This window comes from Enterobacter cloacae complex sp. SHL021, assembly GCF_049237765.1.
Classification (GTDB): domain Bacteria; phylum Pseudomonadota; class Gammaproteobacteria; order Enterobacterales; family Enterobacteriaceae; genus Enterobacter; species Enterobacter cloacae.
Genome location: NZ_JBMKJG010000005.1, coordinates 111547 through 169217 on the forward strand (window position 1 = coordinate 111547; position 57671 = coordinate 169217).

At 55.9% G+C, this 57671-nt stretch carries 52 protein-coding genes (2 of these 52 only partly in view); 35 read left to right on the forward strand and 17 right to left on the reverse strand.

Going from position 1 to position 57671, the window contains the following annotated elements; translation table 11 throughout:
• The 12 genes in view from ACOTZF_RS06625 to ACOTZF_RS06680 are tightly spaced (at most 51 nt apart) and all read left to right on the forward strand, a layout consistent with a single transcriptional unit that may run on beyond the window.
• A protein-coding gene (locus ACOTZF_RS06625) for a major capsid protein (RefSeq protein WP_128297634.1) crosses the window boundary here: on the forward strand, window positions 1–194 show its final stretch. Its footprint begins 793 nt before the window's first position; the window shows 194 of its 987 coding nt (coding positions 794–987); the start codon falls outside the window, past its left edge; it ends in the stop codon at window positions 192–194.
• Between the two features lie 51 nt (window positions 195–245).
• Window positions 246–686 carry a Bbp16 family capsid cement protein gene (locus ACOTZF_RS06630; protein ID WP_129317691.1) on the forward strand — a complete coding sequence of 147 codons (441 nt, stop codon included), beginning with the start codon at window positions 246–248 and terminating at the stop codon, window positions 684–686.
• A gap of 4 nt (window positions 687–690) precedes the next feature.
• Complete coding sequence (locus ACOTZF_RS06635) at window positions 691–1053, forward strand: hypothetical protein (protein WP_129317692.1); 363 nt, start codon at window positions 691–693, stop codon at window positions 1051–1053.
• Between the two features lie 51 nt (window positions 1054–1104).
• The gene (gene gp10, locus ACOTZF_RS06640) at window positions 1105–1428 is read left to right on the forward strand and encodes a capsid staple protein (RefSeq protein WP_205922518.1); all 324 of its coding nucleotides are present in this window, start codon (window positions 1105–1107) and stop codon (window positions 1426–1428) included.
• On the forward strand, window positions 1428–2033 hold the full coding sequence (locus ACOTZF_RS06645) for a hypothetical protein (protein ID WP_129317951.1): 606 nt from the start codon (window positions 1428–1430) through the stop codon (window positions 2031–2033). Before gp10 ends, ACOTZF_RS06645 begins: the two co-directional genes overlap by 1 nt.
• Complete coding sequence (locus ACOTZF_RS06650) at window positions 2033–4492, forward strand: hypothetical protein (RefSeq protein ID WP_129317952.1); 2460 nt, start codon at window positions 2033–2035, stop codon at window positions 4490–4492. The genes ACOTZF_RS06645 and ACOTZF_RS06650 overlap by 1 nt, the downstream gene beginning before the upstream one ends.
• Window positions 4492–4956, forward strand: coding sequence for a hypothetical protein (locus ACOTZF_RS06655; RefSeq protein ID WP_129317953.1), 465 nt, complete (start codon window positions 4492–4494; stop codon window positions 4954–4956). Before ACOTZF_RS06650 ends, ACOTZF_RS06655 begins: the two co-directional genes overlap by 1 nt.
• Window positions 4956–5495: a virion core protein, T7 gp14 family gene (locus ACOTZF_RS06660; protein WP_129317954.1), complete on the forward strand. Its 540-nt coding sequence runs from the start codon at window positions 4956–4958 to the stop codon at window positions 5493–5495. The genes ACOTZF_RS06655 and ACOTZF_RS06660 overlap by 1 nt, the downstream gene beginning before the upstream one ends.
• A gap of 12 nt (window positions 5496–5507) precedes the next feature.
• Entirely contained in the window at window positions 5508–8129 is a 2622-nt protein-coding gene (locus ACOTZF_RS06665) for a transglycosylase SLT domain-containing protein (RefSeq protein ID WP_421636058.1), read from the forward strand.
• Window position 8130: 1 nt separating this feature from the next.
• Complete coding sequence (locus ACOTZF_RS06670; RefSeq protein WP_421636059.1) at window positions 8131–9837, forward strand: hypothetical protein; 1707 nt, start codon at window positions 8131–8133, stop codon at window positions 9835–9837.
• Window positions 9837–12383, forward strand: a complete 2547-nt coding sequence (locus tag ACOTZF_RS06675) for a hypothetical protein (RefSeq protein WP_421636060.1) — start codon at window positions 9837–9839, stop codon at window positions 12381–12383. Before ACOTZF_RS06670 ends, ACOTZF_RS06675 begins: the two co-directional genes overlap by 1 nt.
• A 1-nt stretch (window position 12384) precedes the next feature.
• Window positions 12385–12867: a hypothetical protein gene (locus ACOTZF_RS06680; RefSeq protein ID WP_421636061.1), complete on the forward strand. Its 483-nt coding sequence runs from the start codon at window positions 12385–12387 to the stop codon at window positions 12865–12867.
• Between the two features lie 41 nt (window positions 12868–12908).
• Here ACOTZF_RS06680 and ACOTZF_RS06685 read toward each other — a convergent pair whose 3' ends face one another.
• The 3 genes from ACOTZF_RS06685 to ACOTZF_RS06695 all read right to left on the reverse strand — a co-directional run bounded on the left by ACOTZF_RS06685 (window position 12909) and on the right by ACOTZF_RS06695 (window position 14193).
• On the reverse strand, window positions 12909–13613 hold the full coding sequence (locus ACOTZF_RS06685) for a Bro-N domain-containing protein (protein WP_421636062.1): 705 nt from the start codon (window positions 13611–13613) through the stop codon (window positions 12909–12911).
• An 84-nt stretch (window positions 13614–13697) separates the two neighbouring features.
• Window positions 13698–13868 carry an ash family protein gene (locus ACOTZF_RS06690; protein WP_249324741.1) on the reverse strand — a complete coding sequence of 57 codons (171 nt, stop codon included), beginning with the start codon at window positions 13866–13868 and terminating at the stop codon, window positions 13698–13700.
• 64 nt (window positions 13869–13932) lie between these two features.
• Entirely contained in the window at window positions 13933–14193 is a 261-nt protein-coding gene (locus ACOTZF_RS06695) for a hypothetical protein (protein WP_421636063.1), read from the reverse strand.
• A gap of 195 nt (window positions 14194–14388) precedes the next feature.
• On the opposite strand from ACOTZF_RS06695, the gene ACOTZF_RS06700 reads away from it, so the two are divergent.
• Entirely contained in the window at window positions 14389–16842 is a 2454-nt protein-coding gene (locus ACOTZF_RS06700) for a right-handed parallel beta-helix repeat-containing protein (protein ID WP_421636064.1), read from the forward strand.
• A gap of 32 nt (window positions 16843–16874) precedes the next feature.
• Here ACOTZF_RS06700 and ACOTZF_RS06705 read toward each other — a convergent pair whose 3' ends face one another.
• Entirely contained in the window at window positions 16875–18719 is a 1845-nt protein-coding gene (locus ACOTZF_RS06705) for an acyltransferase family protein (RefSeq protein ID WP_421636065.1), read from the reverse strand.
• A 157-nt stretch (window positions 18720–18876) separates the two neighbouring features.
• Between ACOTZF_RS06705 and ACOTZF_RS06710 the strand changes: the two genes are divergently transcribed.
• Genes ACOTZF_RS06710 through ACOTZF_RS06725 form a run of 4 tightly spaced genes read left to right on the forward strand, consistent with a single transcriptional unit; the run spans window position 18877 to window position 20653 of the window.
• Entirely contained in the window at window positions 18877–19281 is a 405-nt protein-coding gene (locus ACOTZF_RS06710; protein WP_180258346.1) for a putative holin, read from the forward strand.
• On the forward strand, window positions 19268–19555 hold the full coding sequence (locus ACOTZF_RS06715; RefSeq protein ID WP_120157719.1) for a phage holin family protein: 288 nt from the start codon (window positions 19268–19270) through the stop codon (window positions 19553–19555). Before ACOTZF_RS06710 ends, ACOTZF_RS06715 begins: the two co-directional genes overlap by 14 nt.
• Window positions 19545–20174, forward strand: a complete 630-nt coding sequence (locus ACOTZF_RS06720; RefSeq protein WP_421636066.1) for a glycoside hydrolase family 19 protein — start codon at window positions 19545–19547, stop codon at window positions 20172–20174. The genes ACOTZF_RS06715 and ACOTZF_RS06720 overlap by 11 nt, the downstream gene beginning before the upstream one ends.
• Window positions 20171–20653, forward strand: a complete 483-nt coding sequence (locus ACOTZF_RS06725; RefSeq protein WP_320745660.1) for a DUF2514 domain-containing protein — start codon at window positions 20171–20173, stop codon at window positions 20651–20653. The genes ACOTZF_RS06720 and ACOTZF_RS06725 overlap by 4 nt, the downstream gene beginning before the upstream one ends.
• 181 nt (window positions 20654–20834) lie before the next feature.
• Here ACOTZF_RS06725 and ACOTZF_RS06730 read toward each other — a convergent pair whose 3' ends face one another.
• Entirely contained in the window at window positions 20835–21665 is an 831-nt protein-coding gene (locus ACOTZF_RS06730; protein WP_008502123.1) for a MurR/RpiR family transcriptional regulator, read from the reverse strand.
• Between the two features lie 292 nt (window positions 21666–21957).
• Here ACOTZF_RS06730 and ACOTZF_RS06735 point away from each other — a divergent pair, with 292 nt between their 5' ends.
• From ACOTZF_RS06735 to iolB, 10 genes are all read left to right on the forward strand, one after another.
• Window positions 21958–23463 (forward strand): CoA-acylating methylmalonate-semialdehyde dehydrogenase, encoded by a 1506-nt coding sequence (locus tag ACOTZF_RS06735; RefSeq protein WP_129251964.1) that lies wholly within the window; start codon window positions 21958–21960, stop codon window positions 23461–23463.
• Window positions 23464–23474: 11 nt separating this feature from the next.
• Window positions 23475–25400 carry a 3D-(3,5/4)-trihydroxycyclohexane-1,2-dione acylhydrolase (decyclizing) gene (iolD, locus tag ACOTZF_RS06740; RefSeq protein WP_129251962.1) on the forward strand — a complete coding sequence of 642 codons (1926 nt, stop codon included), beginning with the start codon at window positions 23475–23477 and terminating at the stop codon, window positions 25398–25400.
• 302 nt (window positions 25401–25702) lie between these two features.
• A complete protein-coding gene (iolG, locus tag ACOTZF_RS06745) occupies window positions 25703–26689 on the forward strand; it encodes an inositol 2-dehydrogenase (RefSeq protein WP_129251960.1) in 987 nt (328 codons plus the stop codon).
• Between the two features lie 31 nt (window positions 26690–26720).
• The gene (locus ACOTZF_RS06750; protein WP_013098256.1) at window positions 26721–27650 is read left to right on the forward strand and encodes a sugar ABC transporter substrate-binding protein; all 930 of its coding nucleotides are present in this window, start codon (window positions 26721–26723) and stop codon (window positions 27648–27650) included.
• A 48-nt stretch (window positions 27651–27698) separates the two neighbouring features.
• A complete protein-coding gene (locus ACOTZF_RS06755; protein ID WP_129251958.1) occupies window positions 27699–29246 on the forward strand; it encodes a sugar ABC transporter ATP-binding protein in 1548 nt (515 codons plus the stop codon).
• An 11-nt stretch (window positions 29247–29257) separates the two neighbouring features.
• On the forward strand, window positions 29258–30286 hold the full coding sequence (locus ACOTZF_RS06760) for an ABC transporter permease (RefSeq protein WP_013098254.1): 1029 nt from the start codon (window positions 29258–29260) through the stop codon (window positions 30284–30286).
• 8 nt (window positions 30287–30294) lie between these two features.
• Window positions 30295–31428 carry a Gfo/Idh/MocA family protein gene (locus tag ACOTZF_RS06765; RefSeq protein ID WP_023620385.1) on the forward strand — a complete coding sequence of 378 codons (1134 nt, stop codon included), beginning with the start codon at window positions 30295–30297 and terminating at the stop codon, window positions 31426–31428.
• 12 nt (window positions 31429–31440) lie between these two features.
• Complete coding sequence (locus ACOTZF_RS06770; protein WP_058684213.1) at window positions 31441–33345, forward strand: bifunctional 5-dehydro-2-deoxygluconokinase/5-dehydro-2-deoxyphosphogluconate aldolase; 1905 nt, start codon at window positions 31441–31443, stop codon at window positions 33343–33345.
• Window positions 33346–33356: 11 nt separating this feature from the next.
• Entirely contained in the window at window positions 33357–34247 is an 891-nt protein-coding gene (gene iolE / locus ACOTZF_RS06775; protein ID WP_044789531.1) for a myo-inosose-2 dehydratase, read from the forward strand.
• 9 nt (window positions 34248–34256) lie between these two features.
• A complete protein-coding gene (iolB, locus tag ACOTZF_RS06780; protein WP_129251954.1) occupies window positions 34257–35081 on the forward strand; it encodes a 5-deoxy-glucuronate isomerase in 825 nt (274 codons plus the stop codon).
• A gap of 89 nt (window positions 35082–35170) precedes the next feature.
• On the opposite strand, the gene ACOTZF_RS06785 is transcribed toward iolB, so the two are convergent.
• Window positions 35171–35914, reverse strand: coding sequence for an alpha/beta fold hydrolase (locus ACOTZF_RS06785; RefSeq protein WP_013098249.1), 744 nt, complete (start codon window positions 35912–35914; stop codon window positions 35171–35173).
• An 11-nt stretch (window positions 35915–35925) separates the two neighbouring features.
• Window positions 35926–36387 (reverse strand): DUF6130 family protein, encoded by a 462-nt coding sequence (locus ACOTZF_RS06790; protein ID WP_013098248.1) that lies wholly within the window; start codon window positions 36385–36387, stop codon window positions 35926–35928.
• A gap of 212 nt (window positions 36388–36599) precedes the next feature.
• Between ACOTZF_RS06790 and ACOTZF_RS06795 the strand changes: the two genes are divergently transcribed.
• Window positions 36600–37325: an SDR family oxidoreductase gene (locus tag ACOTZF_RS06795; RefSeq protein WP_080314660.1), complete on the forward strand. Its 726-nt coding sequence runs from the start codon at window positions 36600–36602 to the stop codon at window positions 37323–37325.
• Between the two features lie 30 nt (window positions 37326–37355).
• Here ACOTZF_RS06795 and ACOTZF_RS06800 read toward each other — a convergent pair whose 3' ends face one another.
• Window positions 37356–37526, reverse strand: coding sequence for a YfgG family protein (locus ACOTZF_RS06800; protein ID WP_038420351.1), 171 nt, complete (start codon window positions 37524–37526; stop codon window positions 37356–37358).
• 369 nt (window positions 37527–37895) lie between these two features.
• Between ACOTZF_RS06800 and ACOTZF_RS06805 the strand changes: the two genes are divergently transcribed.
• A complete protein-coding gene (locus ACOTZF_RS06805; protein ID WP_129317968.1) occupies window positions 37896–40136 on the forward strand; it encodes an EAL domain-containing protein in 2241 nt (746 codons plus the stop codon).
• 4 nt (window positions 40137–40140) lie between these two features.
• On the opposite strand, the gene ppx is transcribed toward ACOTZF_RS06805, so the two are convergent.
• From ppx to purM, 4 genes are all read right to left on the reverse strand, one after another.
• On the reverse strand, window positions 40141–41679 hold the full coding sequence (ppx, locus tag ACOTZF_RS06810; RefSeq protein ID WP_020689986.1) for an exopolyphosphatase: 1539 nt from the start codon (window positions 41677–41679) through the stop codon (window positions 40141–40143).
• A 3-nt stretch (window positions 41680–41682) separates the two neighbouring features.
• On the reverse strand, window positions 41683–43743 hold the full coding sequence (gene ppk1 / locus ACOTZF_RS06815; protein WP_013098243.1) for a polyphosphate kinase 1: 2061 nt from the start codon (window positions 43741–43743) through the stop codon (window positions 41683–41685).
• A 206-nt stretch (window positions 43744–43949) separates the two neighbouring features.
• Window positions 43950–44591, reverse strand: coding sequence for a phosphoribosylglycinamide formyltransferase (gene purN / locus ACOTZF_RS06820; protein WP_129251950.1), 642 nt, complete (start codon window positions 44589–44591; stop codon window positions 43950–43952).
• Window positions 44588–45625 (reverse strand): phosphoribosylformylglycinamidine cyclo-ligase, encoded by a 1038-nt coding sequence (gene purM, locus ACOTZF_RS06825; protein ID WP_013098241.1) that lies wholly within the window; start codon window positions 45623–45625, stop codon window positions 44588–44590. Before purM ends, purN begins: the two co-directional genes overlap by 4 nt.
• Window positions 45626–45872: 247 nt before the next feature.
• Here purM and bglK point away from each other — a divergent pair, with 247 nt between their 5' ends.
• From bglK to ACOTZF_RS06850, 5 genes are all read left to right on the forward strand, one after another.
• Complete coding sequence (gene bglK / locus ACOTZF_RS06830) at window positions 45873–46766, forward strand: beta-glucoside kinase BglK (protein ID WP_013098240.1); 894 nt, start codon at window positions 45873–45875, stop codon at window positions 46764–46766.
• 10 nt (window positions 46767–46776) lie between these two features.
• Window positions 46777–48207, forward strand: a complete 1431-nt coding sequence (locus ACOTZF_RS06835; protein ID WP_129251948.1) for a 6-phospho-beta-glucosidase — start codon at window positions 46777–46779, stop codon at window positions 48205–48207.
• 227 nt (window positions 48208–48434) lie between these two features.
• Entirely contained in the window at window positions 48435–49061 is a 627-nt protein-coding gene (upp, locus tag ACOTZF_RS06840) for a uracil phosphoribosyltransferase (RefSeq protein ID WP_003860560.1), read from the forward strand.
• A gap of 86 nt (window positions 49062–49147) precedes the next feature.
• Window positions 49148–50437 (forward strand): uracil permease, encoded by a 1290-nt coding sequence (gene uraA / locus ACOTZF_RS06845; RefSeq protein WP_013098238.1) that lies wholly within the window; start codon window positions 49148–49150, stop codon window positions 50435–50437.
• 95 nt (window positions 50438–50532) lie between these two features.
• Entirely contained in the window at window positions 50533–51234 is a 702-nt protein-coding gene (locus ACOTZF_RS06850; protein ID WP_211944493.1) for a DnaA inactivator Hda, read from the forward strand.
• A gap of 77 nt (window positions 51235–51311) precedes the next feature.
• Here ACOTZF_RS06850 and ACOTZF_RS06855 read toward each other — a convergent pair whose 3' ends face one another.
• Genes ACOTZF_RS06855 through celB form a run of 3 tightly spaced genes read right to left on the reverse strand, consistent with a single transcriptional unit; the run spans window position 51312 to window position 55012 of the window.
• Entirely contained in the window at window positions 51312–52733 is a 1422-nt protein-coding gene (locus tag ACOTZF_RS06855) for a leucyl aminopeptidase family protein (protein ID WP_421636068.1), read from the reverse strand.
• A 2-nt stretch (window positions 52734–52735) separates the two neighbouring features.
• Window positions 52736–53689 carry a N(4)-(beta-N-acetylglucosaminyl)-L-asparaginase gene (locus ACOTZF_RS06860; RefSeq protein WP_013098235.1) on the reverse strand — a complete coding sequence of 318 codons (954 nt, stop codon included), beginning with the start codon at window positions 53687–53689 and terminating at the stop codon, window positions 52736–52738.
• A 3-nt stretch (window positions 53690–53692) separates the two neighbouring features.
• On the reverse strand, window positions 53693–55012 hold the full coding sequence (gene celB / locus ACOTZF_RS06865) for a PTS cellobiose transporter subunit IIC (protein WP_023620393.1): 1320 nt from the start codon (window positions 55010–55012) through the stop codon (window positions 53693–53695).
• A 147-nt stretch (window positions 55013–55159) separates the two neighbouring features.
• On the opposite strand from celB, the gene ACOTZF_RS06870 reads away from it, so the two are divergent.
• On the forward strand, window positions 55160–55984 hold the full coding sequence (locus ACOTZF_RS06870; protein WP_129251946.1) for an XRE family transcriptional regulator: 825 nt from the start codon (window positions 55160–55162) through the stop codon (window positions 55982–55984).
• Here ACOTZF_RS06870 and arsC read toward each other — a convergent pair.
• A complete protein-coding gene (gene arsC / locus ACOTZF_RS06875; RefSeq protein WP_129251944.1) occupies window positions 55981–56337 on the reverse strand; it encodes an arsenate reductase (glutaredoxin) in 357 nt (118 codons plus the stop codon). The two genes, ACOTZF_RS06870 and arsC, sit on opposite strands and share 4 nt — an antisense overlap.
• Before the next feature lie 13 nt (window positions 56338–56350).
• Window positions 56351–57671, reverse strand: the 3' portion of a protein-coding gene (gene bepA, locus ACOTZF_RS06880; protein ID WP_013098231.1) for a beta-barrel assembly-enhancing protease. It continues 143 nt past the right edge of the window; the window shows 1321 of its 1464 coding nt (coding positions 144–1464); the start codon falls outside the window, past its right edge; its stop codon occupies window positions 56351–56353.

Genomic DNA, 57671 nt, shown 5'->3' on the forward strand with positions numbered 1-57671 from the left:
CTAACCTGAAGATGGGCCGAGCGGTGTTTTACATGAACCGTACAGTTGCCCAGGCGCTGGATCTGCAATCTCTGGATAAAGCCTCTCTGGCTCTGTCCGTAAAAGAGACTGAGGGCGAATTCTGGACCACTTTCCGTGGCATCCCAATCCGTGAAACCGATGCGATTCTGGAAACAGAAGCGCGCGTTGTTTAACGCCTGTCATTAACTGATGGGCCTTAACCGGCCCATAAATGGAGAAAGAAAATGATCCTCGACAAACTGTTGATGTTCTCCGAAGCGCAGGCGGTTACTGCTGGCGGCGCTTCAACTGACGTTATCGACCTTGGCCCTATCGACGGCACCCGCCGCGATATTGGTGTTGGCTACCCACTGGAGTTCTGGGCAAATGTGAACACCACTGCAACAGCAGCTGGTGCTGCGACCCTGAACGTCCAGTTGCAGACCAGCCCGGATAACTCCACCTGGACCACCATCTATGACAGCGGCACGCTGGCGCTGGCGGCGTTGACTGCTGGTAAACGCCTGTTCTCTACCAAGGTTCCTGCTGGTGTCCAGCGTTATCTGCGCGTCAACTATGTGGTCGGTACCGGCCCGCTGACTGCTGGCGCGTTCACCTCGGGTATTAACCTGGATGTTGACAACAACACTCCATACTACCCAACCCGTTCCAAAGTGACTGGCTAAGGTGATGGCAATGGAGAAAGCAAAATATCGCGTCCTGCGCTTATCCCACATTCATAACAACCTCTGGCCGGAAGGTTCAGAGATTGAGTATGACGGCGAGCCAGGGTCGGCGCTGGAGCCGATTAATACAGCGGCGGAGAAAGCCAAAGCAGCTGCACTTAAAAAGCGTGGTCTTGAATTTGTTAAGCCAGAGTCAGAAGTAAAAAATGGTGATGGCAATAACAACGACAATACCGGCGGTGATGACGATCTGGATAAGCTCCGCGAAGAGTATGAACTGCTCTTCAACGATAAGCCTCATCCAAATACTGGCGTCAAAACACTCCGCGAGAAGATCGCAGAGAAGCGTGCAGAACTGGGCGTCTAAGCCTCGCTAATCACACAGGGGGCTTCGGCCCCCTTCTTGCAGGAGTCCGCTATGGAACTGGTAAACCTCAAAACTGGCACCGACAGCTACCAGGATGAATCTGGTGAAACAAAAACCCGCGACGATTATCCATGGGGCCTGTGCATCAATCTTGACAATGAAACACTGAAGAAACTCGGTGCAACGCCGCAGCCTGTCGGTACTGAGGTGATGATTTCTGCCAAAGCTATCATCAAAAGCATGTCGACTCGCGAAGATGGTGAAGGTGTCCGGCACGATGCCAGTCTGCAAATCACCGACATGGCGATCTCTCCTGTGTCTGGTGAGAAGCAAAAAACCGCAGCAGAAACTCTCTATGGCGGGGAGGATGATTAATGGCCTCCGTTATCGAGATCTGCAACCGTGCGCTGAGCAATATCGGCAACACCCGCAGTATTAACAGCCTGACCGAGGCCAGCAAAGAAGCCGGGCAGTGCTCCCTGCATTTCGATTCCTGCCGCGATGCTGCGCTGGCGGACTTCGACTGGAACTTTGCCACCAAACGCCTGGCGCTGGCCGATACCAACAATCCGCCACCTGACTGGGCATATGCCTACCAGTACCCGATCGACTGCGTGCGCATCACCGAAATTATGGTGCCCGGCATCCGTAATCCGACGGCTGCCATGCGCATCAACTATGAGGTTGGGGCAGATACCGAAGGCACCGGAAAGCTTATCTACACCGACCAGCCTGCTGCATGGCTGAAGTACATCGCGCGCGTCACCGACGTGAACATGTTCGATGCCATCTTTATGGAAGCGCTGTCCTGGCGTCTGGCCGCCGCCATCAATATGACGCTGACCGGCAGCGCAGATCTCGGTAACAACGCACTGACTATGTACCGCAGCGTCATCCTGAGTGCTGGCTCGCACAGCCAGAACGAATCTCAGGAGCCGCAGCCGCCAGTCGATGAGTTTACCGCAGCGAGGTTGTCATAATGGCTTTCAGTTGGATCCAGCCGAGCTTTGCCGGTGGTGAGATTGGCCCGTCGCTGTACGGGCGCATCGATATGTCGAAGTATCAGGTGGCGCTGCGCAAGTGCGATAACTTCATCGTGCGTCAATATGGCGGGGTGGAGAATCGCCCGGGCACGCGCTTCGTCGGCGAAGCCAAATATCCGACGCGCAAATGCCGCCTCATCCCTTTCCAGTTCTCGACCGTCCAGACCTATGCGCTGGAGTTCGGGCACAACTACATGCGCGTTATCAAAGACGGCGCGTATGTGCTGAACAGCAGCAATGTGATCTACGAGCTGGCTATGCCGTATGCAGAGGCCGACCTGTTCCGCATCAAATTCACGCAGAGCGCCGATGTGCTTACGCTGGTTCACCCGTCCTACCCGCCGAAGGAGTTGCGCCGCTACGCGCATGACAACTGGCAGATCGTCGACGTCACCACAAAAAACGGACCGTTCGAAGATATCAACGTTGACGAGTCAGTGAAGGTATACGCCAGCGCAAGCACCGGGACTATTACGCTGACGGCCAGCTCTGCCATCTTTAGTGCCGAGCAGGTCGGGAAATTGTTTTATCTCGAGCAGCCGGCGGTTGATTCCGTTCCCGTCTGGGAAACCAGTAAGACCACTGCTATCAATGATGTGCGCCGCGCTGACAGCAACTACTACCGCGCCAATACAGGAGGTACCACTGGCACGCTTCGACCGTCTCACACTGAAGGCATGTCATGGGATGGCTGGGGTGGTGATACCGGCATTCAGTGGGAATACCTCCACAGCGGTTTTGGCATTGCTCGGATCACGGCTGTGGCGGGTACAACCGCAACTGCAACGGTGGTGAGCTATATCCCTTCACAGGTTGTTGGCTCCGCTAACGGCAGTTATAAATGGGCAAAATACGCCTGGAACAGCGTCAACGGATACCCGAGCACGGTCGTCTATTATCAGCAGCGCCTGTATTTCGCCGCGTCTACGGCGTACCCACAAACCATCTGGGCGAGCCGTACCGGTGACTATAAAGACTTTGGTAAGAGCAACCCTATTCAGGATGACGATCGCATCATTTACACCTACGCCGGGCGGCAGGTGAATGAGATACGCCATCTTATCGATGTAGGCAACCTGGTCGCGCTGACGTCGGGCGGGGAGTATACGATATCCGGAGACCAGAATAAGGTCCTCACGCCGTCGGCTTTCTCATTCAGCTCGCAGGGAAACAACGGTTCCAGCAATGTGCCACCAATCGCTGTGGCAAACATTGCGCTCTTCATCCAGGAGAAGGGCAGCGTGGTCCGTGATCTGGCTTACTCCTTCGACGTCGACGGGTACCAGGGCACTGACCTGACCATACTCGCAAACCACCTTTTCCAGAAACGCAGCATTGTCGACTGGTCATTCTGCATCGTGCCGTACAGCAGCGCGTTCTGCATCCGCGACGACGGCAAACTGCTGGTGCTGACCTATCTGCGCGATCAGCAGGTATTCGCCTGGGCACCGCAGTCCAGCACCGGAAAGTACGAAAGCACCTGCTCCATCAGCGAAGGCAGTGAGGACGCTGTTTATTTCGTGGTTAACCGGACCATCAACGGCCAGACGAAACGTTACATTGAGCGCCTGTCCAGCCGCCTGTTTACCAGTGATGAAGACGCATTCTTTGTCGACTGTGGACTGAGCTATGACGGGCGCAATACATCATCACGCACCATGACCATCAGCGGCGGCAGTGGTGACTGGAGCTATCAGGTTGACTACCCGGTGACGATAAGCGGCGGGGCTTACTTTGTCAGTACGGACGTTGACGCTCAGATCCAGTTTCCGTACTCAGAGGCGGATCCCGACACCGGCGAGGTAGTGGCTAAAGAACTGCGCGGCAACATCATTTCCATAACCAGCACCACGGCGGTGGTTGTGCGATTTAACCGTAACGTTCCTGCAGTACTGCGCAATGCGGCCACAACTAACTGGCAGATGGCCCGCCAGACTTTCAGCGGGTTGTCACACCTCGAAGGCCAGACAGTCAACATCCTCTCAGACGCCAGCGTTGAGCCACAGAAAACCGTAACTGGCGGCGCTGTCACGCTCGAATCTCCGGGCGCGGTAGTTCATATCGGACTGCCGATAACCGCTGAATTCGAAACGCTGGACATCAACATCAACGGGCAGGAAACGCTGCTGGATAAAAAACAGGTCATTCCTAAGGTCACGCTAATCGTAAACGCCAGCCGCGGCATTGAGGCCTCAACTCCTGGCGGAGAATGGTACGAATACCCGCAACGTGAATTCGAGTTCTACGACGATCCGGTTGATGACGCTACCGGGAAGGTGGAGGTGAAGCTCGACAGCATCTGGGATAACAACGGTCGCGTGAAGGTTCGCCAGACAGACCCGCTACCGCTATCGGTACTGGCTGTTATTCCTCGCCTGACGGTAGGAGGGAACTAATGGTTAACGCTCAGATCGTACCGGCAACCGCAGAGCATATCGAAGCCATGCTGCCGCATGTCCGCCAGGCTGATGTTGATGAATTCCTGGCGACAAACGGATGGAGCCCGCGCCGCGTTCTGGAAACCGGTCTACGCACATCAACTTTCGCCTGCGCCGGGCTTATCAACGGGGAGGTGGTGACCATCTTCGGCGTGGCACCGGCATCTATGATCGGCGGCAACGGCATCCCCTGGCTGGTGGGAACCGATGCGCTGGAGAAATACCAGCGCACATTCCTGCGCCGCTGCGGGAAAGTGGTCAATGCAATGCTGGCTGTTTATCCGTATCTTGAAAACTATGTTGATGCCCGCAACCACACTGCGCGTATCTGGCTGCACTGGCTGGGATTCACCATTGAAGAGCCGCAGCCATACGGCGCTCACGGTCTTCTGTTTCACCGCTTCCACATGGAGAGAAAATAATGTGTGAACCCACCACAATTTTAGCCGGTGCGACACTCGCGGCAGGCGCGCTGTCAGCTTACAACCAGTATCAGACAGGGAAATATACGTCAGCAGTTGCGAAACAAAATGCTGACGTGGCAGAAGCGCAGGCGCAGGACTCAATTAACCGCGGCAACGCCCAGGCCGAAGAAGTTCGCCGACGTAATCGGCAGGCTGCCGGGACTCAGGCGGCAACCATGGGTGCCACCGGTGCGGATCTCTCAACCGGTAACGCTCTGGACATCTTCGGGGATACCGCTCAGTTCGGCACGCTGGATGCTCTGACGACCGTTAACAACGCCCAGCGCGAGGCTTATGGCTATCAGGTACAGTCTGCTAACTATGATGCCCAGGCGGTATCAGCGCGTAAGCAGGGGAATATGGGGGCCGCTACCACGTTGCTTACTACGCCGCTGCAGGCATATGGCGCATATCAAATGGCTGGCGGTACATGGTCGCCGTTCTCGCAGAAAGCTGCGCCAATCAGCGCGGCAGTCGGCACGCGTACCGGTCGATAAGGAGATACCAAAATGCCAACAGTACCAACAGTCACCGGTCGCCAGGTTGAAAGTCGTGGATTCCAGTCTCCCGGCCTTCAGGCATTCGAGCAGCCAAATGTCGGCGACGTCATTTCTCAGGTGGCACCAAAGGCTATCGACATGTTCGCTCAGGCCAAGCAGCGGGCAAACGTGGCACTTACCCAAGAGGCGTCGCTGCAACTAAATGCCGTCGGCAGCGACCTGCTCAATAACCCTGATTCAGGTTTCATGAACCTCCAGGGTAAAAATGCGATCGGGAAAGGCCAAGAGTATTTGCAGAAGTTCGATACGCAGATACAAAATATTGCTGCAAACCTTCCTGACGAGCAGGCGAGAAATGCATTTCTACAGCAGGCTCAGCAGCAGAGGACACAGTTTGCAACAACAGCCGGGCGTCATGAGGTTGGTCAAGTTCGTCAGTACGAGGCCGGTATGCAGGAAGGTACTCTGCACGCGCTGACGCAGCAGGCTCTTTCTCCAGGTTTGTTCACACCATCACTGATGAATGCCCGCAATTCCATCATTGCCTACGGCAAAGCCCACGGGCAGAGCGATGAAGAAATCGAGTCGAATTTCGTGAAGTGGCGCGAGCAGGCAGCAAACCGCGCCAGCGAAGCATGGTATACGCCGACCTATCAGCAGATGATGGGTCCGGAAGGTAAGATCGAAGTTACGGACACGCCGAGTGAATCACAGCTCTTTTCCGCCATGATCTGGCAGGAGTCTGGCGGTAATCAGTATGGCAAAGACGGTACGCCGCTGGTATCGCCTAAGGGTGCTGTTGGCGTGGCGCAGGTGATGGAAGATACCGGTCCGGAAGCCGCCAGGCTGGCTGGTGTTCCGTGGGACCGCGATAAGTGGCTGAATGACCCGCGCTATAACGCGAAACTTGGTCAAGCATACTTCGGCGCACAGATGAAGAAGTACGACAATAACCCTGTGTTGGCGGTGGCGGCGTATAACGCCGGGCCTGGCGCGGTCGATGGATGGATAAAGCAACTTGGTGACCCGCGCACAGGTGCTGTCAGCAATGAACAGTTTGCAGCAGCGATACCCTACGAAGAAACCCGAAATTATGTGGCGAAAGTCACTGGCAGCGCTCCAGCGATCCCCGGCGCTGCCACAATGGAAAACCTCATCAACCAGCCTTTCTGGGATGCGATGAGTCCGCAGAACAAATCAGCGATGATGAGCAAGGTCGCAGGTATGTACGACATGCAGGCAGCGGCAGGTCGCGTATCATTGCAGAGTCGCATGCAGGATGACATGGCGAAGTTGGAGTCAGGGCAACCGGTCAATCCGATCTCAGAGCGTGAATGGCTCGCGGTGATGCCGTTGCAGGCCAGCCCGGCGGAACGCATTCAGTTGCGTGAGTCTTTCCAGCAGTACCAGCAAGCGATGACGCTGCAACCTGTTTATCAAACCATCGTGCAGGGTTCTGCGCAGCAGGGTATCGCAGCTGTACAGTCTATGGCACCACAGGAAGATGATCCTGACTTCAAATTTAAGCAGAGCCTTTACGCGACTGCACAGGCCAAGCTAAATCAGGTGATGAAGGCGCGCGAGTCTGATCCTGGAACTTGGCTGCAAACCAACTCTCCGGTGGTGAAAAACGCCTTTGAGCAGTACCAGAACAATCAGGCGTCCGGTGAATATTTGGTTTCCCGCCTGCAAGCTGAGAAAGACCGGCTGGGAATAAACAGTAAGAAGGTACTTCCTGACTCGATGGTAAACAGCCTTATTTCTCAGATCGACAACAATAAGGAATCCAGCGTTACAGCCATTCAGTCGGTGGCGCAGTCCTTTGGGAAATACTCTGATCAGGTCATGCAACAGGTGCAAAAAAGCGCCTACCCGGCGTTGCAGGTCATCATGGCGACCAATAACCCGCGTGCTGCCAACGCCCTCTGGCAAAACCGCAGCGTCAAAACCTCTGATCTACGTGGCAGTTTTGAAAAAACCGACGCCGACAGCGCCGACTCATCCTGGAATGACCAGGCCAAAGACTTTGCCGGAACGATGGTTGTCCAGCCTGGTGGAGCCGCCGTGTGGAACAACTTCAACGAACAGGGTAAACGTCTGACTTACACCTATATGCAGCGCGGTATGTCGCCAGGCGACGCGGCAAAGCAGGCATATCAGGACGTTCTGGGCGAGCAGTATCAGACCAACGGCACCTGGCGCATGCCGAACAACGCCGGATACGATATTCGCGATGTTAACGATGGCGCTAACTACTACCTGAAAAAACTGTCAGCCGATCAGATCATGCCGCTTATCGGTGATTCCCGTCTGCCGGATGAGGTTAACCGCCAGCAGAGCATTTCACGCATTCGTGATAACGCTCAGTGGGTGACTAATAGCGACGAAACTGGGCTTACTCTGATGATGAACGGTCTGCTGATCAACAATGCTCAGGGACAGCCGATCACAGTGCCGTTTGCTGATCTGGCGAAACTTGGCGCTGGCAACCGCACCACCTGGAACAGCCTGACCAAATTCGTGCAGACCCCGGTTAAGTACACGCCTGGCCAGTCGAAGAATTACACGACGGAAAGTCAGCGCGACAACCTGATCAACATTATCCAGAACGGCCAGCAGACGGGACGATAAGATGCCAATTTATACAGATGATCCTGGGCAGGGTATAAACCAGCCGTTGTCGAATGCCCCGGCAGGGTTGGGTGAATCGCTTCTTTCCTCACTAAAAGAGGGGTTCAACGAAGGGCCTGTCGTATCAGGCTATCGGTTTTCCCAGGCCGAGAGGCTGGCGAATGATCCCAATTCGACCATTGTCGCCAAATCGGATGCCGATGCTCGCCTGAAAGAGTACGGCGTGAAAAGCATTAACGTACCGGAAAGTGGCGTCACACAGTCGTATCTTGACCATGTGATCAGCGAGCGCCGGGAATCGCTGGCGAAACAGCAGATCGCCATGTCGGCCCCGTCCGGATGGGTAGCCACTCCGCTTAACTTTGCCGCAAATCTTGCCGGTTCCATGGCTGATCCCGGAAACGTGGCGCTGGCGCTGGTCCCGTTCGGTGGAGAAGCGAAGGCGGCAACCATGCTTGGGCGTTTCGGCGAGCGTCTGGCTACCGGCGCGCGGCTTGGCGCTGGCCAGGCCATTGCCACCGTGCCACTAACGGCACAGGCAGCAGCAGCAGAAGGCGATGACTTCACATATGGCAATGCGCTGGAAAGCACCTTCTTTAATACCCTGGCTGGCGGGCTGATGCACGCAGGCGGCGGGCTGATCGCTGATGTGGTGCGTTCCCGCAGGGCGGCCGGTGGTGAAAACCCTGCCACCTCGGCAGACGCTCAGCCCGTCATTGATGCTCAGCCAACGCCGGTGGTCACGCCTGACAACATCCCGGCAGGTGTCAATATTCCTGAGTCCGGCACCAACGCTGATCTGTCAGCGGCAATCGCGCGGGATGCAGAGGCCTATGCCTACAGCCGCGCCTATGATGATGTCGTGCCGGAATATCTGGCCAGGCAGCAGGAGGTACAGACCGGGCGCGTCGAAAACGTGGCCGATCTGCGCACTGAGCTGTCGGCCAACAACCGGCAAAGTGAAGCGCTTGACGCTACGCTGGCCCAGCGTACAACAGAGTACCAGGCGCAACGTATGAACTTCAAAGCGGCGCGTGCCAGGGCACAGCGTGATATTCAGGGTGAGAAAGACACTATCGCCGCGCGTAATCAGGAAATTAACCAGACGCTTGAGCGCAACGCCGCCGCAGAACAGGCGCGCGGCAGAGAGTCGCAACTGTCACGAAAAGAGATCCCCGACGACCTGGCCCCATTAATCGACCAGCGCGCACAGCAGATCCGCGAAAGCATGCAGATGTCGCCGGTCGCCGGTGCCGTTCGTACAGCGTCGGCAGCAGTGCGGGAGGCCGACTGGAGCGTAAACCAGCAGGCTTACCGCGGCGCGCTGGCGCACATGATGGAAGGCCGATCGCCTGACATTGAGCCATTCTATGACCTTCATAAACCAGCGCTACGCGAGCGTGCTATCCAGCGCATCCAGAACCCGGTGCGGCAAGCTGATGAAGGTTCACGCGCCGTCAGTGAAACCGCCGATCGTGTGTGGCAGGATACGCAGAAGGCTGACCATGAAATCACAGCGGCTACTGCCGATCTGGAAAATGAATTTAATATCAGTGACGCGCTGCTGAACGACATTGCCACAGATAACCCTGAGCTGGCAGCGTCAATGCGCGAGAACATTGCCGCGATCCGTGCAGAGGCCAGTGACGACTCTATCGGCAAAGCGTATCGCGCTTTCGCCGCCTGTATGATTAACCGGGGGCTGTAATGGCTAACGAATTTCTGACGCAATGCGAAATGACCGTCAATACAGCTGCCGGACGCAAGCTGTCTGAGGACGAAATGGAATCGCTGGTGCGTGACATGAACGACACTACCAACCGGATCCTGGCTGGCAATGAAGCCCTGACACTGGAAGAAGCGGCGATGCGCGCCGCGCAGGAGCTTGGCAACCGCGAGCAACTGGCGAAAGTAATCGAGGCACGCAACAAAGCCATTAACACGCGCGTTGCTGCTCAGCGCCTGGGTGAGCTTCGCCGGACGTGGAAAGACCGCCCCGACATCGGGCTGGAGGCTATTCTGGTGGGACGTAATGACGCGCGCACCGGTTCCCGTCGCTCTGTATCGTCTGAGGTGGCTCAACTGCGCGGGAAGTACCACGCCGGTATCAACTACGATTTCGACCAGGCCGGGCTGGTTAAGTATATCGCCAGCGGCAGCAACGACCGGGAGATCGCCGACGCTATGTGGCGCCTCGGTCGTGGGCAGAAAACGGACGGAATGACGCCGCAATCAGTCAGCGCTGCGAAGATCATCATGAAGTGGCAGGAAACTGCGCGCGTGGATGAAAACCGCGCTGGCGCATGGATTGGCAAGATGCCCGGCTACATCGTCCGGCAGTCACATGACATCCTGAAAATTCGTGCCGCTGGGTATGAGTCCTGGCGCAATGCCATTCTGCCGCGCCTTGATGATGTGACCTTTGACGGGATCACCGACCGCGAAGGGTTCCTGCGTGGCGTTTATGACGGCCTGGCCTCCGGCGTGCACCTGACCTCTGAAAAGCCTGACTGGATGAATGGTTTCAAGGGATCGGCTAACGCGGCGAAACGCGCCAGCCAGGAGCGCGTGCTGCACTTCAAAGACGGTGTTAACTGGCACGAATACAATGAGCAATTCGGAACCGGAAGCCTGCGAGAGGCAGTATTCGGTGGCCTGAACAGCGCGGCGCGCACGACAGGGATGATGCGCGTGCTGGGCACCAACCCGCAAAACATGTTCAAGTACCTGACAGACACCATCGCAAAAGACGTGAGTAAGCAGAGTAACCCGGCTGCGCTGGCTGACTTTATGACCAAAGTTCGACGGCTGAATCGCACGGTGATGCCTCAGGTAGATGGATCGCTGAATATCCCCGGCAGTGTTGGCTGGGCCAATGCCTCCGCAAACGTGCGCGGCTGGCTGCGCATGAGTCAGCTCGGCGGCGCTGTTATTTCGTCTTTTAACGACGTGCCGATCTCGGCGACAGAAATGCGGTATCAGGGCCAGAATTTTATGCAGGCGCTGACCGGCGCAATGAAGGGCCGCTTTTCCCGTTACACCAGTGATGAGCAGAAGGAGATCCTGTCATCCATCGGCGTTTATTCCGACACGATGACGCAAGAGATCATCCGTCGCATGTCTGGCGATGACAGCATGAGCGGGAAGATGGGCCGCGCGCAGCAGTTGTTCTTCAAATACAACCTCATGAACTTCTGGACAGAATCCGGACGTAATAGCAATGCCATGATGATAACCAACTGGCTGGCGAAAAACGCTGATCAGCAATTCTCTGCACTGCCTGAGGATCTTCGCCGCGTGCTGGACCTGCACGGCATCGGTGACGCTGAATGGAACATCTACCGCAGCATGGACATGGCAGACAGTGAGGGTCGCAAATTCATGACGACCAGCGGCATCCGTGCAGTTCCGGATGAAGTGATCGGTAACTATGTAGCGTCTAAAGGCCTGAAGGTCACCGAGCGCTCTATTGCCGATGCCAGAGAGACGCTAGAGAGCCAGCTGCGAGGATACATTCTGGACCGACTTAACATCGCTATGTCTGAGCCTGGCGACCGCACGCAGGCATTTATGAAGATGGGAACTGTGCCGGGAACGGTGGCAGGGGAGGCGATACGCTTCGCCGGGCAGTATAAATCTTTCACCGCCAGCTTTATGCAGAACGTGCTGGGCCGTGAGGTATTCGGTCGCGGCTATACTCCGGCGGGACTGGGTGAGTCGAAAACCGTATCGCTGACCAACGCGCTGCTTCGGAACGGGAAGGGCGCTTTCCTCGGGGCGGCAAACATTTTCGTCTGGGCAACCATGTTCGGCTATATCTCCATGCAGTCGAAGCTCATGCTGAAGGGCCAGACGCCGCGCCCAGCGGATGCAAAAACATTCCTGGCTGCTGCCGCGCAGGGTGGCGGGCTGGGTATCCTCGGCGATTTCATGTTTGGTGAGGTCAGTCGCATGGGGGCCGGGCCTGTTACGTCACTGATGGGGCCAGCAGCATCGAACGCCGACAGCATAATCACGCTGCTCCAGCAGACCACGCGCGGAGATGCGGACCTTGGTGACTGGTATCGCACAGCTCTGGACAATACTCCTTTCCTTAATGTGTTCTGGCTGCGTACGGCGATGAATGGTTTAATATTGAACCGTATACAGGATGCTCTGGACCCAGGATCGCTTGAGCGTTATCAGCGCCGTGTTGAACGTGAGCAGGGTAATGACTTCCTGATCCCCCCATCGCAGTTCATGCTAGGGAAATAAAATGGAAAAGAAATCAATGTTATTGATTGCCTTATTTTTGTTTGGATGCACAGAAAGCAGGCAATACAGCTATAGTCCTGTTGCTCAATTAGAGCAGGGGCCGCGTGCACTTAGCACGGTCCAGTCAGTCTACTCTGATGAAGATGCCAGGATTTGCGCTAAGGCGTCTGTTGATATGGATAATGAAAAAGGAAAAACCTTTTCTTGCCTGAATGGTGTTGTGAAAAAATTAACAGACAAAACATCTGTGGCAGATGAAGTGATTACAGCTGCATATTTCTCATGCAGTAATGAGATATCATCCCTTTCTAAAGCCGCATATAAGACTACTCATTGCAATATGGCAAAAGAGACAAGTAAGTCTCTACTTTATTTTGACAGTAGGTTACCATATGACGATGCAAAATATGAGGGTAACGTCAAACAAACATTATACCCAAAACTGGTAAATGATATTCTGACCAGGAAGCAGCAAATAAAATAGCGTGACATGTCACAAAGGCCGCCGAAGCGGCCTTTTTCATATCAGAACGCAGCTGTGTTTTTGGTGATGTACTGCGCGTGGGTGCGAATGTCGTTCAGGCATTTGCTGACGCCGACGATGTAGCTCACCATAGTGGTGAACTCTGCCGCCGCACCGGAAACATCGTGCCCGTCGTCCTGCATGCGGTTGAGCAGGTTCATCAGCAGTGAGTGCTCCGTCAGGCCGAGAACGCCTTCAGGTGAATGAATGTGCTCGCGGTAGCCTGGCTTCAGCGGTACGTCATAACTCTTTTGCTCCACCTGCATAGCCTGCATTACAGCAGATGCAGTAGCCGTTGCCACTTGATCAGCAACCATCTTAATGCGGTCTTCCTGAGGGATTGCATTTTTGATATAGCTGCCTGTCTTACGGATCTGAGGCAACACCTCGCCAGTGACCCATTTTCGGAAACGGTAGGGGATAGTGCCAGGCGTAACCGCGTCGCGGCAGCGAAGGATCAGTGTGTATAGGCCGGACTCGTTGATGACACTAACATTCTGTGCGCCTTTAACGGTGTAAGTTGAACTTACTCCCTTTTCATCATCGTCTAAGGCCTTTAGAGACATACGTGAGTTCGTGAGTCCAAGAGCTTTGCAGACGTCTGAGGCCGCAAACCACGGATTGCCGTCAATGTTGAACATACGTACTGGGGTAGCTGACTCGAATTTGAAGACTGCGTCTGGGGTAGGTTTTTTTTGAGCTGTCATAGCGATCACCTTTGTAGTCAGGATAATCACCACTTCCGACGCCAATCGGGATGGTGGTGAACTGTGCAGGGTTGGCGTAACCGGCTACAAAGGACCCGGCGCACCTTTCGGTGCCCCCACACAGCCCACCATAGAAAATGGTTTGCTATGTAGCACGCATAAAAAAACCGCTCGCGCGGTATATGCGCCTTTGTAGTTATCCGGGACGCCAATCCCGGCACTGGATTTTGCCAGTGCCTGATTACTATGGCACAAGATTTATGCAATGTAAATTTACCGTAAAGGTAATGATTGCATGAAATTTAGGTAATTACAAACCCTATCTGGTTTGTTTCGTCAGCTGCTCAGCGCAGTAATCGAGATGCATCTGCAGATCCTTCATGGACATCTGCGAGCTGGTGACATAGTTCACCAGGGCAGTCAGCTCTGCCATCGGGCCATCAACATTAAAGCCATCCTCACCCAGCTGGCGCAGCAACGTCATCAGGTGCGAATCTTCAACAAGGGAGCGGACGCCTCCCGGCGTGTGTATGCGTTCGGCAAAGCCTTTTTCCAGCGGGTGATGATACTGACGTTGCATCTGATATTCTCCATGCATTCACTGTATGTATGTACAGTAGCAAAAGTCCTAAAGACTATCCAGCACGATTTGTGAATTACCTGAAAGGTAATATATTTGGTGTTTGTTATTCAATCAATTCATATAAGGTTTGCCAGGTAATAAACTGTCCAGATGATGCACGCGCGCCGGGCGCTGCTTTACTGGAGACAGGCCATGACGGTATCAACCGTAGTTGACCATAACGATTACACCGGGAACGGCGTTACGACATCCTTCCCGTATACCTTCCGCATATTCAAGAAAACAGATCTGGCCGTCTCGGTCGTAGACCTTGACGAAAACATAACTGTTATGGTGCTGGACACGGACTACACCGTGACGAATGCCGGTGGTTACAACGGCGGTAACGTGGTGCTCACAACACCGCTGGCTAATGGCTGGCAGATCTCCATTGCTCGTGAGCTGGAGCCAACCCAGGAAACCGACCTGCGAAACCAGGGGAAGTTCTTCGCTGAGGTGCATGAGGATGCTTTCGATAAGCTGACTATGCTGATACAGCAGGCTTATAGCGTGTTCCGCCTGGCCCTGCGCAAACCTTCGAGCGTGGCCAACTGGTACGACGCGCTGAACAACTATATTCGCAACCTTAAAGACCCGCGCGACCCTCAGGATGCGGCCACGAAGAATTATGCGGATACCATCGTCGCAGACAGCTCATCTTCACTTAATCAGAAAATCGATGCCAATTTTGCGAGAACGCTTCGAGTGCCAGAAACCAGCGTTAACATGCTGGGCACCGCCGCAGACCGGGCTGGAAAAGTATTTGCCTGGGATAGCTTCGGGCGTCCGATTAACATACCAGCACCATCAGGATCAGCTGCTGATGTGTTTGTCGAGCTTGCAAAATCGACTGGTGCTGGACTCGTTGGTGCTGGGCTTACAACGGTAGATAACCTGCTGGTGAAGTATAGCCCTCTGCGCTACGGGGCGAAGGCAGACGGATCAAACGACACTGCTGCATTCACCTTATGCATGGCTGCTATGCCAAGTGGTGCGACAATGGATCTGCAGGGTCTGACGTACTCGGTCACTGACATCGAAGTAACCAAGCCGATGCGCATAATCAACGGCACGATCAATGTGCTTTATGGGTCGCTGAAAGGTGGGGTGTATGTGCATGACACTAGCAATGTGCATGTCCAAAACATAACCACCATCGTTGACTATGCAAATAAGGCATCCTATACGTCTGCTAACGTATCAGGGATCCATTTCGAAAACTGCACCGATATATCCGCGGTTAACTGTACTGCTATCGGCTCAAAAAACGATAACTATTTGGCTACCGGGTCATGGGGATGCCCTATCCATGCCTATCAATGTTCCCGCGTTTCCTTCCAAAACTGCGTCATTAAAAAGGGTGATAAAGAAGGGTTGATGACTCGCTTCTGCGATGAAGTCTGGATGGATAACTGCCGCGGCTATGAGTGTGGTCAATCTTGCATCGGAACATCTGGCGGTAATAAAGCCATCATTAATGCATGTTATTCATATAAGGCTGGAAATACAGGCATATCAATGAATAGCCAAAACTCAATCGTCACGAACTGTGTCGTTGAGGCAAATCTGCAGTTCCATGGCATTCTAATTGGCCATAGCCATGAAACAGGCGCGTATGCTAGAGAGTGTCTTATTGCAAATAATGTTGTTATAAACGCTGCATCTAATGGAATCGCGGTAACATATCCATCAGTATGTACAATATCAAGCAACTCAATTCGTGATTGTGGCGGCAATGGAATTTTCATAGATAGGCCAGTAGATGTAAACTCTGTAATTACAGTAATTGGTAATACAATATCATCAAGTGCAGGATGCGGAATTTACCATTTTGGTTTTGATGATGACGCGATGTACAGCAACATAAATATTGCTGATAATACAATATATGGTTCTGCTCTTTATGGTATAAGGGCGTCTGATAATGGTTATATTAAGATATCTTGTAATATTATTCGTGGCGTATCGTCTGGTCCGGGTATTTTCTGTCAGAGGGGCACATCATCAACTTCATCTACAATAAGAGGGAAATACTTGGGTGTTACTGAAAATACAATATTTAATGTCTCAGCATCCGCTATCAATAGTATGGGCTTCGAATATATTGATATATCCAACAATAAAGGGTCGGCAATAAATAGTTCCTCAAGTGTTTTCGGAACATTCATCAAGCATGATGCAAACGCAGTTTACTGGAAACTCCCTGGATTTATGAACATTAGCGGCAATGCTTTTAGTGGGATCGTTGGAGCATCTTCACCAGCTGCCATTGCAATAGGTGATGATACAGTCACAACAGGTGGCACTTTGATTATTCGGGGTAATCATATCGATGACACTACAAAGACTCCGTTATCTTATCCAACAACAAGGTTTGGACTGAAATTCATTGGTAATACGCGCGGAGCGGACCCAACTCTAATCGGTGGGATTGTTCTTCCTGCATCTGGTTCTGTAGTTGTTACAAACAGCAATATTACTCCGTTCTCTTTACCATTAGTAACTGCTCGGGGGAATTCTGGATTCTATGTGTCAACATTTGCATTGGGGACGATAACAATAAATAACACAGGAACAAACTCTATGCAGTTAAGTGTTTCATTCTAAAAGAAAGGGCCGACTAACTCGGCCCTTTTATTTTAATTGGATTTGATTTTTGAGAAGATATACTCACCAACTTTAATTGAGTATTTTTTTGTCAAGTGATTGGTATCAGTGTATACGGGCTCGTTCCCATCAACAATAATGCATTTACCATTGCTACATAAAGCAGGGGTAGGGTCAATAAAGTGTACGTTTTTATGAGTCTTGGCGTACTCAATGAAACGTTTATTAATTGGAATCACCCTTTCTTCTTGATGCGTTTCGCAACTATTTAATAATCTATTTATAGGCAGATCCATACTCGCCAGACATTCATACATAATTCTCTTGCTGCCCTGTGTATCACCTATTATATACAAATCGCTCATTGAGCTATTTACATCATTAATGAAATAATCCATCTCGCTAATAATATCATTAGGAAGGTTGGTTTTGCTTGTGATTGGATCTCCTATCTCCCCGTTACGCCATGTCATTGCCCATATAACTTTTTTGCCTGGATGCGCATTGATAAATTCCACGGCTTTGGTATATCTGTTTTTGCAAATTTCTCTAATTTTTTCTGACCAATTAAGTGGATTCATGAAGTGCTTTGTAATCTCACAACCATCAGTTGCAAGTGAGGCAACCTTCAAACCACTTGATTTAAAGTATGCATAATAATGTCGGGCATGACTATCACCTATCAAAATATAATCAAAATTCTTAGTATCTGCATTGAAATACTGAACATCTTCAACTGAATTTAACCCCAAATGCCCCTCGTTAAGGCTTCTGAACTGAGCCTTTGGAAGTTTGTATTGCTGATTTGATACTCTGCTGGCAACCCCGTCAAGACTTACATACCATGATGCAATGATCACTACCATGAAACAAGCGACAGCACCATACCCGTAATTCCGTCTTTTCTCTATGCATTCATAGATAATGAATGAAATAAACAAGATGAACGCCAGATACCATTGGAATGCCACTTGAATATCTAATTTGTGGAGTATTACTAATACAGGCCAGTGAACAAGGTAAATAGAATAAGACCAAAGCCCTACTTTCCTTATAAGATAACCTGAAAAAACAGAATCTTTGTTATTGGCTAGGATGCATAAATATGCGCCGAAGACAGGTAATAATGCTATGTATCCTGGCCATGGTGTCGATTCACTTATTGTAAATAATGATAATAATATTATTGCCAGGCCAGCGATTTCAATATAATTCCTTTTTTTATCGCTGCACTTAATCGGGTATATGAATGCTATCCCTCCCAGCATCATTTCCCAGGCTCTTGAATATAGCATGAAGTACGATGACACAGGATCTCGCATAGTGATATAGGCGCACCAAGTAAATGATACCAAAGCAGATACAAGGATTACTAATTTCAGGCTTTTTAAGGAAATGATTCTACTAAGAGCATATATTACTATTGGGTATAGGATGTAGAACTGCCATTCAACGGATAATGACCAAGTATGTAGTAATGCCTTTCCTTTGGACTCAGTGTCAAAATACCCTGCTTCTGATTGATATATATAATTTGAAACAAATGTCAAGCTACTTAGTGCATGCTTACCTACTAATTGATACGAGCTTGCATCAAAGCAAAGATATCCAGCAATAAGCATTAAAGTAACAACCGCTGTTAAGGCGGGAACAATTCTTTTTGCACGGGCCTTTAAAAATGACCAAATAGAGAAGGTGTTTGACTCTAAACCCCTAAAAATTATAGATGTCATCAAAAAGCCAGATATCACAAAGAAAACATCTACTCCAGCGAATCCGCCAGTTATAGACTGATCTGAATAGTGGAATGCTACAACTGATAAAACAGCCAGAGCCCTTAATCCATTAATATCTTCTCGGAAGCTTTTAACATTCATAAACTTTACTGAATTTGTTATTGGTATTTTGTAGATTATCACCTTTAAGGTAATTTCGATAGGAGTAGTCTGAGGTTTTTTAATCCACATATGGTTTATTGTGTATGATGAACTCACCAACTAAGGGGGTTCTTATGCACATTAAACGGTGGTCACTATGGCACATGTGCTGACAACGGAGTCACTCAATCAGGGTCTTAGCCTGGGTGCGCTGGCTTCAGTAGTCGTCGGTGTCCCTCCCGAGGTGGCATTAGGTTCGCTGGCTGGCGCGGTAATTTTTGTTACCTCGGCAGTAGAGTATCCGATTAAGCGTCGGTTACTGCTGGCGTTCCTCAGCTACCTATGCGGAGTTCTCTTCTATAAAGCCACAGCGACATTGCTTATCGGAATAGCGAGCTGGATCCCGAAAATAACACCTGACTCTTTCGAGAAGGGCATCGTGTTTTCTGCCGGGGCATTCGTGTCGTCTATCGTAGCTGTCCGCATTGGCGTCTGGCTGTATCACCGTTCTGAAAATCCGCGCGACCTGATCCCGGGGAGAAAAGACGATGACCAGTCCTGAGCTCATCCTTAACGCCGCTATCTGTGGCGGCATTGCAATCCGAGTCCTGCTGTTCCGCCGTGACGGGTCACGCCATCGCTGGTGGGGTGGATGGCTCGCCTACATCCTGATCGTCGTGGCTGCCAGCGTGCCTATCCGAACGTTCTATGGGTACTACGTCAGCGCCGACTGGTCAGAAATCATCATCAAAGCTGTGTTCCTGGCTGCGCTCATCAAGACAAAAGGGAACGTGGTACAAATCTTCAAGATAACGAGGTCCCAGCATGGACATTAAACAATTCCAGCGTGCAGCTGGTGTCAGTGAGGTACTGGCCGCGCGCTGGTATATGCATATCACCGCAGCCATGAAAGAGTTTGGCATCGAGCATCCTCTGCACCAGGCGATGTTCATCGCGCAGGTGGGGCATGAGTCCGGCGGATTCACCCGGCTGCAGGAGAACTTCAACTACAGCGTGACCGGGCTGGCGGGATTCGTCCGCGCCGGGCGACTCACTCAGGGTCAGGCCAACGCGCTGGGCCGCCGAGCTGGTGAGCCATCATTACCGCTGGAGCGTCAGCGTGCAATCGCCAACCTGGTGTACAGCAAACGCATGGGAAATAACGGTCCGACTGACGGCTGGTTCTACCGCGGTCGCGGGCTTATCCAGATCACCGGCCTGAATAACTACCGCGACTGTGGCAACGGCCTGAAGGTGGATCTGGTCAAGCAACCGGAACTGCTGGCGCAGGATGAATATGCGGCCCGCAGCGCAGCATGGTTCTTTGCCACCAAAGGCTGCATGAAGTACACCGGCGACCTGGTGCGCGTCACGCAGATCATCAATGGCGGCCAGAACGGTATCGACGACCGGCGCGCGCGGTACATCACTGCCAGTAAGGTGCTGGCGGTATGATCTCGGCATTCGTCAAAGCGTACTGGAAACAGTTGCTTATCGTATTGATGCTTGCTGCTCTGGTGATCGGCTGCAGGGTTGCCTGGAATGAACATGGTGACCGGCTTTACGCCGCCGGATACGCGCAGGCGCAGGAAGATCAGAAACAGGCCGACGCAAAATTGCGTTCGCTGAAAGAACAGGAGAAAGCGGACAATGAACGTGAAGCGCAGCAGAGGATCGACCAGGCGCGCAATGATGCTCTTGATGCTTCCGCTCGCGCTGGCCGGTTGCAGCAGCAACTCGTTGCCATCCGGGAGCAGCTCAGGCAGTATAACGCCACTGTCGGCGCTGGGACGTCAGCCGCAGACACCGGAGTTTTGCTTGCCGACGTGCTCAGCAAATCTCTCGAGCGAAACCGACAGCTGGCAGAGTACGCTGACCGGGCCGCAGAAGCCGGACGAGTCTGTGAAAAGCAGTACGATTCGCTGACCCGGTGACATGGAATTTTTCATGGTACTGATTTCCGGTGACGGTATATAAAACGGTACGGTGAAAATTAGACTTCAGAAAGTTGTTTTCAGTCAATTAGTTATGAATGCCGTAAATAATTGAGTGGGAATAATCCCCCTCTGAGTTAACACCAAAACCCTCTGCCTGCGCAGGGGGTTTTTTATTTCCTTACTTCCCTTCACCCAACCTATACGCCAGCGCCACCACCAGCGACTGCACCAGGCACAGCGTTGCCGACTGAGATCGAAACGCATCCACCTGCGCCTCTTTCACCACAAAGCAGAGATCGCTAAATGTCGCCAGCGGGCTAATCTGGCTGTCCGTAATCACAATCTGCCGCGCGCCGACGCTGGCGGCGGTTTCGCTGACCATCACCGTCTCTTCCGCGTACGGCGAGAAGCTGATCGACACCACAATGTCGCGCGCCTTAATGCGGCTGATCTGCTCACGCAGCATACCGCCCATGCCGTCGAGCAGAATTGGGCGGCACTCCAGGTGGCTTAAAGCATAGGTGAGATAAGCAGCGACGCTAAAGGAGCGGCGCAGTCCGGCGATGTAGATGGTGTCCGCGTCGGCCAGAAGCTGTACGGCGCGCTCCAGCATCTCCGGTTCGGCGCGGGCGGCCAACTGCTGCAGCGCCTGCGCGTTCGAGCGGGCAAACTCCTGCAAAATATCGAGCGGCGTTTCCGGCACGGCTTCGCTCTCCATTTCGCGGAACAGCCGCGCGCGATCGCTGTAGCTGGCGGTCTCCTCCACCAGGTTCATACGAAACAGCTGTTTCATCTCGTTGAAGCCGGTAAAGTCAAAGGCATTGGCAAAACGGATCAGCGTCGAGGGCGGCACATCGGCACGCTCGGCAATGACCGCAACCGTATCAAACGCCACACTGTTCGTATTATCCAGTACATAGCGGGAGACCTGCTGCAGCCTCTTGCTCAGGCTATCGTAGCGATCGCGGATTTGCTGCTGCAGTTCGTTCAGGCTGGTTGCTGTCGTCATGTTATCCCCCAAATACAGTCTTATGATTCTAAACGCAAAACCGCGTCTTTTAAATGTTGGCCATCCATCTGGCAGCAAAAATGAAACAGAAACTTCACTCATTTCATCGCCTGAAAATCCTTAATAGCGCACGCTGCGTCAGTGTTGTTGCCTGTTAACATAAAAATCCATCCTTGATCACAATAATCATCATTTATTTTATTTCAACTTAAAATGGAATATTTGTTTCATATATAGTGTTCAGTACACAGTGTTCAGGTAACAGTCACGTATCAACAGCGAGAGGTTAAGGATGGAGACGGTAGCGAATTTTATTCACGGCGAATGTGTCACCGGTTCAGGCCAGCGCGTTCAGGCGATCTTCAACCCGGCCACCGGCGAGCAGATCCGTCAGGTGGTGATGAGTACGGCACAGGAAACGGAGCAGGCGATTGCCGCCGCGCAGCAGGCGTTTCCGGCGTGGGCGCGTCATTCTCCGCTTAAGCGCGCGCGTGTGATGTTCCGCTTCAAAGCGCTGCTGGAAGAGAATATGGAACGTCTGGTCCGTCTTATCAGCGAAGAGCACGGTAAGGTCTTCTCCGACGCGGTAGGCGAGCTGACCCGTGGCCTGGAAGTGGTGGAGTTCGCCTGTGGCATCCCGCATCTGCAAAAGGGTGAACACTCTGCCAACGTGGGCACCGGTGTGGACAGCCACTCGCTGATGCAGCCGCTCGGCGTCTGCGCCGGGATCACGCCGTTTAACTTCCCGGCGATGGTGCCGATGTGGATGTTCCCGATTGCGCTGGCGACCGGCAATACCTTCGTGCTGAAACCATCAGAAAAAGATCCCTCTCTGGCGCTCGCGCTGGCAAAACTGCTGAAAGAGGCCGGCCTGCCGGACGGCGTGTTTAACGTGGTGCAGGGGGATAAAGAATCCGTTGATGTGCTATTGACCGACCCGCGCGTGCAGGCCGTGAGCTTTGTTGGCTCTACGCCGATTGCGGAATATATCTACCAGACCGCGTCCGCCCACGGCAAACGCTGTCAGGCGCTGGGTGGGGCGAAAAACCACTGCATTTTAATGCCGGATGCCGACATGGAGATGGCAACCAACGCCATTATGGGCGCGGCCTACGGCGCGGCGGGGGAACGCTGTATGGCGCTTTCAGTGGTACTGGCGGTGGGCGATAAAACCGCCGATGACCTCTGCGTCCGTCTGGAAAAACAGATTGCCGCGCTGCGCGTTGGGCCAGGGCTGGACCAGACGCCAGAAAACGAAATGGGGCCGCTTATCTCCTCCGCGCACCGCAGCAAGGTGCTGGGCTACATTGACAGCGGGGAAGCGCAGGGGGCGAATCTGCGCGTGGACGGCCGCAGCTTTAGCGTGCAGGGTCACGAGAAGGGCTATTTTGTCGGGCCGACGCTGTTCGATAACGTCACCCCTGAGATGACGATCTATAAGGAAGAAATTTTCGGCCCGGTGCTTTCTGTGGTGCGCGTAGCAGATTACGCCAGCGCGGTGGATCTGATTAACCGCCATGAATATGGTAATGGTTCAGCCATTTTCACCCGCGACGGCGGCTGCGCGCGCCGCTTCTGCGAAGAGGTGCAGGCGGGCATGGTAGGGGTTAACGTGCCGATCCCGGTGCCGATGGCGTTCCACAGTTTCGGCGGCTGGAAGCGCTCGATTTTTGGTGCACTTAACGTTCACGGTAACGACGGCGTGCGTTTCTACACCCGAATGAAAACCGTCACCGCACGCTGGCCGGAAATGCAGCAGGAGACAGGCGCAGCGTTCTCCATGCCGACGCTGGGCTGACAGGAGGTTTTATGCAAACCGAACGTATGACCATGGCCCAGGCGCTGGTCCGGTTCCTTAATCAACAGTACGTCAGCATTGATGGCATTGAAACACCCTTCGTGGAGGGCGTGGCGACCATTTTTGGTCATGGCAACGTGCTGGGCATCGGCCAGGCGCTGGAACAGGATCCGGGCCATCTGCAGGTAATGCAGGGCTGTAATGAGCAGGGCATCGCCCACATGGCGACGGGATTCGCCAAACAGCATCGCCGTCAGCGCATTTTCGCCGTGACTTCTTCCGTCGGGCCGGGAGCCGCCAATATGATCACCGCGGCGGCGACCGCCACGGCGAACCGTATTCCGCTGCTGCTGCTGCCGGGGGATATCTACGCCAGCCGCCAGCCGGACCCGGTGTTGCAGCAGATAGAGCAGTATCACGATCTCAGCATCAGCACCAACGACTGCTTCCGCCCGGTCTCCCGCTACTGGGACCGCATCAATCGCCCGGAGCAGTTAATGAGCGCCATGTTAAATGCGATGCGAACGCTCACTGACCCCGCAGATACCGGTGCGGTAACCCTTTGCCTGCCGCAGGACGTACAGGGCGAAGCCTGGGATTACCCGCTGAGCTTCTTCGCGCGTCGCGTGCATCACATCGAGCGTCGACCGCCAGATCCGCAGCGTCTGGCGCAGGCGCAGGCGTTGATTGCGCGCAAACGCCGTCCGCTGGTGGTGTGCGGCGGTGGCGTACGCTACTCCGGCGCGCATGAGGCGTTGCGCGAATTTGTCGAGACGCTGCATCTGCCGTTTGCCGAAACCCAGGCCGGAAAAGGGGCGCTGGTAAGTGACCACCCACTTAATATGGGCGGGGTGGGCGTGACGGGCGGAATGGCCGCCAACCAGCTTGCGCCGCAGGCCGATTTAGTGATTGGCGTGGGGACACGTCTTACCGATTTTACCACCGGCTCCAAGGCGCTCTTTTCCCACCCGGACGTCGAGTTTTTGCTGCTGAACGTGGCCGAGTTTGACGCCCTGAAGCTTGACGCCACCGCGCTGATTGCCGATGCCCGGACCGGGCTGCAGGCCTTAACCCACTCGCTCAGGGCGTATCGCAGCGGCTGGGGAGAGGAGATTGCGCAGGCAAAAGCCGCCTGGCACGACGAGTGCCGCCGTCTCTGGGATCGCCAGTGGCGCCCGGACGAGGCACCGGAAGTGGCGGGCCATCTTGATGCCCAACTGACGGAATATGGCGAGACGCTCAACACCCGCCTGACCCAGACGCGGGTGCTGGGGCTGATTAATCAGCATGTTGAAGATAACGCCATCGTGGTGGGCGCAGCCGGTTCGCTGCCGGGAGATTTACAGCGCCTCTGGCAGGTCAAAACGCCTGATACCTATCATCTGGAGTACGGTTACTCCTGCATGGGTTACGAGATTGCGGCGGCGCTTGGCGCGAAGCTTGCCCGACCCGGGCAACCGGTTTACGCCATGGTGGGGGATGGCTCTTACATGATGCTGCACTCCGAGCTGCAAACCGCGGTGCAGGAGGGCATTAAAATCACCGTTCTGCTGTTTGATAACGCCAGCTTTGGCTGCATTAATAACCTGCAGATGGGACATGGAATGGGAAGCTTTGGCACGGAAAATCGCCACCGTAACCCGCAGACCGGGCAGCTTGACGGGCCGCTGGTGAAGGTCGATTTCGCGCAAAACGCGGAAAGCTACGGCTGTCGCGCGTGGCGGGTACATGATGAGCAAAGCCTGCTGGCGGCGCTGGAGGCGTCCCGCGCCCATCCAGGCCCGACGCTGCTGGACATCAAAGTGCTGCCGAAGACCATGACCCACGATTACGCCTCCTGGTGGCGAACCGGCGATGCGCAGGTAGCAGCGTCTCCTGCCGTGCGAGAAGCCGCGGCGCAGACGCAGGCGCAGGTGAAAAAAGCACGTCAGTATTAAGATTTCCCGCCGTAACGAAATTTTCATTTCATTTTTCTTTTTCCCCTCACCCTAACCCTCTCCCACTGGGAGAGGGGATAGTTCGGTGCGGTTTTCCCTCCCTCTCCCTGAGGGAGAGGGCCGGGGTGAGGGGAAGATGTCCTCCCTCCCATGTTGTGAGATTGATAACAAAATTTATCTCATTCATCTCAAAAGTGTTAACCCACACTCAAAAACATAATTTTCACTATTTATAAAAATGAAATAAATGTTTTATTTAAAGGGTCGTTAGTTCACAGCATTCACCAACACCGGGAGCCGTTATGTTTAACATTGCTTTACTGGGCGCTGGCCGAATTGGCCAGGTACATGCAGCTAACATCGCCAGCCACAGCGCGACCACGCTCTGGTCCGTGGTTGACCCGAATCAGGAATTTGCCACCCGTCTCGCCACGCAGTACCAGGCCCGCCAGCAGAGCCTGGTTGAGGCGATGACCGACCCTGACGTTCATGCCGTGCTGATCGCCTCGGCGACCGATACCCATGCGGACCTGATTGAAATGGCCGCCCGTCATGGCAAAGCCATCTTCTGTGAAAAACCGGTACACCTCGACCTCGCCCGCGTGCGCGACTGCTTGAAAGTGGTTAAAGAGTACGACGTGCCGCTGTTCATCGGCTTTAACCGCCGCTTTGACCCACAGTTCCGCCGCGTGAAAACCGACGCCCAGGCCAGGCGTATCGGCAAACCGGAATCGCTGCTGATCATCTCCCGCGATCCGTCTCCACCACCGGCGGAGTATGTCCGCGTCTCTGGCGGCATGTTCCGCGATATGACCATTCACGACTTTGATATGGCGCGCTTCATCATGGGTGAAGAGCCGGTGTCAGTGTATGCCCAGGGCAGTAACCTGGTGGATCCGGCGATTGGCGAGGCGGGGGACATCGACACCGCATTTATCGTTCTGAAATATGCCTCCGGCGCAATGGCGACCATCGTCAACAGCCGCCGCTCCTCTTACGGCTACGACCAGCGCCTGGAGCTGCACGGCTCTGAAGGGCTGCTCTGCGCGGGCAATATTCTTGAAAATCAGGTGCAGCACTACGGCAAACAGGGCTGCACCAGCGCGCTGCCGGAACACTTCTTCCTGCAGCGCTACAAATCCGCTTACGCCGCGGAATGGGAACACTTTGTTGCGGTATTGCGCGGCGAAGCGGTGCCTGACTGCAGCGGCGATGATGGTGAACGTGCGCTGTACCTCGCGGATAAAGCGCTGGAGTCGCTGCGTAGCCAGCGCGAGATCGTCCTCTAAACACAACCACCCTACACAGAGAGACATAATAATGAAAAAGCTGATCTTAGCCGCCCTCATCGCCATGACGTCCGGGGCTGCCCTCGCCGAAAACGAGCAAATTGTTTTCAGTACGCCAAACCTGGCGATGCCGTTTGAAGTTCACATGCAGCGCACGGCGGTGAAAGCCGCAAAAGAGATGGGCGTCAAGTTGCAGGTGCTGGACGGGCAGGGCAGTTCACCAAAACAGGTGGCTGACCTGGAAAACGCCATCACCCGCGGAGCGCAGGGGTTCATCGTCTCCCCGAACGACGTGAACGCGGTCTCCAGCGCGGTGGATGAAATTCAGGATGCGAAGCTGCCGGTGGTCACCCTTGACCGCTCCGTCGACAGTCAGAAGAAAGTGCCGCACTTTGGTGCCAACAACTATAAAGGCGGCCAGGCGATTGGCGACTTCGTGAAAAGCAAATTCCCCGACGGGGCAGAGATCATTCTGCTCACCGGTCAGCCGGGTTCCTCTTCCAACATCGAACGCACCAAAGGGATCCGCGACAGCCTGAAAGCGGGTGGCGATAAATACAAGATCGTCGCCGATCAGACCGGCAACTGGATGCGTTCTGAAGGGATGCGCATTGTAGAAAGCGTTCTGCCGTCACTGCCGAAACGCCCGCAGGTGATCCTCTCCGCCAACGATGATATGGCGCTGGGGGCGATTGAAGCCCTGCAGAGCCAGGGCGTGAAGCCCGGTGAAATCCTGGTAACCGGCTTTGATGCGGTTCCTGAAGCGCTGGCTCGCGTGCGTGACGGCTGGCTGGCGGTGACTGCGGATCAGCGCCCGGGCTTTGCGGTGCAAACGGCAATGAGCCAGCTGGTGGCCAACGTGCGTGAGAAGAAAGCCATCACCGGCGCGGACTACCCGCCAACGCTTATCACCAAAGAGAACCTGCAGCAGGCTGAGCGTATCGGTGAGGCCGGTAACTAATATGTCCCGAGCCGCCTTTGGCGGCTCATCATGAGGAGGAGCAGACTGATGTCGCAACCCTTACTGAAAGTGACCGAGCTGGCGAAAAGCTTTTCCGGCGTCTGGGCGCTGAGCAATGCCCAGTTGACCGTCGGGCCAGGAGAAATCCACGCCCTGCTGGGGGAAAACGGGGCGGGAAAATCCACGCTGCTGAAGGCGCTTGCGGGCGCGCAGCCGCAAACGCGCGGGGAGATCTGGTTCAACGGCGAAACGCTGCCGGTAGATGACTCCCCGGTGGAACGACAGAACAAGGGCATTATCACCATCTATCAGGAATTTAACCTGCTGCCCAACATGACCGTCGCGGAAAACATGTTCCTTGGGCGCGAGCCGCGCAAGCGGAACCTGATCGTCGATGAAAAAGCGGTAAACCAGGAGGCGCAGGTCATTCTTGATTACCTGCAACTGAACGTCGCGCCGACCACACCCGTTGCCCGCCTGAGCGTGGCCCAGCAGCAGATGGTCGAGATCGCGAGAGCGCTGACCCTCAACGCCAGGCTGATCATCATGGATGAACCTTCCGCCGCGCTGAGCGACAGCGAAGTAGAAAGCCTGCACCGTGTGGTGCGGGAGCTTAAAAACCGCGGGGTGAGCATTATCTATGTGACACACCGCCTGCATGAAGTTTTCCAGCTCTGCGACCGTTTCACCGTTTTCCAGGATGGCCGTTTCACCGGCACCGGCGCGGTGGCAGAAACGAACGTAGAGCAGCTGATCCGCCTGATGGTCGGGCGCGACGTGGTGTTTAACCGCCGTCCCGCCAGCGAAACCAACCATGAGGATAAACCCATCCGTCTGGCCGTGAAGGGGCTGAGCCGCGAAAAGCCGCCGCTGGATCCGCACGGTATTGCCCTGCATGACATCAGCTTCCATGTCCACGCGGGTGAGGTGCTGGGCATCGCCGGACTGGTGGGTGCAGGACGCACCGAAGTGGCCCGCTGCCTGTTTGGCGCAGACGCGTTTACCTCTGGCAGCTTTGAGCTTGACGGCGTGCCGTACCAGCCGCGCGACCCGCTGTATGCCCTCGATCAGGGCGTGGCGCTGGTGCCGGAAGATCGCAAAAAAGAGGGGGCGGTGCTGGGGCTGTCGATTCGCGACAACCTGTCGCTCTCCTGCCTTTCGTCACTGCTGCACTGGCGCTGGTTCGTCAATACCCGCAAAGAGGACGATCTGATTGAGTCCTACCGCCAGGCGCTGCAGATCAAGATGGTCAACAGCGCGCAGGAGGTGCGCAAGCTCTCCGGCGGTAACCAGCAAAAAGTGATCCTCGCGCGCTGCATGGCGCTCAACCCACGGGTGCTGATTGTCGATGAGCCAACGCGTGGCATCGACGTGGGGACCAAATCAGAAGTGCACCAGGTGCTGTTTGACATGGCGAAAAAGGGCGTGGCGGTGATTGTGATCTCCTCCGATCTGCCTGAAGTGATGGCGGTGTCCGACCGGATCATCACCCTGAGCGAAGGCCGGGTTACCGGCGAGATCCATGGCGATGATGCCAACGAAGAGCGGCTGATGACGATGATGGCCATCAACCACAACGCCCTGAACGCGGCATAACGGAGTTTCTCATGACGCAGATGATTTCTAAAACGCAGGCCCCGGTCAAACGCGCCGGACGCATCGATCCCATCGCCTTCTTCGAGCGCTTTGGGGTGCTGATTTTCATGATCCTGCTGCTGATCTTCTTCCAGTCGCAGAACAGCAATTTTTTCTCTGAACGCAACATTTTCAACATCCTGACCGAAGTCTCCATCTACGGGATCATGGCCGTGGGGATGACCTTCGTCATCCTGACCGCCGGGATCGACCTCTCCGTCGGATCCATTCTGGCGGTGTGCGCCATGACCGCGGCGTACGTGATCAAAGGCGACAACTTTACCACCGTCGACCCGAACGCCTGGGGCGGCATGAGCTGGCTGATAGGGCTGGGGATTTGTCTGGCGATGGGCACGGCGATTGGTTTTCTGCACGGCCTGGGCGTTACCCGCCTGCGCCTGCCGCCGTTCATCGTCACCCTCGGGGGGATGACCATCTGGCGCGGCCTGACCCTGGTGATTAACGACGGCGCGCCAATCGCCGGTTTCGATCAGGGCTACCGCTGGTGGGGACGGGGCGAGCTGCTCGGTATCTCCATTCCGATCTGGATCTTCGCCATCGTCGCCGTTGGCGGTTATCTGGCGCTGCACAAAACCCGCTGGGGGCGCTTCGTTTACGCCATCGGTGGCAACCCGGAGGCGGCGCGTCTGGCGGGTGTGAACGTGAAGCGCGTACTGGTCAGCGTCTATGTGCTGATTGGCTGTCTGGCGGGGCTGGCGGGCTTTATTCTCAGCGCGCGTCTGGGGAGCGCCGAGGCGGTGGCCGGGATCTCCTTTGAATTGCGCGTCATTGCCTCGGTGGTGATTGGCGGCACCTCGCTGATGGGCGGCTACGGACGCATCGGCGGCACCATTATCGGCTCCATCATTATGGGCATTCTGATTAACGGCCTGGTGCTGATGAACGTCTCGGCTTACTACCAGCAGATTATCACCGGGTTAATTATCGTTCTGGCGGTGGCGTTCGACACCTACGCCAAGAGCCGTCGCGGCGCACTGTGAGGATCACGATGAAAGAGGTTCGTATTGGATTAATTGGCACCGGGTATATCGGCAAGGCGCATGCCATCGCCTATGCCCAGGCCCCGACGGTGTTCAACCTGCGCGGCAAGCTGGTGCGTGAGATGGTGGCCGAGGTAAACCCGACGCTGGCGGCAGAGCGCGCGCAGGCGTTTGGCTTTAACCGTTCAACGGGAGACTGGCGGGCGCTGGTGGCCGACCCGGCCATTGATGTAGTGGATATTTGCTCGCCCAACCATCTGCATAAAGAGATGGCGCTGGAGGCGATCCGCCACGGCAAGCACGTTTACTCGGAAAAACCGCTGGCGCTGAACGCTCACGACGCGCGTGAGATGGTCGAGGCCGCGAAGCGGGCAGGGGTGAAAACCCTGGTGGGCTTCAACTACATGAAAAACCCGACGGCGCAGCTGGCGAAAGAGATTATCGCCCGCGGCGAAATAGGCGAGGTGATCCACTTCTACGGCACCCACAACGAAGACTACATGGCCGACCCGCTTTCGCCCATTCACTGGCACTGCTTCAAAGAGACTGCCGGGCTGGGGGCGCTGGGCGATCTGGCGGCGCATATCGTCAATATGGCGCAGTACCTGGTGGGGGAGATTGAGCAGGTTTGCGGCGACCTGAAGATTGTGGTCCCGGAACGTCCGGCGAAGGCCGGGTCGTCGGAGATGATTGCCGTCGAAAACGAGGATCAGGCCCACGCGATGGTACGTTTCGCGGGCGGGGCGCAGGGTGTGATTGAAACCTCCCGCGTCGCCTGCGGCCGCAAGATGGGGTTGTCATATGTGATCACCGGAACGAAAGGCGCCATCAGCTTCACTCAGGAGCGCATGGCCGAGCTGAAGCTCTATCTGCATGACGATCCGGTCAACCGTCAGGGATTCCGCACGCTGCTGGTTGGCCCGGCACACCCGGACTACGGCGCGTTCTGTATGGGTGCAGGCCACGGTATTGGCTTTAACGATCAAAAAACGGTGGAAGTACGTGACCTGGTGGATGGCATTGCCGCCGACGCACCGATGTGGCCGGACTTTGAAGAGGGGTGGAAGGTCTCGCGCGTGCTGGACGCCATCGCACTCTCACACCAGCAAGGCCGCTGGCTGAACGTGAATGACATTGTCTGAAGGGGTATCAACGTGGAAAAGCAGTTTGATGTGATATGCATGGGCCGCGTGGCGGTAGACCTCTACAGTCAGCAGATTGGTGCGCGGCTGGAGGATGTGTCGAGCTTTGCCAAATATCTCGGCGGCTCGTCCGGCAACGTGGCGTACGGCACGGCGCGGCAGGGGTTGCGTTCGTCGATGCTGGCGCGCGTGGGCGACGAGCATATGGGCCGATTCCTGCGCGAAGAGCTAAATCAGGTGGGCTGTGATACCAGCCATCTGATCACCGATAAAACACGCCTCACGGCGCTGGTGCTACTCGGCATTAAAGACCGGGACACCTTTCCTCTGATTTTTTATCGCGATAACTGCGCGGATATGGCTATTACGGCCAGCGATGTGGACGAAAACTACATCGCTTCCGCACGGTGTCTTGCCATCACCGGGACTCACCTTTCTCATCCGCAGACCCGCGAGGCGGTGCTGACGGCGCTGGGCTACGCCCGTCGTCACGGCGTGCGCACGGTGCTGGACATTGATTACCGCCCGGTGCTGTGGGGGCTGACCTCCTTAGGCGACGGCGAAACGCGCTTTATCGCGGCCGATCAGGTCACCCGTGAACTTCAGGAAGTGCTGCACCTCTTCGACGTTATTGTCGGCACCGAGGAGGAGTTCCACATTGCGGGCGGCAGCACGGACACCCTGCTGGCGCTGGCGCAGGTGCGTGCCGTGAGTCAGGCCACGCTGGTCTGCAAACGCGGCGCGCTTGGCTGTTCGGTCTATACCGGTGCCATTCCGGCCCGTCTGGATGACGGCCTGACGGTGACCGGCGTGCGCGTGGAGGTGCTGAACGTCCTCGGCGCGGGCGATGCCTTTATGTCTGGCCTGCTGCGCGGCTACCTGAACGACGAGGGCTGGGAGCAGGCGTGCCGCTATGCCAACGCCTGCGGCGCGCTGGTGGTCTCGCGCCACGGCTGCGCCCCGGCGATGCCGAGCAAAATTGAGCTGGATGACTATCTCGCGCGCGCCGCGCTCGTTCCACGCCCGGATCTCGACCCGCGTCTGAACCATCTGCACCGGGTCACCACCCGTCGCCGCGAATGGCCGGAATTGTGCGTAATGGCGTTCGATCACCGCAGCCAGCTTGAAGATATGGCGCTGCAGTGCGGGGCGTCGCTCAAACGTATTCCGGCGCTCAAGCAGCTGATCCTGCAGGCCAGCCGCGAGGCGGCGAGCCGTGCCGGGCTGGCAGGCAAAGCGGGCCTGCTGTGTGACGGTACGTTTGGTCAGGACGCGCTCAACGCCATTACCGGTGAAGGGTGGTGGATCGGGCGGCCCATTGAGCTGCCGGGCTCCCGTCCGCTGGAGATGGAGCACGGTAACATCGGCACCCAGCTTATCAGCTGGCCGCAGGAGCATGTGGTGAAGTGCCTGGTCTTTTTCCACCCGGAAGATGCCCACGGCCTGCGCCTGGAGCAGGAGCAGAAAATTGCCGAGGTCTACCACGCCTGCTGCCAGTCCGGGCATGAGCTGCTGCTGGAGGTGATATTGCCCGCCAGCATGCCGCGCAGCGATGAACTTTATCTGCGTGCCATCTCCCGCTTCTACAACCTGGGTATTTACCCGGACTGGTGGAAATTGCCGCCGCTGACGTCCGATGGCTGGACGGCACTGAGCGAGATTATCCAGCGTCGGGATCCGCACTGCCGTGGGGTGGTGATCCTCGGGCTGGATGCGCCTGCCGAGCAGCTGCGTGCCGGGTTTAACGCCGCGGCAGGGCACGAACTGGTGAAAGGATTTGCCGTGGGGCGCACGCTGTTTGGCGAAGCTTCCCGCGCATGGCTGAAACACGATATCGACGATGCGCAGCTGGTGGCGCGCATCCGGGACAATTACCTGCAGCTTATCGCCTGGTGGCGCGAGCGCGGACACGCATAATGGAGACGACAATGAGTGTGCAATTAGGCATTAACCCCCTGACGTGGACTAACGACGATCTGCCTTCCCTTGGTGCCGAAACGCCGCTGGAGACCTGTCTGAGCGAGGGGAAAGAGGCCGGTTTTGCCGGTTTCGAACTGGGCAACAAATTCCCGCGTGAAGCGCGCCTGCTTGGCCCTATTTTGCAGCGCCACGATCTGCAGCTGGTCTCTGGCTGGTACTCCGGCCGCCTGCTGGAGCGCAGCGTGGAAGAGGAGATTGCCGCCGTGCAGTCCCACCTGACGCTGCTGCGTGAGCTGGGGGCAAAGGTGCTGGTATTTGCGGAGGTGAGCGGCTGCATTCACGGCGAGCAGCAGACGCCGGTGCATCTGCGCCCGCGCTTCCCGCAGGCACGCTGGAAAGAGTATGGTGAGAAGCTCACGGAATTTGCCCGCTACACTCAGCAGCAGGGGGTGCAGATTGCCTATCACCACCATATGGGGACGGTGATTGAGTCCGCCGACGACGTGGACAACCTGATGACCCATACCGGCGAAGAGGTCGGGTTGCTGCTGGACACCGGTCACCTGACCTTTGCCGGGGCCGACCCGCTGACGGTGGCGCAGCGCTGGGCGTCGCGCATCAACCACGTTCACTGCAAAGACGTGCGTGCCGACGTGCTGGCGGATGTCAAAAACCGCAAAACCAGCTTCCTCGATGCGGTGCTGAGCGGTGTATTTACCGTGCCGGGCGACGGCTGCGTGGATTATCCGCCGATCATGCAACTGCTGAAAGCGCAGAATTATCACGGCTGGCTGGTGGTGGAGGCGGAGCAGGATCCTGCGATTGCCCATCCGCTGACCTATGCCCGTCTGGGGTATAACAACCTGAGCCGTCTGGCGCGCGACGCCGGGCTTATCTGAGGAGGTGACATGTCACGTCTGCTATCACGCTGGCAACAGCCGAACGATGAAGGGCGGACCCAGTCCGTCACGCCGGAACGCGCCGGGTGGGGATATGTTGGCTTTGAGGCCTATGAGTTGCAGGAGGGGCAGCAGTTGACGCTACCCGCCGTCAGCGAAGAGCGCTGTCTGGTGCTGGTGGCCGGGCGCGCCTCCATCAGCACGCCTTCCGCGCAGTTTAACGATATTGGCGAGCGGATGAGCCCGTTCGAGCGCATCAAGCCGTGGGCGGTGTACGTTACCCCGCAGGAGACGGTGCAGGTGAAGGCGCTCACGAAGCTGGAACTGGCGGTTTGTGCCGCTCCGGGTAAAGGTAGCTGGCCGACGCGGCTGATTGCACCGCAGGATATCGACGCTGAAGCGCGCGGCAAAGGCCATAACCAGCGCTATGTGCACAACATTCTGCCGGAAGACAAACCGGCTGACAGCCTGCTGGTGGTGGAGGTCTGGACCAACGAAGGCTGCACCAGCTCGTACCCGAGCCATAAGCACGACACGGATACTCCACCCCAGGAGACGTATCTGGAGGAGACCTATTACCATCGCCTCAACCCGGAGCAGGGGTTCTGCATGCAGCGGGTCTACACTGACGACAGAACGCTGGATGAATGCATGGCGGTCTACAACCGTGACGTGGTGATGGTGCCGAAGGGCTACCACCCGGTGGCAACCCTGGCGGGGTATGACAGCTACTACCTCAACGTGATGGCCGGGCCGGTGCGCAAATGGATGTTCACGTGGGAAGAGGACCACGCGTGGATTAACCGGGATTACCCCGCAGAGAGTGGGGGCTGAAGCGGCCTTTCTTGTCGGGTGGCGCTGCGCTGACCCGACCTACGAAACCGTAGGCTCGCACAAGCACAGCGCCGCTGGTCGAACTGTCTTCAGTGCATCTGCCTCGCCTGCTCAATCGTGCGGGCAATGGCTTCCGGCTGGCTCACCATCGACACGTGGCTTGCCGCGACCTCGGTGGTGTTCGCGTGGATGGCCTTCGCCATCGCGCGTTCAAGCTCAGGATTGATCATCCGGTCGTTCTTGCTTACCACATACCAGCTCGGCTTCGCGTGCCACGCCGCGCGAGTGACCTTTTCGCCAAACGCATCGCCCTTTATTGGCCCCTGTGTGGCGGCGATGATCTGTTGTTCACCCGGTTTCACATCCGGTGCGAAGTCCTTACTGACCGACGCAGGCGGCAGGTATAAAAAGCCGTCCGCGGTTTTTGCGATACCGGCGCTCCCCGGTGGCGCCGGGTAGCTATTAGCCAGCTCTGCCGTTGACTGACCGGCGTCCGGCGCGAACGCCGCCACATACACCAGCGATTTCACCCGCGCATCGTTGCCGGCCTCGCTAATCACGGTGCCGCCCCAGGAGTGACCTACCAGTACCACGTCCCCGTGTGCGCGAGCGATGGCACGCCGGGTGGCTGCTACGTCATCTTTTAGTGAGGTCAGCGGCAGCTGGACGGCTATTACCTCGGTGTGGCGTTTCTGCAAAAGGGAAATCACCTTGTTCCAGCTGCTACCGTCGGCAAATGCGCCATGCACCAGCACCACGCTGGTTTCACTCTGCGCAAAGGCGCTGGCCGACATCGCCAGCAGACCCGCCGTCAGTATCGATAATGTTTTCATCTTCAGGCTCCTCAGAAATGGTGGACCGGCGCATGCGGCGGCACGGTGAATTCAAGGGTTTTATGGTCGAGAGGCTTATGTGTCGGGTCGGCCAGGATAATGGTCACCTTGTGTTTTCCGGCGGGCAGTCCCACCAGAATCACCGGCTCACCGCTGGTGTCCGCCCAGTGCCAGGGTGCGTCATCCACCACAACGTGAATATGGCCGATGCGCGGAGTGACTTTCAGCGCGTCGGGCCCAAAGACAGGTTCAATGCGCAGGTTTTCAACACGGTACTGAATAAAGACGGCACCCTTACTCAGCGGGCCTGCCAGCGGCGGATCGACAATCAGCCTGGCGGGTGGCTGGGGCTGCTCAAGCGGGGCAACGGCAGCCGGACCGTTGACGTCGGCGGCGCTGAGGCCGCTCAGGGGCGCGGCGCAGACGGAAGACGTCAGCGCGAGTAAAGGAAGCAACAGATGCTGGCGAATCATTTTGGTCTCTCCTCGTGGGGTCATGTCACGAGAGACAGCAGACCATTTTTATGTATCGCGTCTGTTTGCTGATGCGGGATTTTTGTATCGATGCGTAAGCCAGATGAGGGAGATACAGTGCGATACATTTCCCCCGGGCATGACGAGAAGTTTGCTGGCATGGTGTCTTCAGGCGCATCCATCGGATGCGGAGATTTCCCGGAGAAAACATCATGAATAGTGAAAAAGTTGCGTTGATTTTCGGCGGCGCACGTGGAATTGGTGCGGCTATAGCGGCACGGCTGGCGAAGGAAGGATATCGCGTTGCCGTGACATGGGTATCACGTCCGGACCGGGCTAATGCACTGGTCTCATCCATTACTGATGCGGGCGGGGTGGCGCTGGCGATTAACGCTGATAGCGCAGATGCAACTGCAATTCAGGCTGCGGTTGATGCCACGATCAACCATTACGGCAGGCTGGATGTTGCCGTAGTGAACGCAGGCGTACTGCGGCTGGGCATGCTTGAGGATTATTCAGTGGACGATCTGGATGCCACGCTGTCGGTGAACGTGCGCGGCGTTTTCCTCTCTGTGCAGGCGGCAGTTAAACGAATGAGGGAAGGGGGAAGGGTGATCACCATTGGCAGCAATACCGCTGTGCGAACCGGGCATGCGGGTAGTAGCGTTTATGCGATGAGTAAAGCTGCGGTGGCAGCCATGGTGCAAAACCTGGCGCTGGATCTGGCTCCGAAGCGGATCACAATTAACAATATCCAGCCCGGCCCCATCGCCACGGATATGACGGCCGGAATGGCGGAGCAGATCACTGCACATATCCCTTTAAAACGCATTGGGCAGCCTGAGGAGATCGCATCACTTGCCGCATGGCTTGCTGGAGAAGAGTCTGGATATATGACAGGCGCGAGCCTGACGATTGACGGTGGATTCGTGCTTTAACTGCAGGGGCAGGGAAGCCCGACATTCTGACTAGCGCACGGGTGCGTCGACCACCAGACCCGTTTGCTGCGACTGGAGTTTGTCCTGATGGTGATACCAGGCACCAATGGAGGAATAAACGAAGCGGCCAAAGAAAAACAGGAAGCTGATTAGCAATATGATGCGGGTCATTCGAGTGTTAAATCGATGTCGTTTTCGCATACGTGTGGCCTGACTCACTGTGTTTTTCCTGGACATACCCTTTTGGGCGACGCGGATATTAAGGCACAGCGGGAAGGGTGGGTCAATTCTGCGATGTGTAAATAACCGTCAACATATACATTAACCGATGTTATTAAAAATAATAATTGCATTTACGATATTGATAACACGAAGAAAATTAACCGGAAAAAAACAGAAGAAAGGAAATTTTGAATTAAATAGTTTGATTTAAGTCAACGGATTCCCCTCAGTGGTATTTAAAATCCCTCCTCCATACTGTTTGCCCCGGGTGTTAGCGGGCAGCACGTACGTCAGGTCGGATGCCTGTCTTCATTTTCCCTCAGGAGAAAGGGGTTTAACCGGGCATCTATGAACACTATTGCTTTCCTGAAACAGAATAAAGACCGCTGGTGGGCGCTGCCGCTTATTTTACCGGTGGTGTTGCTGCCTGTACTGAGCGTGGCCAATACCCTGACGCAACTGGGCGACGGCATTGTGGCACTCTATTATCTGCCGCTCTTTTTCCTGCTCACCTTAATGCTGTTTTTCGGCGTTGGGGCTATTCCCGGAATAGTGCTGTCGCTGTTTATTCGCTATTACCCGCAAGTTGGGCTGTTTGAAACCGTTGCCGGGATCTTCCATTTTATTATTCCCTTAGTGCTGAGTTGGGGCGGTTATCGCGTCTTTGCCCCCAGACGCAATATGACGGCTTACGGCGATATACGGCTGATGGCGCAGCGCATTTTCTGGCAGGTGTTATGTCCGGCAACGCTGTTTCTGGTGCTGTTTCAGTTTGCGGTTTATCTGGGCGTGTATGAGAGTCGCCAGAGCCTGGCGGGGCTGAACCCGCTTAATATTCACACGCTGATCAACTATCAGGCGCTGCTGGTCAGCGGCTTAACGGGCGTACCGCTGAGTTACCTGATAATCCGGCTGATTCGCCATCCGCGTTATTTCAGGACATTGATTTCTCAGAGCCGCGCGCAGATCGATAAAAAGGTGACGCTCATCGAGTTTTTGGTCTGGTTGATCATACTGGGCGGGCTGCTGCTGTTGCTGCTGATACCAATGAATGAGAACAGCTCTATCTTCACCACTAACTACACGCTGTCGCTCCTGATGCCGGTGATGCTCTGGGGCGCGATGCGCTTTGGTTACAGGCTGACATCCCTCATCTGGACGCCGGTCCTGCTGGTCTCTATTCACTATTTTTACCGTTATATCCCTGTGAATCAGGGCTACGACATTCAACTGGCGATCACCTCTTCCAGCTACCTGGTCTTCTCGTTTGTGGTGGTCTATATGTCGATGCTGTCGACCCGCCAGCGTGCCGTGAATAAGCGCTCCCGCAGGCTGGCGCTCCTCGACCCGGTTGTCCATATGCCTAACCTGCGGGCGTTGTTACGCGATCTGGCCCGGAACCCGTGGTCGGCGCTCTGTTTACTGCGTATTCCTGAACTGGAAGTGCTGGGCCGAAATTATGGCGTGCTGCTGCGAATTTTGTACAAACAGCAACTGGCACAGTGGGTTAATGGCACACTCCAACCCAATGAGCGGGTGTATCACCTTACCGGGTATGATCTGGCGGTGCGACTCAACGCGGAATCGCACCAGCAGCGAATCGAGACCCTGGATGAGCATATCAAACAGTTCCGTTTTATCTGGGATGGCATGCCGCTTCAGCCGCAGGTGGGCATGAGTTACTGCTATGTGCGCTCACCCGTGAACCATCTCTATCTGGTGCTGGGGGGGTTAGGGGTTATTGCCGATCTTTCGCTCTCAACCAACCACCCGGAAAACCTTCAGCAGCGTGGTGCTGTCCATCTGCAGCGCAGCCTGAAGGATAAAATCGCGATGATGAGCCGCCTGCAAAAGGCGCTCGACAACAACGAATTCACCCTGCTGGCGCAGCCCGTTCGCGGCCTGCGTGGCGATCGCTATCATGAAGTGCTGCTGCGGATGCCGGATGCGGATGGCGCGTTACTTACTCCCGATCGGTTCCTGCCCGTCGCACAGGAGTTTGGCCTGTCGTCGCGGGTCGATTTGTGGGTGCTGGAGCGCACGCTGCGTTTCCTGGCCGAACACCGTGACAGGCTGCCCGGCCAGCGCTTTGCCATTAATCTTGCGCCCTCAACCGTTTGTCGGGTGCAGTTCCCGCTGGAGGTGAGCCGTCTGCTGAATAAATACGCCGTGGAGGCGTGGCAGTTGATCTTCGAGGTGACCGAGTGCAGTACCTTCGGCAGCGCGGAGCAGGCGATGCATACCCTCCGGCAGCTACAAAAAATGGGCGTACGCATTGCGATAGATGATTTTGGTACCGGCTATGCAAGCTATGCGCGGCTGAAAAGCGTGGACGCAGACATCCTCAAGATTGACGGCAGCTTTATTCGCAATATCGTCAGCAACAGCCTGGATTACCAGATTGTGGCCTCTATTTGCCATTTAGCGCGAATGAAAAAGATGCTGGTGGTTGCGGAATATGTGGAGACTGAAGAGATACGTAGCGCGGTTCACGCGCTCGGTATCGACTATGTGCAGGGCTATCTGATAGGTCGGCCGGAGGCGCTTGAGTCACTGCTGGAGGCAGAGGCGTCCGTAGCGGACGCCTGAGCCGTTACGCCGCGACGTCGGCGCTCTCTTCTTCGATTTTGAGCATCCAGCCGGTGACCGCTTCCCAGTACTGCTGCTCTTTTTCCAGATCCAGCAGAACCAGCGCATTCTGGCTAAACCAGTCGTGCGGGAAGCTCAGCGTCCAGTGATGGTCATCCGTTTTGAGTTTCAGCGTGGGCGGCGTGGTGGTGGCCTGACGCTGGTTATTCAGCAGCACGCCCAGACGCAGCAATTGAATCATCGGCAGGAACTGCTTTTTCTTGAACAGCGTGAAGCGCGGCAGATCGTCGAGCTTAATGGCTTTGCGATGATAGCGCACCAGCGTCGCCATCATGGTTTGCTGCTCCTGGTTGAAGCCCGGCAAATCGCTGTTTTGCAGAATGTAGGCGGAATGACGGTGCATGCCGCTGTGGTTGATGTTCAGGCCCACTTCGTGCAGCATCGCGGCCCATTTCAGCAGGGCGGCAAGCTGCGGATGGGCAAGCTTCGGATTCTGCTCCTGCCACTGATCGTACATCTGTACGGTCGTTTCCAGCACCCGCTTCGCCTGTTCGCGGTCGATGTTGTACTGGTTTGCCAGGCTTTGCGCGGTGCGGCTGCGAATATCCTGATGGCGGAAGCGGCCTTCCATCTCATACAGCACGCCTTCACGCAGCGCGCCGTCAGAGAGACGCAGCTCCTTAATGGCCAGCGCATCGAATACGCCGCACAGGATAGCCAGCCCCGGTACAAACACCGCTTTACGCTCGTCGGAAAGACCCGGCAGGCTTAACGCGTCGAAACTTTTATGTTTCAGCACCTCTTCGGTCAGCAACGTCAGGCGTTCGGGGGTGATAAAACCGTCTTTTTCACCCATCGCCAGCAGCACTTCATGGGCCGCTTTGATGGTGCCCGAGGCCCCCAGCGCGACGTTCCAGCCCTGGATACGGTACTGCCAGGCCAGATTTTCCAGCTTCTGAACGGCGGCCATGCGCGCCCGCTGGAAGTTTTCCCGCGAGATCGCACCGCCCGGGAAATACATCTGCGCAAAACTGACGCAGCCCATACGGCGGCTTTCCACCAGACGCGGTTCAAAGTCTTCACCAATGACCAGCTCTGTGGAGCCGCCGCCGATATCAATCACCAGCTTGCGGCCTTTTTCCGGCTGCGTGTGCTCAACGCCCATAAAAATCAGACGCGCCTCTTCGTTACCGGAGATGATCTCAATCGGGTAGGGGATCACTTTTTCCGCACGCTTGAGGAATTCAGGGGCATTCAGCGCCTGGCGCAGGGTATGCGTTCCCACAATGCAGACACTGGAGGGTGAGAAGCCCTGCAGGCGTTCAGCAAACAGCGACAGGCAGTTCAGGCCGCGCTCCATCGCCTCTTCGCTGAGCATGCTGCGTTCATCAAGACCATCTGCCAGGTGTACGCGCTGCTTCAGACGACCGATGATCTGCAGCGCGCCATCCACCTCACGGGCGATGACCATGTGGAAACTGTTAGAACCAAGGTCGACCGCGGCGAATTCCTGTGGTCGTGGGGTCTTATCATTTATCGGCATAGGTTAATCGGGTTGCTCGAGTGATTTGATATAGTCGTAAATCGCCAGTTGCGACCGCACTTTACGGCGGTTGCCGCGCGGTACATAGCGGTTACTGAGTTCTTTGTCGATATAGCGCGCTTTCACCGTGTCGCTAAACAGAATCTCGATAATGTCGAGAATACGCTGTTTCAGGCGCGGATCCAGCAGCGGCGCTGCGACTTCAATGCGATAATCAATATTGCGCGTCATCCAGTCTGCCGAAGAGAGATAGACCTGTTTATCTCCCGCATTATCGAAAATATAGACCCGATCGTGCTCCAGGTAGCGGTCGACAATGCTGATGACGCGAATATTATCGCTGATGCCTTCCAGTTCCGGGATGAGGGAGCACATGCCGCGGATCAGCAGGTTAACCGGAACGCCGGAGCTGGACGCCGCATAGAGTCTGTCCACGAGACCTTTGTCGACCAGATTGTTGAGCTTCAGCGTGATGCCGGACGACAAGCCTTTCTGGGCGTTGGCAATTTCTTTGTCGATCATATCGTACAGCAGGCGGCGCGAGTTCTGCGGTGACACCAGCAGATAATCGAAGCTCACCGGGCGGTACGGGTTCTCAATAAAGTTGAACACCCGGCGCACCTCGTTGGTGATGCGCGCGTCGGCGGTCAGCAGCGAGTAGTCGGTATAAATTCGTGCGGTTTTCTCGTTAAAGTTCCCGGTACCGATGTGGGCATAGCGCACCACGTCGTCACCCTCTTTACGGGAAATAAGGAACAGCTTGGCGTGAATTTTCAGCCCCGGGGCGGAGAATATAACGTGTACACCTGCTTCCGTCAGACGGCGCGCCCAGTGGATATTGGCCTCTTCGTCGAAACGTGCCTGCAGCTCAACCACCACGGTTACTTTTTTGCCGTTGTGCGCGGCGTGGATCATCGCGTCGATGATGCGGGAGTCTTTCGCCACGCGGTAAATATTGATTTTGATTGCCAGCACGCTCGGGTCAAAGGAGGCCTGACGCAGCAGCTCCAGCACGTGTTCAAACGTGTGATACGGATAGTAGAGCAGGACGTCGCGTTCGCGGATGGCATCGAAACCGTTACGGAACTTATCGAACCAAAGATGACGCAGACGCGGCAGTGGTTTATTCACCAGATTGGCTTTGCCGACGTTCGGGAAGCCAATAAAGTCTTTAAAGTTATGGTAACGACCGCCCGGCACGATGGAGTCATAGCGCGAGATAGTCAGCTTGTCGCGCAGCATTTCCACCATCGCGTCTGGCATATCACGCTGATAGACAAAGCGCACCGGTTCGGCCGTCAGACGCTGCTTGAGGCTGGAGGACATCAGTTCCATCAGGCTGGCTTCCATCTCGTGCACCAGGTCATATTCGGCGTCACGGGTCATCTTCATCGAGTAGGCGTTTAACGCGTCGTAATCGAAGAAGCCTTTGAAGATATCGTCCAGACAGTAGCGCAGGATGTTATCCAGCAGGATCATCGGTTTGCGTCTGCGCGGGGTTTCCGGCGGCAGGTTCACAAAACGTGGCACCTTGTCGGACGGGATCTCCAGCAGCGCGTAACGGATGGATTCACCGCGAATAATTTCCACCGCCAGGTAGGTGTAGTCATCTTTCAGGAACTGCACCAGATCGGTTTCGCGGTTGATCAGAATAGGGGTGATGTGCTGGCGCAGATACTGTTTAAAGTAGTGGCGCAGCCAGTTTTGTTGGTTAACGGAGAGCTGACGTTCGTTAATCAGGAAGATTTGATTGCGTGCCATCTCCAGCAGCAACTCGTTATAGAGGCCGTCAAATTCCTGATCGGCTTTCAACACGCGGGACTGAATTTTGCCTAACAGATGGCGAGAGTGAGAGTTTAAGCCCTGCTCTTCGCTGATGATGATCCGCCGTTTCAGCTCGGCAAAGCGAACCTTGTAGAACTCATCAAGGTTGTTGGAATAAATGCCCAAAAAACGCATGCGCTCAATAAGCGGGTTGCTTTTGTCCGCCGCTTCCTGGAGTACGCGTTCGTTGAATGCTAACCAGCTTAGCTCTTTCTCGATATATAACTTTTCCTGACCCATTACAGCTCACACTCCAGTTCAATCACAGGACGTGGTAAATCCGTCTCGTCCTTATTATGGCGAGCATTTCCACGATATGTCCAACAGTGCCAGAAAAGTATGACAGTTATTTTTTTGTTGGAGATTTTAGAAGGTTGGAGAAGGGAATATCGGGTAATGCGCTTTGTTGGTCGGGTAAGCGCTGCTGCGCCACCCGACAGAACAGACTACTCTTCGGCCGCGTAACCCTGCGGGGGCAGTTTCACGCCATCCAGCCAGGCAGCCCCGTCGCGCATCGCCAGACGCCCGTCGACAAACCAGCTGACCACCAGTGGATAAATGGCATGTTCCTGGCTCTGCACCCGTTCGGTGATGTCGTCTTCGGTGTCGCCGTCAAAGACCGGGACTTTCGCCTGCAGGATCACCGGTCCGCCGTCCAGCTCATCGGTCACGAAATGCACCGAGGTCCCGTGCTCTTCATCGCCGTTTTCCAGCACCTGACGATGGGTGTGCAGGCCGGGATATTTCGGCAGAAGCGAAGGGTGGATATTCAGCAGGCGCCCGGTATAGTGTCCGACAAACGCCGGGCTCAGGATGCGCATATACCCCGCCAGCACCACAACGTCCGGCGCGTAGGCATCAATCTCCTGAACCAGCTCGCGGTCAAAGGCTTCACGGCCGGCGAACTGACTGGCCTCCAGCGCGTGCGCGGGAATGTTTGCTTCCCGGGCGCGCTCAAGGCCGAACGCGTCGGCCTTGTTGCTGAATACTGCCCGAATGGTGCCATTGATTTTCTTCTGTTTGCAGGCGTCAATGATGGCCTGCAAATTGCTTCCGTTGCCGGAAATGAGCACCACGATGTTTTTCATTCAATGACCACACGCTGTTCGGAATCGGAAGCTTTGATAATACCGATTTTCCACGCGTTTTCACCTTTGTCCGTCAGCAGCTTAACGGCTTTATCCGCTTCGCTCGCTGGCAGGGCGATCACCATACCTACGCCACAGTTAAAGGTGCGGTACATTTCGTGAGAACTCACGTTGCCCGCGGTTTGCAGCCAGTTAAAGACAGCTGGCCACTGCCAGGACGATTCGTCGATTACTGCCTGGGTGTTGTCCGGCAGTACGCGCGGAATGTTTTCCCAGAAGCCGCCACCGGTCAGGTGGGCAATGGCGTGAACGTCAACGTTCTCAATCAGCTCCAGCACGTTTTTCACGTAGATGCGGGTCGGTGCCAGCAGATGGTCAGCCAGAGGTTTACCTTCAAGTTCGGTGGTTTGTGGGTCGCAACCGCTTACTTCGAGGATTTTACGCACCAGCGAGTAGCCGTTAGAGTGCGGGCCGCTGGAGGCCAGCGCAATCAGCACATCACCATCAGCCACTTTACTGCCGTCGATAATTTCTGATTTTTCTACCACACCCACGCAGAAGCCTGCGACGTCATAATCTTCGCCGTGATACATGCCAGGCATTTCTGCGGTTTCACCGCCAACCAGCGCGCAGCCAGACTGCAGACAGCCTTCGGCAATACCGTTGATCACGCTGGCTGCGGTATCCACATCCAGTTTGCCTGTCGCGTAATAGTCGAGGAAGAACAGCGGCTCAGCGCCTTGTACCACCAGGTCGTTTACACACATCGCGACCAGATCGATACCGATCGTGTCGTGACGTTTTAAATCCATCGCCAGGCGCAGTTTTGTGCCTACACCGTCAGTACCCGAGACCAGAACAGGTTCACGATATTTTTGCGGCAGCGCGCACAGTGCGCCGAAGCCACCCAGACCACCCATCACTTCAGGGCGGCGGGTTTTTTTCACCACACCTTTGATTCGGTCAACCAGCGCATTACCTGCGTCAATATCAACACCGGCATCTTTGTAGCTGAGAGAAGTTTTGTTGGTCACGGCTCAAGTCCCCACGCGATTGCATAGCTAGTAAGAAAAATCGGCGCAATTCTAACAGTCCAGGCAAACGTTTGCGAGCCTATTCTCGGCGCGAGGATCTTTTTTTCTGCTCCACCCCCGGCGGCGCGCAAACTTGACTCCGTTCACGAAAATGAAACCGGTTTCGGCGATCTGCTTGCATGCGGTTTAGGGAATGAACATCATGAAATGAAACCGGTTTCAGTTTCATTTAGGAGGAATGAAGGCCATGAACATCGCCGCATTTGATATCGGTGGCACCGCGTTAAAAATGGGCATCGCGACAGCGCAGGGAGAGCTACTGCAAACGGATAAGGCCGCCATCAGGAACAGCGACGGTGACGCCATTCTTGCGCAGATGCTGAACTGGGTAACGGCCCATCCCGGGCTTAAGGGGATCGCCATCAGCGCGCCGGGGTATGTTAATCCGCATACCGGCTTTATTGAGATGGGCGGGGCCATTCGCCGCTTCGACCAGTTCGCAATGAAAGGCTGGCTTGAGGCGAAAACGGGTTTACCGGTTACCGTCGAGAATGACGCTAACTGCGTGCTGCTGGCGGAGCGCTGGCAGGGCAAGGCGAAAGATATCGATAACTTTCTGGTACTGACCATCGGCACCGGGATCGGCGGAGCAATTTTCTGCAACGGCAGGCTGGTTCACGGGGCGCGTTTTCGCGCCGGAGAGTTCGGCTACATGCTCACGGAAAGGGCAGACTCAAGACGTGTTGCCCGCCACTCCATGAATGAAAACTGTACGTTACGCACGCTTCGCAAGCGCTATGCCGACTTTCACGGTCTGACGCTTGAGAGCGTCACCGGCGAGGCCATTTTTGATGGCTATGACGCAGGCGACACCGTATGCCGCCGCCTGGTGGATGATTTTCTTAACGGCATTGCGACAGGGCTCTACAACCTGGCGAATGTGTTCGACCCGCAGACCATCTTCATTGGCGGCGGTATCGCGGAGCGGCCCGGGTTTATGGATCTGCTTCGCACCCATCTTGCGTGGTTTGGCATCGCGGATATCGCCGATGTCGTCAGCCACGGCAACCGGGCCGGTCTTGTCGGCGCGGTTTACCACTTCAGACAGCAGTATCCGTCAGCAATCAGCAACATCGAATGAGGGAAAGAGTATGTCAGGATTTAAAGAAGGTTTTCTGTGGGGCGGCGCGGTGGCCGCGCACCAGTTGGAAGGTGGCTGGAAAGAGGGCGGTAAAGGCGTAAGCGTCGCCGATGTTATGACCGCTGGCGCCCACGGCGTGCCGCGTGAAATCACCGACGGCGTGCTGCCAGGAAAAAACTACCCGAACCACGAAGCCATCGATTTTTACCATCGCTATAAAGAAGACATCAAACTCTTTGCGGAGATGGGGTTCAAATGCTTCCGTACCTCCATTGCCTGGACGCGTATTTTCCCGAAAGGGGATGAGCTGGAGCCGAACGAAGCGGGCCTTCAATTCTACGATGACCTTTTCAATGAATGCCTCAAATACGGCATCGAACCGGTTATCACCCTGTCGCATTTTGAGATGCCGTATCATCTGGTCACCGAGTACGGCGGCTGGCGCAACCGTAAGCTGATCGACTTCTTTGTCCGCTTCGCAAAAGCGGTCTTCCAGCGCTATCAGCATAAGGTGAAGTACTGGATGACCTTTAACGAGATCAACAACCAGGCTAACTTCCACGAAGATTTTGCGCCGTTTACCAACTCCGGGCTGAAGTATGCGCCGGGTGAAGACCGTGAGCCGGTGATGTTCCAGGCCGCGCACTATGAGCTGGTGGCCAGCGCGCTGGCGGTAAAAGCCGGGCGCGAGATTAATCCTTCCCTGCAGATCGGCTGCATGATTGCCATGTGCCCCATTTATCCGCTGACCTGTGCGCCTGACGACATCATGATGGCGATGAACGCGATGCATCGTCGCTACTGGTTCACCGACGTTCATGTGCGTGGCAAGTATCCGCAGCATCTACTTAACTACTTTGCGCGTCGTGGTTTCACGCTGGACATTACCGAAGAAGACAAAGCGGCGCTGACGCAGGGCTGCGTGGATTACATCGGCTTTAGCTATTACATGTCCTTCACCACCAAAGCGACGGCGGATAACCCGGAACTGGATTACGATGAAAGCAAGAGCCTTGTCTCCAACCCGTACGTGCAGAAATCTGACTGGGGTTGGCAGATTGACCCGGTTGGCCTGCGCTACTCCCTGAACTGGTTCTGGGATCACTACCAGCTGCCGCTGTTCATCGTTGAGAACGGCTTCGGCGCGATTGACGTGCAGGAGAGCGACGGCACGGTGAACGACCAGTACCGCATTGATTATCTCTCGGCGCACATCCGCGAGATGAAAAAAGCGGTGGTGGAAGATGGCGTGGATCTGATGGGCTACACCCCGTGGGGCTGTATCGATCTCGTTTCTGCCGGCACCGGCGAGATGAAGAAACGCTACGGGTTTATCTTTGTTGATAAAGACAACGAAGGGAACGGCACGCTGAACCGCAGCAAGAAAAAGTCGTTTGACTGGTATAAGCAGGTGATTGCGAGCAACGGCGACAACCTGTAATTGTCGGGTGGCGCTTACGCTTACCCGACCTACACTACACGTAGGCCCGCGTAAGCGCAGCGCCATCGGGCAGAACCCCGCACCCAAGCCGGAGTCTCGCCTCCGGTTTTTTTGTCTCTAAATCACTTTGCTTGATATACGTCAAGCAAGATGGGTATGGCCTAATCCGAAAAAAGCGGTATAATCCCGCGATTTTTTTGCGGACGCCACCTCAGAGGAGAAAGAGAATGAAGATTGTGGAAGTGAAACACCCACTCGTTAAACACAAGTTGGGCCTGATGCGTGAGCATGACATCAGCACGAAGCGTTTTCGCGAACTGGCATCTGAAGTCGGCAGCCTGCTGACCTACGAAGCGACCTCTGACCTCGAAACGGAAAAAGTGACCATCGAAGGCTGGAACGGCCCGGTGCAGGTTGAGCAGATCAAAGGTAAGAAAATTACCGTGGTGCCAATCCTGCGTGCTGGTCTTGGCATGATGGAAGGCGTGCTGGAGCACGTACCGAGCGCGCGTATCAGCGTGGTGGGGATCTACCGTAATGAAGAAACCCTGGAGCCGGTTCCGTACTTCCAGAAGCTGGTGTCTAACATCGACGAGCGTATGGCGCTGGTGGTTGACCCGATGCTGGCGACCGGCGGCTCAATGATTGCCACCATCGACCTGCTGAAAAAAGCAGGCTGCAGCAGCATCAAAGTGCTGGTGCTGGTTGCGGCACCGGAAGGGATCGCGGCGCTGGAAAAAGCACACCCGGATGTGGAGCTGTACACCGCGTCTGTCGACCAGGGGCTCAACGAGCACGGGTACATCATCCCGGGGCTGGGCGATGCCGGCGATAAGATCTTTGGTACGAAATAATCGAATAACGATAAATAAGCCGACTTTGAAAGTCGGCTTTTTTTTGAATAAAACATACATAACTAACCATCTCAGAGGAAAACACTATGACGCGCCGTGCTATCGGGGTGAGTGAAAGACCGCCGCTTTTACAGACTATCCCGCTTAGTTTGCAGCACCTGTTCGCTATGTTTGGCGCAACCGTGCTGGTGCCAATCCTGTTTCACATTAACCCGGCTACCGTGCTGTTGTTCAATGGTATCGGGACGCTGCTGTACCTCTTTATCTGTAAAGGCAAAATCCCGGCGTATCTGGGGTCGAGCTTTGCCTTTATCTCGCCGGTGTTGCTGCTGCTGCCCCTGGGGTATGAAGTGGCGCTGGGCGGCTTTATCATGTGCGGCGTGCTGTTCTGCCTTGTCTCTTTCATTGTGAAGAAGGCCGGTACCGGCTGGCTGGACGTGATGTTCCCACCGGCGGCGATGGGGGCCATCGTTGCCGTTATCGGTCTGGAGCTGGCAGGCGTGGCGGCGAATATGGCTGGCCTGCTGCCTGCTGATGGGCAGTCGCCGGACTCTAAAACCATCATCATCTCACTGGTGACGCTGGGCGTGACGGTATTTGGCTCCGTGCTGTTCCGCGGTTTTATGGCGATTATCCCGATCCTGATCGGCGTGCTGGCGGGTTATGCACTCTCCTTCGTGATGGGTGTTGTCGATACCACGCCAATTGCTCAGGCGCACTGGTTTGCCCTGCCAACCTTCTATACGCCACGCTTTGAATGGTTTGCTATCTTCACTATTCTGCCTGCCGCGCTGGTGGTTATTGCTGAACACGTTGGCCACCTTGTGGTGACGGCGAACATCGTTAAACGTGACCTGATCCGCGACCCGGGTCTGCACCGTTCGATGTTTGCAAACGGCTTCTCGACGATCATCTCCGGTTTCTTTGGTTCCACGCCAAACACCACCTACGGTGAGAATATTGGCGTCATGGCGATCACTCGCGTTTACAGTACCTGGGTTATCGGCGGTGCGGCAATCATCGCAATCCTGCTCTCCTGCGTGGGTAAACTGGCGGCAGCGATCCAGATCATCCCGGTTCCGGTGATGGGCGGCGTGTCTCTGCTGCTGTACGGCGTAATTGGCGCATCCGGTATTCGCGTGCTGATTGAGTCCAAAGTGGACTACAGCAAAGCGCAGAACCTGATCCTGACTTCCGTTATCCTGATCATCGGCGTGAGCGGCGCGAAGGTACACATCGGCGCGGCCGAGCTGAAAGGCATGGCGCTGGCGACCATCGTTGGTGTGGGCCTGAGCCTGATTTTCAAGCTGATTTCCGTGATCCGCCCTGAAGAGGTGGTGCTGGACGCTGACGAAAGCGAAAAAGCGTCACACTGATCGTAAAACCGGGTGGACGATCCGCCCGGTTCTCTCCTGGCTGGTTCCGTGCTAAACTCCGTTCCGATTTTATGTAAGATCTGGTTGAGGTACTTCTGAACGGACCGGCACAGCTCTCTCTGCCACTCTATCTCCCTGACGACGAAACTTTCGCGAGTTTCTGGCCGGGTGATAACCCCTCTTTACTGGCTGCACTGCAGAACGTGCTGCGCCAGGATCACAGCGGATACATTTATATCTGGTCACGCGAAGGCGCGGGACGCAGCCACCTGTTGCATGCCGCCTGTGCTGAGCTTTCAGCGCGGGGGGATGCGGTAGGCTATGTACCGCTGGATAAACGTACCTGGTTTGTGCCTGACGTGCTGGAGGGAATGGAACATCTCTCCCTGGTCTGCATCGATAATATCGAATGCGTGGCGGGGGATGAGCCGTGGGAAATGGCGATCTTTAACCTCTATAACCGTATCCTGGAGTCGGGCAAAACCCGGCTGCTGATCACCGGCGATCGTCCGCCGCGCCAGCTGAATCTGGGGCTGCCGGATCTGGCCTCCCGACTCGACTGGGGGCAAATCTACAAACTGCAACCGCTGTCAGATGAAGACAAACTCCAGGCGCTTCAGCTGCGCGCCAGACTGCGCGGATTTGAACTGCCGGAAGACGTAGGGCGCTTCCTGCTCAAGCGTCTGGATCGCGAGATGCGCACGCTGTTTGATACGCTCGATCAGCTCGATCGTGCCTCCATTACCGCCCAGCGCAAGCTCACCATTCCGTTTGTGAAAGATATTCTGAAGCTTTGAGTTTTTTTGCCCGGTGGCGCTGCGCTTACCGGACCTACGGGATCGAGTAGGCCGGGTAAGGCGTAGCCGCCACCCGGCTAGAGATCTCCCATCAGGTGCTCTACCAGCATCGGAATCGGCCTCCCTGAGGCCACGCTTCTGCCACCCTCACGCCACAGCGCCGTACCGCTAATATCCAGATGCGCCCACGGGATTGTCGGCGGGCAGAAGTGATGCAGCAGCCACGCCGCCGAGGCACTGATCGCCGCATTGTTGGGCGGCGTATTGCACAGATCGGCGATGGCGCTGTCGGTCTGCTTTTTCAGCCGCGCATCCAGCGGCAGGGACCACACTTCATCTCCGCTCTGTTTTCCTGCCTGCGTCAGCGCCTGGCGCAGTGGCTCGTCCTGGGTCATCAACCCGCTCAGCTCATATCCCAGCGCTTTGACCACCGCACCCGTCAGCGTTGCCATATCGATAATGTAGCGCGCCTGCGGATGGCGCTGGCTGGCCCAGGCGATAGCGTCTGCCAGCACCAGTCGGCCTTCGGCATCGGTATTGTTGATTTCAACCGTGGTGCCGTTGCAGGCTCTGGCTACCGTGCCAGGCTGCATGGCGTCCGGGCCGATGGCGTTTTCTGCCAGCGCCAGCACGCCCATGAGGCGCACGGGGAGCGCCAGCTCTGCAACGGTCAGCATCAGCCCCAGCACGTTCGCTGCCCCACACATGTCATATTTCATGGTGTACATACCCGCGCCATCCTTGAGCCACAGGCCGCCGGTATCGAAGGTAATGCCTTTACCTACATAGCAGCGCACCGGACCGTCAGAAACACCGTCATAGTGAATAGCCAGCAGTCGTGGCGGGCAGGAGGCGCCTTTGCCAACGGCGTGAAGCAGCCCCAGACCCTGCTCAACGATCTGCTTTTCATCCAGCACTTCACAGTGCAGGGCAGGGAAGGCCGCGCACAATGTTTGCGCCTCCTGCACCATAAACTGCGGCGTGCAGCGGTCGGAGGGGATATCGGCCAGACGGCGTGCGGCGACCATTCCACGGCCAATGGCGAGCTGCTGGCGGAAGATAACGTCCAGCCGCGCCTGCTGTTCTGGCAGGCAGAGGGCGGTAACGTGCTCAACGCGCAAAGTGACATCGTCCGCTTTCTTCAGCTGCAGATCGCTAAGCCTGTGCGACTGATTAAAAAGAAAACGCAGGACCTGTTGCAGCACAACCTCGTTAATGTGGGTGACATCCAGGACCACGTCGGTACTGACGGGCGTGGCCAGCAGCGGACGGAGTGCCGCAAGCAATCCTTCGGTAAGGCTAACCTGCCAGAGAGCATCCGGCACCAGCGTGATGCGTGCAAAAGGCGCACAGCCAAAACGGGTGTCGGCAACGGCATCTTGCCCGCGCATTTCCGCAATCAGTGGCGTGTCCGGCAACAGCGTAGACGAGCTGCGGGCGATGAGGTGGCCGTGTGGCTTTACGTCAGAAAGGGCGGTGATCAGCTGATACGTCATCAACATTACTCCTCAATCGGTGCGCGGATCCGTGCGGCATAGGCCTGCATCCATTCATCATCCACCGCCTGATAGTGCGTTTTTTCCCGCAGGCGTTCGGCGCGAAACACGGTCAGCGGCTGGCGTGCCGTCGCCACCACAAAGGAGAACGTTTTAATGTTGGTGGCGGCGCCAAATTCACCTTTGTTATTCATGCATACCACGGAGAGATCCCCCGCGCGGCCAAAGCGCGACATCAGCTTGTCTTCCAGCTCGAACACCACGGAATCTGCCGCCTGCTGCGGAGACATCCCCTGCGCCATGCGGCGAACAATTTCGTAGCTGGTGCAGCCTTTCATCAGATCTTCGCCCACGCCCGTGGCGGTGGCGGCGCCGGTTTCACTGTCGCAGTAGAAGCCGGAGCCGATGATCGGCGAATCGCCAAGTCGGCCGCGCTTTTTCATAAACAGGCCGCTGGTGGAGGTCGCCACGCTCATGGATCCCTGTTTGTCGAGACCGATAATCCCGACCGTGTCATGGCCATCGTAGGGGCTTAAGCCTTTATCCAGCGTCTCCCGGCAGCGCTTGCGGTAGTGCTGCATGGCCCGGTCGGTGAGCATCGTTTTGTCGGCAAAACCCTGGCTCAATGCCCACTCGCGTGCGCCCTGGCCGACCAGCAGGCTGTTATAGCGCTGGCGGCTTAACGCCTGCGCCACGCGTACCGGGTTGGCGATATCCACCAGATTTCCCACAGCGCCAAACGCCAGCGTGTCGCCGTCCATGTAGGCGGCGTCCAGTTCCACCTCGCCATTTTCGGTTGGTAGCCCGCCGTAGCCGACCGATTTATAGAACGGGAAGTCCTCGACGGCGGCAACGGCATCCACGACCGCGGCAGCCACCGGTTTCCCAGCTGCCAGCGCAGAGGCCGACTCGGTGACGCCTTCAAGCGCCATTCGCCAGGTGGCGATAATTCCCCACATGCTTTACTCCTGTTTTGCAAGGGTGGTGTCGGTTTGCGTCACGGTGGCAATCTCCGCGGCGCGGTACTGTTTATCCACGATACGCATGAATGGCAGATACAGCATGGCGCCAATCAGCAGGTTGATAAGCTGCATGATGCTGCCGCTGAGATGTCCGGTGACGATAAAACCGCTGATAACAGGCGGCAGCGTCCAGGGGATAAACACCCCGGTGGTGACGGCGACCGCACCAATTTTCATTGCCACGTACTGCACGGTGACCAGCACCAGCGGCACCAGATTGAACGGAATGAGCATGATCGGGTTCATGATCACCGGCAGGCCGAACAGAATCGGTTCGTTGATGTTAAACACCGAGGCCCCCGCGCCCAGGCGTGCCACTTCGCGCATGTTTTTACTGCGGGCGAAAATCAGCATCGCAATCACCAGCGACAGCGTGGCCCCTGCGCCGCCCATCCAGATCATGTCAAAAAACTGTTCGGTGATAATGTGCGGTGGGGTAGCGCCGGCCTGAATGGCGGCGATGTTATCGGTCTGGTTCTCCATCCACAGCGGGCGAATAATGCCGTTGATCATCGAACCGGAGTTAATGCCCACTGACCACAGAATGGTGATGCTGAAGACCGTCATCAGCGCGCCAAAATAGGAAGTGCCGTAGTGGCGAACCGGGGTTGCCACCACCTCGTAAATAAACTGGTGGATGGTGTTGTAATGGGTGTTTTCAAAGCCGATACGGATCATCAGTACCAGGATCATCACCAAGAGGGCAGGGATCAGCGCCGCGAACGACTCCTGCACCGCAGGCGGCACGCCATCCGGCATTCTGATAACCAGTTTTTTGCGCTTCAGCCAGCAGAACAGCTCCGTCCAAAGCAGAGAGCCAATCATCGCCACGAATAGCCCTTTACTGCCAATCCACTCTACCGGCATGACGGTGATGCCACCCTGTTCCGCCACTTTGATAAAAGGGGTCAGGATCAGAAAGGCGACCAGCGCCAGAATGCCGCAGGAGATACGGTCTTCGCCATAGTGTTCAGCCAGGCGATAGGCGACCAGGAAGCTAATAAACAGCGACATGGTCGAGAACACCGCGTTGAACGGGATTTCGATAATCGCGCTCCAGCTTTCCCCAAACGCCTGAGACATAAACTGCTGATAGGTTTGGTTGGGGAAGGAGGAGATCACCAGCAGGATAGAGCCGACGATGATAAACGGCATGAATGAAACGTAGGCACCGCGAATGGCACCAAGATGACGCTGCTGGGCCGTTTTGGCCGCCAGCGGCATCAGTTTTGCTTCAAGAAATCCCAGAACATTGTTCATTGTGAACTCCGTACAAGATTGAGAGGTGTTGTTTATGTTATCTCTGGGGATTATCAGTGAAGCGCGGCGAGCGAAAGGTGAAATCGGTCACAAAGCAATCGCTGGTCCATTATAAATCTCATAAGATTAGTTCTGGAGTTTGTTGCGATGGAAATCAAACTGCACGCCAATGCGACCACGACGCCGCGCATCCGTCGTTATCTTCAACAGTCGGATAAGAGCGACAGAGAGCTGGCCGTCGAGCTGGGTATTTCGGTCACCACCGTCAGACGCTGGCGCAATCGCGACCAGGTGTCGGATAACCATACGACGCCAAAAGTGATACACAAAGCGATGAGACAAGAGCAGGTTGCGCTGGTGAATGCCCTGCGTGACATCCTGGGTGCGCCGTTGGATGACCTGCTGCTTATGGTCAACGACGTCCTGGGCATTGCCGTTTCCCGCGCCACCCTGAACCGCTATCTCAAACCAGCCGCTGCAAAGCAAAAAGGGGCCCCCTTGCAGGGGAAAAAGGCGCTGAATGCGGGTATTACGCCCCATACGCTGGAACTGCACCATTTGCCTTTGTCGCTGCATATGGACGACGGCGGGGAGCAGCATCTGCTTTGGGCGCGAGAGCCGGTGAGCGGCTGGTGCTATGCCCGGCTTTATGCGGGGCTGTCGCCTCAACGACTGAATACCTGGACGCAGGAGGTGCTGGCGGCGTGTCCGGCTGCTATACAATCTATTGAGACTTTTGGTTTTGAGGCGACGCTGGCTGTTAACAACATTGCGGTGAAGGCACATCCACGTACCTGCAGGGCACTTCAGGTGATAGTGCCCTTACGCGATATTATTCCGCGCGTGAATGTTGAACCGGCGGGTGCGCTATTGATGACCTTGTGCGAGTTTTACAACCGGGGTAAAGCGCAGAAAAAACTGGGGGAAAGTACGCCGCAGGCCTTTCTGGAAAGGCTGCGGCGCGAGGTTTAAAGAATGTCGAGCACATCTTCCGGCGGACGCCCGATGCGCGCCTTGCCGTTTGCCACCACAATCGGGCGTTCAATGAGCTTCGGATTGTCAACCATCGCCTGCACGAGTTCAGCTTCAGTGAGACGCGGGTCGTCCAGGTTAAGTGACTTATAGAGATCCTCTTTCTGGCGCATCAACTCACGTGCACTGCCCATGCCCAGCATATGCAGGATCTGGCGGATCGTCTGTGCGTCTGGCGGTGTCTCCAGATACAGCACCACCTCAGGCTCTACACCGTTGGATTTCAGCAGGCTGAGGGTGTCGCGGCTCTTGGAGCAGCGAGGGTTATGGTAGATTTTTACCGCGTCAGTCATATTTTCTTCCTTTTTACATCTTTTCGTACGGCTTGAAGCGCTGCTGTAGCGCGCGCAGCTGATCGATACGCGCATCGTAACGGGCCTGTTGCAGGCTGCCAAGTTTGACCTGCGAACTGGCGCTGCTGAGCATCGAAATGGCCTGATCCAGACGCCCCACCAGGGCAAACCCTTCGGCGCGTGCCGCCAGCTCCTGATCGCGGTTGCCCAGTTGGGCTTCTGCCTGAGCGAGCAGATCCCAGCCGTTTTGATCGTCTTTATTGTCGAAGGTGTAGCGGTTCAGAATGGTGGCCGCTTCACCCGGCTGGCCGCCCTGCAGATAAGCGTTCGCCAGGTTAAGCTGCAGCACCGGGTTGGTCCGCACCTCTTTGGCACCTTTCAGGCGGTTAATCGCATCGGCAGGTCTCTTCTGCCCCAGATCGATATCCGTGGAGAGGTCGAGATACCACGGGTTATTCGGGTCGGCGGCCAGCAACGGTTGCAGCGTTTTTCGCGCTTCGTCGTATTTGCTGGCTTCCATCGCCTGCAGGGCACGGCCGTATTGCGCCGCGTTCTTCTCGCGCACGTTGCCTTTTGCCAGGGCATCCAGCAGGTCGCTGGTGAGCTGGTTGCGCCCGGAATTGTACATGCCCAGCGTTCTCACTTTCGCCATGTAGAAATCCTGTGAGGATTGCACCACCACCGGACGCATCTGATTGGCACGGTTACGCGCATCGGACAGACGGCTTTCCGGTAACGGGTGGGTGAGCAGAATTTCGGGTGGACGTGACGAGTAGCGTGCCTGATCGAGCAGTTTTTCCAGGAAGCTGGGCATGGCCTGTGGGTCAAAGCCCGAGCGCTGCAACACCTGGATGCCAATGCGGTCCGCTTCCTGTTCGTTTTGCTGGGTGAAACTGATCATCCCCTGGCGCGTGCCTGCCAGCGTGCCGGTTAATGCGGCCATCCCGGCCTGCGGGCTGGCCATCGCCAGCAAAATAGAGCCCAGCGCACCCACCCAGGTCAGGGGCGCGTTGCGTTTCTGGTCTTCCATCGCACGGGCCAGATGGCGCTGAGTCACGTGGGAAATTTCGTGCGCCATGACCGACGCCAGTTGGCTTTCGTTATCGGAGTAACGGAATAACGCCGAATGCAGCACCACGTTACCGCCAAAGAAGGCGAAGGCGTTGATTTCGTCGTTATTGATTAAATAGAAGTGGAAGGGGGTTTTTACCGAGTTGGCGTGCGCGACCAGGCGCATCCCCAGACCATTAATGTACTGCACCAGCAATGGGTCATTGATCAGCGGAGCACTGCCGCGCAGCTGGCGAACATAGTAATCACCCATCTGCATCTCC

What these genes read in the sequence shown, in the direction of transcription:
- celB (WP_023620393.1), bottom strand. Translation starts at nt 55,012, where the DNA reads ATGAACAATGTTCTGGGATTTCTTGAAGCAAAACTGATGCCGCTGGCG.
- ACOTZF_RS06635 (WP_129317692.1), top strand. Translation starts at nt 691, where the DNA reads ATGGCAATGGAGAAAGCAAAATATCGCGTCCTGCGCTTATCCCACATT.
- ACOTZF_RS06795 (WP_080314660.1), top strand. Translation starts at nt 36,600, where the DNA reads ATGAATAGTGAAAAAGTTGCGTTGATTTTCGGCGGCGCACGTGGAATT.
- ACOTZF_RS06695 (WP_421636063.1), bottom strand. Translation starts at nt 14,193, where the DNA reads ATGCAACGTCAGTATCATCACCCGCTGGAAAAAGGCTTTGCCGAACGC.
- ACOTZF_RS06860 (WP_013098235.1), bottom strand. Translation starts at nt 53,689, where the DNA reads ATGTGGGGAATTATCGCCACCTGGCGAATGGCGCTTGAAGGCGTCACC.
- ACOTZF_RS06680 (WP_421636061.1), top strand. Translation starts at nt 12,385, where the DNA reads ATGGAAAAGAAATCAATGTTATTGATTGCCTTATTTTTGTTTGGATGC.
- ACOTZF_RS06720 (WP_421636066.1), top strand. Translation starts at nt 19,545, where the DNA reads ATGGACATTAAACAATTCCAGCGTGCAGCTGGTGTCAGTGAGGTACTG.
- iolE (WP_044789531.1), top strand. Translation starts at nt 33,357, where the DNA reads ATGAGTGTGCAATTAGGCATTAACCCCCTGACGTGGACTAACGACGAT.
- purN (WP_129251950.1), bottom strand. Translation starts at nt 44,591, where the DNA reads ATGAAAAACATCGTGGTGCTCATTTCCGGCAACGGAAGCAATTTGCAG.
- ACOTZF_RS06760 (WP_013098254.1), top strand. Translation starts at nt 29,258, where the DNA reads ATGACGCAGATGATTTCTAAAACGCAGGCCCCGGTCAAACGCGCCGGA.
- ACOTZF_RS06800 (WP_038420351.1), bottom strand. Translation starts at nt 37,526, where the DNA reads ATGCGAAAACGACATCGATTTAACACTCGAATGACCCGCATCATATTG.
- ACOTZF_RS06715 (WP_120157719.1), top strand. Translation starts at nt 19,268, where the DNA reads ATGACCAGTCCTGAGCTCATCCTTAACGCCGCTATCTGTGGCGGCATT.
- ACOTZF_RS06785 (WP_013098249.1), bottom strand. Translation starts at nt 35,914, where the DNA reads ATGAAAACATTATCGATACTGACGGCGGGTCTGCTGGCGATGTCGGCC.
- ACOTZF_RS06705 (WP_421636065.1), bottom strand. Translation starts at nt 18,719, where the DNA reads ATGAATGTTAAAAGCTTCCGAGAAGATATTAATGGATTAAGGGCTCTG.
- ACOTZF_RS06670 (WP_421636059.1), top strand. Translation starts at nt 8,131, where the DNA reads ATGCCAATTTATACAGATGATCCTGGGCAGGGTATAAACCAGCCGTTG.
- ACOTZF_RS06700 (WP_421636064.1), top strand. Translation starts at nt 14,389, where the DNA reads ATGACGGTATCAACCGTAGTTGACCATAACGATTACACCGGGAACGGC.
- iolD (WP_129251962.1), top strand. Translation starts at nt 23,475, where the DNA reads ATGCAAACCGAACGTATGACCATGGCCCAGGCGCTGGTCCGGTTCCTT.
- ACOTZF_RS06790 (WP_013098248.1), bottom strand. Translation starts at nt 36,387, where the DNA reads ATGATTCGCCAGCATCTGTTGCTTCCTTTACTCGCGCTGACGTCTTCC.
- uraA (WP_013098238.1), top strand. Translation starts at nt 49,148, where the DNA reads ATGACGCGCCGTGCTATCGGGGTGAGTGAAAGACCGCCGCTTTTACAG.
- ACOTZF_RS06870 (WP_129251946.1), top strand. Translation starts at nt 55,160, where the DNA reads ATGGAAATCAAACTGCACGCCAATGCGACCACGACGCCGCGCATCCGT.
- ACOTZF_RS06765 (WP_023620385.1), top strand. Translation starts at nt 30,295, where the DNA reads ATGAAAGAGGTTCGTATTGGATTAATTGGCACCGGGTATATCGGCAAG.
- ACOTZF_RS06710 (WP_180258346.1), top strand. Translation starts at nt 18,877, where the DNA reads ATGGCACATGTGCTGACAACGGAGTCACTCAATCAGGGTCTTAGCCTG.
- ACOTZF_RS06730 (WP_008502123.1), bottom strand. Translation starts at nt 21,665, where the DNA reads ATGACGACAGCAACCAGCCTGAACGAACTGCAGCAGCAAATCCGCGAT.
- ACOTZF_RS06665 (WP_421636058.1), top strand. Translation starts at nt 5,508, where the DNA reads ATGCCAACAGTACCAACAGTCACCGGTCGCCAGGTTGAAAGTCGTGGA.
- ppx (WP_020689986.1), bottom strand. Translation starts at nt 41,679, where the DNA reads ATGCCGATAAATGATAAGACCCCACGACCACAGGAATTCGCCGCGGTC.
- iolG (WP_129251960.1), top strand. Translation starts at nt 25,703, where the DNA reads ATGTTTAACATTGCTTTACTGGGCGCTGGCCGAATTGGCCAGGTACAT.
- ACOTZF_RS06630 (WP_129317691.1), top strand. Translation starts at nt 246, where the DNA reads ATGATCCTCGACAAACTGTTGATGTTCTCCGAAGCGCAGGCGGTTACT.
- upp (WP_003860560.1), top strand. Translation starts at nt 48,435, where the DNA reads ATGAAGATTGTGGAAGTGAAACACCCACTCGTTAAACACAAGTTGGGC.
- bglK (WP_013098240.1), top strand. Translation starts at nt 45,873, where the DNA reads ATGAACATCGCCGCATTTGATATCGGTGGCACCGCGTTAAAAATGGGC.
- ACOTZF_RS06725 (WP_320745660.1), top strand. Translation starts at nt 20,171, where the DNA reads ATGATCTCGGCATTCGTCAAAGCGTACTGGAAACAGTTGCTTATCGTA.
- arsC (WP_129251944.1), bottom strand. Translation starts at nt 56,337, where the DNA reads ATGACTGACGCGGTAAAAATCTACCATAACCCTCGCTGCTCCAAGAGC.
- gp10 (WP_205922518.1), top strand. Translation starts at nt 1,105, where the DNA reads ATGGAACTGGTAAACCTCAAAACTGGCACCGACAGCTACCAGGATGAA.
- ACOTZF_RS06655 (WP_129317953.1), top strand. Translation starts at nt 4,492, where the DNA reads ATGGTTAACGCTCAGATCGTACCGGCAACCGCAGAGCATATCGAAGCC.
- ACOTZF_RS06835 (WP_129251948.1), top strand. Translation starts at nt 46,777, where the DNA reads ATGTCAGGATTTAAAGAAGGTTTTCTGTGGGGCGGCGCGGTGGCCGCG.
- ACOTZF_RS06755 (WP_129251958.1), top strand. Translation starts at nt 27,699, where the DNA reads ATGTCGCAACCCTTACTGAAAGTGACCGAGCTGGCGAAAAGCTTTTCC.
- ACOTZF_RS06735 (WP_129251964.1), top strand. Translation starts at nt 21,958, where the DNA reads ATGGAGACGGTAGCGAATTTTATTCACGGCGAATGTGTCACCGGTTCA.
- ACOTZF_RS06805 (WP_129317968.1), top strand. Translation starts at nt 37,896, where the DNA reads ATGAACACTATTGCTTTCCTGAAACAGAATAAAGACCGCTGGTGGGCG.
- ACOTZF_RS06660 (WP_129317954.1), top strand. Translation starts at nt 4,956, where the DNA reads ATGTGTGAACCCACCACAATTTTAGCCGGTGCGACACTCGCGGCAGGC.
- iolB (WP_129251954.1), top strand. Translation starts at nt 34,257, where the DNA reads ATGTCACGTCTGCTATCACGCTGGCAACAGCCGAACGATGAAGGGCGG.
- ppk1 (WP_013098243.1), bottom strand. Translation starts at nt 43,743, where the DNA reads ATGGGTCAGGAAAAGTTATATATCGAGAAAGAGCTAAGCTGGTTAGCA.
- ACOTZF_RS06685 (WP_421636062.1), bottom strand. Translation starts at nt 13,613, where the DNA reads ATGACAGCTCAAAAAAAACCTACCCCAGACGCAGTCTTCAAATTCGAG.
- ACOTZF_RS06675 (WP_421636060.1), top strand. Translation starts at nt 9,837, where the DNA reads ATGGCTAACGAATTTCTGACGCAATGCGAAATGACCGTCAATACAGCT.
- ACOTZF_RS06650 (WP_129317952.1), top strand. Translation starts at nt 2,033, where the DNA reads ATGGCTTTCAGTTGGATCCAGCCGAGCTTTGCCGGTGGTGAGATTGGC.
- ACOTZF_RS06645 (WP_129317951.1), top strand. Translation starts at nt 1,428, where the DNA reads ATGGCCTCCGTTATCGAGATCTGCAACCGTGCGCTGAGCAATATCGGC.
- ACOTZF_RS06750 (WP_013098256.1), top strand. Translation starts at nt 26,721, where the DNA reads ATGAAAAAGCTGATCTTAGCCGCCCTCATCGCCATGACGTCCGGGGCT.